This window comes from Rhodanobacter ginsengiterrae (assembly GCF_050026815.1).
GTDB classification, from domain to species: domain Bacteria; phylum Pseudomonadota; class Gammaproteobacteria; order Xanthomonadales; family Rhodanobacteraceae; genus Rhodanobacter; species Rhodanobacter ginsengiterrae.
Genome location: NZ_JALBWO010000043.1, coordinates 1 through 56,246 on the forward strand (window position 1 = coordinate 1; position 56,246 = coordinate 56,246).

At 65.4% G+C, this 56,246-nt stretch carries 50 protein-coding genes (1 of these 50 running past the window's edge); 31 read left to right on the forward strand and 19 right to left on the reverse strand.

Going from position 1 to position 56,246, the window contains the following annotated elements:
- Positions 1-146: 146 nt before the first annotated feature.
- From ACQGNJ_RS02820 to ACQGNJ_RS02835, 4 genes are all read left to right on the forward strand, one after another.
- A complete protein-coding gene (locus tag ACQGNJ_RS02820) occupies positions 147-779 on the forward strand; it encodes a hypothetical protein (protein ID WP_426687716.1) in 633 nt (210 codons plus the stop codon).
- Positions 780-938: 159 nt separating this feature from the next.
- Positions 939-1,835 carry a ribokinase gene (gene rbsK, locus ACQGNJ_RS02825; protein ID WP_426687717.1) on the forward strand — a complete coding sequence of 299 codons (897 nt, stop codon included), beginning with the start codon at positions 939-941 and terminating at the stop codon, positions 1,833-1,835.
- A 44-nt stretch (positions 1,836-1,879) separates the two neighbouring features.
- The gene (locus tag ACQGNJ_RS02830; RefSeq protein WP_426687718.1) at positions 1,880-2,209 is read left to right on the forward strand and encodes a fatty acid desaturase family protein; all 330 of its coding nucleotides are present in this window, start codon (positions 1,880-1,882) and stop codon (positions 2,207-2,209) included.
- 15 nt (positions 2,210-2,224) lie between these two features.
- Positions 2,225-2,944: an alkane 1-monooxygenase gene (locus tag ACQGNJ_RS02835; RefSeq protein WP_426687719.1), complete on the forward strand. Its 720-nt coding sequence runs from the start codon at positions 2,225-2,227 to the stop codon at positions 2,942-2,944.
- A gap of 1 nt (position 2,945) precedes the next feature.
- On the opposite strand, the gene mnmE is transcribed toward ACQGNJ_RS02835, so the two are convergent.
- The 4 genes from mnmE to rpmH all read right to left on the reverse strand — a co-directional run bounded on the left by mnmE (position 2,946) and on the right by rpmH (position 6,709).
- Positions 2,946-4,289: a tRNA uridine-5-carboxymethylaminomethyl(34) synthesis GTPase MnmE gene (gene mnmE / locus ACQGNJ_RS02840; protein ID WP_426687720.1), complete on the reverse strand. Its 1,344-nt coding sequence runs from the start codon at positions 4,287-4,289 to the stop codon at positions 2,946-2,948.
- Positions 4,290-4,362: 73 nt separating this feature from the next.
- Complete coding sequence (yidC, locus tag ACQGNJ_RS02845; RefSeq protein ID WP_426687721.1) at positions 4,363-6,093, reverse strand: membrane protein insertase YidC; 1,731 nt, start codon at positions 6,091-6,093, stop codon at positions 4,363-4,365.
- A gap of 63 nt (positions 6,094-6,156) precedes the next feature.
- Entirely contained in the window at positions 6,157-6,615 is a 459-nt protein-coding gene (rnpA, locus tag ACQGNJ_RS02850) for a ribonuclease P protein component (RefSeq protein ID WP_426687722.1), read from the reverse strand.
- Entirely contained in the window at positions 6,575-6,709 is a 135-nt protein-coding gene (gene rpmH / locus ACQGNJ_RS02855) for a 50S ribosomal protein L34 (protein ID WP_007082494.1), read from the reverse strand. The genes rnpA and rpmH overlap by 41 nt, the downstream gene beginning before the upstream one ends.
- A 192-nt stretch (positions 6,710-6,901) precedes the next feature.
- Here rpmH and dnaA point away from each other — a divergent pair, with 192 nt between their 5' ends.
- From dnaA to ACQGNJ_RS02900, 9 genes are all read left to right on the forward strand, one after another.
- Positions 6,902-8,236, forward strand: coding sequence for a chromosomal replication initiator protein DnaA (gene dnaA, locus ACQGNJ_RS02860; protein ID WP_426687723.1), 1,335 nt, complete (start codon positions 6,902-6,904; stop codon positions 8,234-8,236).
- Positions 8,237-8,481: 245 nt separating this feature from the next.
- The gene (gene dnaN / locus ACQGNJ_RS02865; RefSeq protein ID WP_426687724.1) at positions 8,482-9,582 is read left to right on the forward strand and encodes a DNA polymerase III subunit beta; all 1,101 of its coding nucleotides are present in this window, start codon (positions 8,482-8,484) and stop codon (positions 9,580-9,582) included.
- A gap of 95 nt (positions 9,583-9,677) precedes the next feature.
- Positions 9,678-10,757, forward strand: coding sequence for a DNA replication/repair protein RecF (recF, locus tag ACQGNJ_RS02870; RefSeq protein WP_426687725.1), 1,080 nt, complete (start codon positions 9,678-9,680; stop codon positions 10,755-10,757).
- 95 nt (positions 10,758-10,852) lie between these two features.
- The gene (gene gyrB, locus ACQGNJ_RS02875; RefSeq protein WP_426687726.1) at positions 10,853-13,285 is read left to right on the forward strand and encodes a DNA topoisomerase (ATP-hydrolyzing) subunit B; all 2,433 of its coding nucleotides are present in this window, start codon (positions 10,853-10,855) and stop codon (positions 13,283-13,285) included.
- A gap of 156 nt (positions 13,286-13,441) precedes the next feature.
- The gene (locus ACQGNJ_RS02880) at positions 13,442-14,728 is read left to right on the forward strand and encodes a tetratricopeptide repeat protein (RefSeq protein ID WP_426687727.1); all 1,287 of its coding nucleotides are present in this window, start codon (positions 13,442-13,444) and stop codon (positions 14,726-14,728) included.
- Between the two features lie 213 nt (positions 14,729-14,941).
- The gene (locus ACQGNJ_RS02885) at positions 14,942-15,601 is read left to right on the forward strand and encodes an energy transducer TonB (protein ID WP_426687728.1); all 660 of its coding nucleotides are present in this window, start codon (positions 14,942-14,944) and stop codon (positions 15,599-15,601) included.
- Between the two features lie 98 nt (positions 15,602-15,699).
- Positions 15,700-16,431 (forward strand): MotA/TolQ/ExbB proton channel family protein, encoded by a 732-nt coding sequence (locus ACQGNJ_RS02890; protein WP_007809815.1) that lies wholly within the window; start codon positions 15,700-15,702, stop codon positions 16,429-16,431.
- A gap of 11 nt (positions 16,432-16,442) precedes the next feature.
- Positions 16,443-16,865, forward strand: coding sequence for an ExbD/TolR family protein (locus ACQGNJ_RS02895; RefSeq protein ID WP_426687729.1), 423 nt, complete (start codon positions 16,443-16,445; stop codon positions 16,863-16,865).
- 6 nt (positions 16,866-16,871) lie between these two features.
- On the forward strand, positions 16,872-17,276 hold the full coding sequence (locus ACQGNJ_RS02900) for an ExbD/TolR family protein (protein WP_426687730.1): 405 nt from the start codon (positions 16,872-16,874) through the stop codon (positions 17,274-17,276).
- 88 nt (positions 17,277-17,364) lie between these two features.
- On the opposite strand, the gene ACQGNJ_RS02905 is transcribed toward ACQGNJ_RS02900, so the two are convergent.
- Both ACQGNJ_RS02905 and ACQGNJ_RS02910 read right to left on the reverse strand, forming a co-directional pair.
- Positions 17,365-18,108: a pyridoxine 5'-phosphate synthase gene (locus ACQGNJ_RS02905; protein ID WP_426687731.1), complete on the reverse strand. Its 744-nt coding sequence runs from the start codon at positions 18,106-18,108 to the stop codon at positions 17,365-17,367.
- A 103-nt stretch (positions 18,109-18,211) separates the two neighbouring features.
- Positions 18,212-18,856, reverse strand: coding sequence for a 4'-phosphopantetheinyl transferase family protein (locus ACQGNJ_RS02910; RefSeq protein ID WP_426687732.1), 645 nt, complete (start codon positions 18,854-18,856; stop codon positions 18,212-18,214).
- Between the two features lie 92 nt (positions 18,857-18,948).
- On the opposite strand from ACQGNJ_RS02910, the gene ACQGNJ_RS02915 reads away from it, so the two are divergent.
- Positions 18,949-22,425 carry a hybrid sensor histidine kinase/response regulator gene (locus tag ACQGNJ_RS02915; RefSeq protein ID WP_426687733.1) on the forward strand — a complete coding sequence of 1,159 codons (3,477 nt, stop codon included), beginning with the start codon at positions 18,949-18,951 and terminating at the stop codon, positions 22,423-22,425.
- A 5-nt stretch (positions 22,426-22,430) separates the two neighbouring features.
- Here the strand turns inward: ACQGNJ_RS02915 and ACQGNJ_RS02920 are convergent, their stop codons facing one another.
- From ACQGNJ_RS02920 to acs, 4 genes are all read right to left on the reverse strand, one after another.
- Positions 22,431-23,894 (reverse strand): glutamate synthase subunit beta, encoded by a 1,464-nt coding sequence (locus tag ACQGNJ_RS02920; RefSeq protein ID WP_426687734.1) that lies wholly within the window; start codon positions 23,892-23,894, stop codon positions 22,431-22,433.
- Between the two features lie 19 nt (positions 23,895-23,913).
- Entirely contained in the window at positions 23,914-28,617 is a 4,704-nt protein-coding gene (locus ACQGNJ_RS02925; RefSeq protein WP_426687735.1) for a glutamate synthase-related protein, read from the reverse strand.
- A gap of 183 nt (positions 28,618-28,800) precedes the next feature.
- Entirely contained in the window at positions 28,801-29,472 is a 672-nt protein-coding gene (locus tag ACQGNJ_RS02930) for a response regulator (RefSeq protein WP_426687736.1), read from the reverse strand.
- 98 nt (positions 29,473-29,570) lie between these two features.
- On the reverse strand, positions 29,571-31,511 hold the full coding sequence (gene acs, locus ACQGNJ_RS02935) for an acetate--CoA ligase (protein ID WP_426687737.1): 1,941 nt from the start codon (positions 31,509-31,511) through the stop codon (positions 29,571-29,573).
- A 216-nt stretch (positions 31,512-31,727) separates the two neighbouring features.
- Between acs and ACQGNJ_RS02940 the strand changes: the two genes are divergently transcribed.
- Both ACQGNJ_RS02940 and ACQGNJ_RS02945 read left to right on the forward strand, forming a co-directional pair.
- Positions 31,728-33,098, forward strand: coding sequence for a porin family protein (locus tag ACQGNJ_RS02940; RefSeq protein ID WP_426687738.1), 1,371 nt, complete (start codon positions 31,728-31,730; stop codon positions 33,096-33,098).
- Between the two features lie 152 nt (positions 33,099-33,250).
- Complete coding sequence (locus ACQGNJ_RS02945; RefSeq protein WP_426687739.1) at positions 33,251-34,906, forward strand: MFS transporter; 1,656 nt, start codon at positions 33,251-33,253, stop codon at positions 34,904-34,906.
- 64 nt (positions 34,907-34,970) lie between these two features.
- On the opposite strand, the gene ACQGNJ_RS02950 is transcribed toward ACQGNJ_RS02945, so the two are convergent.
- On the reverse strand, positions 34,971-35,231 hold the full coding sequence (locus ACQGNJ_RS02950) for a GlsB/YeaQ/YmgE family stress response membrane protein (protein ID WP_426687740.1): 261 nt from the start codon (positions 35,229-35,231) through the stop codon (positions 34,971-34,973).
- Positions 35,232-35,390: 159 nt separating this feature from the next.
- Between ACQGNJ_RS02950 and ACQGNJ_RS02955 the strand changes: the two genes are divergently transcribed.
- Complete coding sequence (locus tag ACQGNJ_RS02955) at positions 35,391-37,067, forward strand: AMP-binding protein (protein ID WP_426687741.1); 1,677 nt, start codon at positions 35,391-35,393, stop codon at positions 37,065-37,067.
- A 34-nt stretch (positions 37,068-37,101) separates the two neighbouring features.
- Here ACQGNJ_RS02955 and ACQGNJ_RS02960 read toward each other — a convergent pair whose 3' ends face one another.
- Complete coding sequence (locus ACQGNJ_RS02960; RefSeq protein ID WP_426687742.1) at positions 37,102-37,335, reverse strand: hypothetical protein; 234 nt, start codon at positions 37,333-37,335, stop codon at positions 37,102-37,104.
- A gap of 148 nt (positions 37,336-37,483) precedes the next feature.
- Between ACQGNJ_RS02960 and ACQGNJ_RS02965 the strand changes: the two genes are divergently transcribed.
- The 3 genes from ACQGNJ_RS02965 (at position 37,484) to ACQGNJ_RS02975 (ending at position 39,403) form a co-directional block, all read left to right on the forward strand.
- Positions 37,484-38,599, forward strand: a complete 1,116-nt coding sequence (locus tag ACQGNJ_RS02965) for a PA0069 family radical SAM protein (RefSeq protein WP_426687743.1) — start codon at positions 37,484-37,486, stop codon at positions 38,597-38,599.
- Positions 38,600-38,766: 167 nt separating this feature from the next.
- The gene (locus tag ACQGNJ_RS02970) at positions 38,767-39,105 is read left to right on the forward strand and encodes a PRC-barrel domain-containing protein (protein ID WP_426687744.1); all 339 of its coding nucleotides are present in this window, start codon (positions 38,767-38,769) and stop codon (positions 39,103-39,105) included.
- A 118-nt stretch (positions 39,106-39,223) separates the two neighbouring features.
- Positions 39,224-39,403, forward strand: coding sequence for a hypothetical protein (locus ACQGNJ_RS02975; protein WP_426687745.1), 180 nt, complete (start codon positions 39,224-39,226; stop codon positions 39,401-39,403).
- A gap of 73 nt (positions 39,404-39,476) precedes the next feature.
- On the opposite strand, the gene ACQGNJ_RS02980 is transcribed toward ACQGNJ_RS02975, so the two are convergent.
- The 3 genes from ACQGNJ_RS02980 to ACQGNJ_RS02990 all read right to left on the reverse strand — a co-directional run bounded on the left by ACQGNJ_RS02980 (position 39,477) and on the right by ACQGNJ_RS02990 (position 43,685).
- Positions 39,477-41,534: a S9 family peptidase gene (locus ACQGNJ_RS02980; RefSeq protein ID WP_426687746.1), complete on the reverse strand. Its 2,058-nt coding sequence runs from the start codon at positions 41,532-41,534 to the stop codon at positions 39,477-39,479.
- Between the two features lie 83 nt (positions 41,535-41,617).
- Complete coding sequence (locus ACQGNJ_RS02985; protein WP_426687747.1) at positions 41,618-42,520, reverse strand: patatin-like phospholipase family protein; 903 nt, start codon at positions 42,518-42,520, stop codon at positions 41,618-41,620.
- Positions 42,521-42,668: 148 nt separating this feature from the next.
- The gene (locus ACQGNJ_RS02990) at positions 42,669-43,685 is read right to left on the reverse strand and encodes a class 1 fructose-bisphosphatase (protein ID WP_426687748.1); all 1,017 of its coding nucleotides are present in this window, start codon (positions 43,683-43,685) and stop codon (positions 42,669-42,671) included.
- Between the two features lie 154 nt (positions 43,686-43,839).
- Here ACQGNJ_RS02990 and ACQGNJ_RS02995 point away from each other — a divergent pair, with 154 nt between their 5' ends.
- The 7 genes from ACQGNJ_RS02995 (at position 43,840) to ACQGNJ_RS03025 (ending at position 49,337) form a co-directional block, all read left to right on the forward strand.
- Positions 43,840-44,448: a DJ-1/PfpI family protein gene (locus tag ACQGNJ_RS02995; protein ID WP_426687749.1), complete on the forward strand. Its 609-nt coding sequence runs from the start codon at positions 43,840-43,842 to the stop codon at positions 44,446-44,448.
- Between the two features lie 10 nt (positions 44,449-44,458).
- Entirely contained in the window at positions 44,459-44,644 is a 186-nt protein-coding gene (locus ACQGNJ_RS03000; RefSeq protein WP_426687750.1) for a hypothetical protein, read from the forward strand.
- On the forward strand, positions 44,644-45,273 hold the full coding sequence (locus ACQGNJ_RS03005; RefSeq protein WP_426687751.1) for a glutathione S-transferase family protein: 630 nt from the start codon (positions 44,644-44,646) through the stop codon (positions 45,271-45,273). The genes ACQGNJ_RS03000 and ACQGNJ_RS03005 overlap by 1 nt, the downstream gene beginning before the upstream one ends.
- Positions 45,274-45,333: 60 nt before the next feature.
- Entirely contained in the window at positions 45,334-46,038 is a 705-nt protein-coding gene (locus ACQGNJ_RS03010) for a helix-turn-helix transcriptional regulator (RefSeq protein ID WP_426687752.1), read from the forward strand.
- Positions 46,039-46,150: 112 nt separating this feature from the next.
- Positions 46,151-47,980, forward strand: a complete 1,830-nt coding sequence (locus ACQGNJ_RS03015) for a DUF885 domain-containing protein (RefSeq protein ID WP_426687805.1) — start codon at positions 46,151-46,153, stop codon at positions 47,978-47,980.
- 76 nt (positions 47,981-48,056) lie between these two features.
- Positions 48,057-48,449, forward strand: coding sequence for an MbcA/ParS/Xre antitoxin family protein (locus ACQGNJ_RS03020; protein ID WP_426687753.1), 393 nt, complete (start codon positions 48,057-48,059; stop codon positions 48,447-48,449).
- 204 nt (positions 48,450-48,653) lie between these two features.
- Positions 48,654-49,337: an RES family NAD+ phosphorylase gene (locus tag ACQGNJ_RS03025; RefSeq protein WP_426687754.1), complete on the forward strand. Its 684-nt coding sequence runs from the start codon at positions 48,654-48,656 to the stop codon at positions 49,335-49,337.
- A gap of 55 nt (positions 49,338-49,392) precedes the next feature.
- Here ACQGNJ_RS03025 and ACQGNJ_RS03030 read toward each other — a convergent pair whose 3' ends face one another.
- The gene (locus ACQGNJ_RS03030) at positions 49,393-49,818 is read right to left on the reverse strand and encodes a hypothetical protein (RefSeq protein ID WP_426687755.1); all 426 of its coding nucleotides are present in this window, start codon (positions 49,816-49,818) and stop codon (positions 49,393-49,395) included.
- Positions 49,819-49,841: 23 nt separating this feature from the next.
- A complete protein-coding gene (phhA, locus tag ACQGNJ_RS03035) occupies positions 49,842-50,735 on the reverse strand; it encodes a phenylalanine 4-monooxygenase (RefSeq protein WP_426687756.1) in 894 nt (297 codons plus the stop codon).
- A 137-nt stretch (positions 50,736-50,872) separates the two neighbouring features.
- On the opposite strand from phhA, the gene ACQGNJ_RS03040 reads away from it, so the two are divergent.
- From ACQGNJ_RS03040 to ACQGNJ_RS03050, 3 genes are read left to right on the forward strand one after another with little or no spacing between them, the layout of a single operon-like run.
- Positions 50,873-51,349 (forward strand): Lrp/AsnC family transcriptional regulator, encoded by a 477-nt coding sequence (locus tag ACQGNJ_RS03040; RefSeq protein WP_426687757.1) that lies wholly within the window; start codon positions 50,873-50,875, stop codon positions 51,347-51,349.
- 42 nt (positions 51,350-51,391) lie between these two features.
- A complete protein-coding gene (locus ACQGNJ_RS03045; RefSeq protein ID WP_426687758.1) occupies positions 51,392-52,192 on the forward strand; it encodes a lysophospholipid acyltransferase family protein in 801 nt (266 codons plus the stop codon).
- The gene (locus tag ACQGNJ_RS03050) at positions 52,189-53,253 is read left to right on the forward strand and encodes a YheT family hydrolase (protein WP_426687759.1); all 1,065 of its coding nucleotides are present in this window, start codon (positions 52,189-52,191) and stop codon (positions 53,251-53,253) included. Before ACQGNJ_RS03045 ends, ACQGNJ_RS03050 begins: the two co-directional genes overlap by 4 nt.
- Here ACQGNJ_RS03050 and ACQGNJ_RS03055 read toward each other — a convergent pair.
- Both ACQGNJ_RS03055 and ACQGNJ_RS03060 read right to left on the reverse strand, forming a co-directional pair.
- The gene (locus ACQGNJ_RS03055) at positions 53,226-53,837 is read right to left on the reverse strand and encodes a 2OG-Fe(II) oxygenase (RefSeq protein ID WP_426687760.1); all 612 of its coding nucleotides are present in this window, start codon (positions 53,835-53,837) and stop codon (positions 53,226-53,228) included. The genes ACQGNJ_RS03050 and ACQGNJ_RS03055 overlap by 28 nt on opposite strands.
- 115 nt (positions 53,838-53,952) lie before the next feature.
- Complete coding sequence (locus ACQGNJ_RS03060; protein ID WP_426687761.1) at positions 53,953-54,165, reverse strand: DUF3820 family protein; 213 nt, start codon at positions 54,163-54,165, stop codon at positions 53,953-53,955.
- A gap of 215 nt (positions 54,166-54,380) precedes the next feature.
- Between ACQGNJ_RS03060 and ACQGNJ_RS03065 the strand changes: the two genes are divergently transcribed.
- On the forward strand, positions 54,381-56,246 hold the 5' portion of the coding sequence (locus ACQGNJ_RS03065; protein ID WP_426687762.1) for a hybrid sensor histidine kinase/response regulator. It continues 570 nt past the right edge of the window; 1,866 of the gene's 2,436 nt are visible here — the first part of the coding sequence; it begins with the start codon at positions 54,381-54,383; its stop codon lies beyond the right edge, outside the window.

Genomic DNA, 56,246 nt, shown 5'->3' on the forward strand with positions numbered 1-56,246 from the left:
ACACGCTCTTCGCCAAGTCCACACCCAGGGTTATAGTGCTCATGGAGACTTCCTCTTCTGTTGACGGTTGTGTTGCAACACCATCATGGCCCTCGAGGCCAAAGGGGAGGAAGTCTCTTTTTACTCGCTCAGGTCGCTCTGCTAAAATGGACCCCGTGAACAACGTCATCGAATTGAAAAATACCGGCCTCCGCGCCCAGTTGCGCGAAGCGCAACAGAAACAGACGCTGATCCGGTTGTGGCGCGACGAGCTGGAACACGGCAGCTTCTGCGGCTATGTGGGCGGCGTCGGGCGCGAATTCTTCCTGCTCTGGGTGGTCGGCGACGGCATCAGCTACGACGGCATGTACATCATGCGCCACCGCGACATCTCCGAACTGGAAGCGCCGGACAAGCATCACGTTTTCTTCGAGAAGGCGCTGGCGATCAAGCACATCCTGCCGCGACCGCCGCGAGGCTTCCCGCTGGACAACATCCGCGAAGTCATCCAGGCCGCTGGTGCCCAGGCCCCGGTGATCGGCGTGCATGTGGACAGCGAAGACGAGTCCGAAGTCTGCTACATCGGCCGGTTGGTCGACGTCGAGGAGGACGGCTTCAACATGCAGGAGCTCAGCCCCGACGCTGAATGGATGCGCGAGCCTTCGTTCTTCAGTTGGGACGAAGTCTCCACCGTGAGCATCGAGGACGCCTACGCGCAATCGCTGTTGGCCGTGGCCGGCCCCGCACCGGATCTGGTCCCCGGTGGCGACACCGGCTTCGGTCGCGTCCCCTCGCCCTGAGTTCGGTCCACTCGCTGTGCCGCGACCCGGCGGCCCTCGGCCAACACCGTGGGACCTGAGCTGTCGATGGCATCGCCTTCCCGACTTTGGTCTGCCTGCGCCAGCAGTTAAGCTCAGCTGTCTGAAATGACGCCAGCGCAGCTTGGCCGGGAAACACCCATGACACGCATCGTCGTCGTCGGCAGCATCAACATGGATCTGGTCACCCAGGCGGCGCGCTTCGTCGGCCCGGGCGAGACCATCATGGGCGAACGCTTTCTCACTGTGCCCGGCGGCAAGGGCGCCAACCAGGCCGTGGCCGCGGCCCGGCTTGGTGCCGAAGTGACTCTGGTCGGCGCCACCGGCGATGACGCCTTCGGTCAGCAACTGCGCGCGGGTCTGGCCGCCGAAGGCATCGATCTGGGCCACGTCGCGCAGCTCGACGATGTTGCCAGCGGCACCGCCTCGATCACGGTCGCCGGCGGTGAAAACCAGATCATCGTGGTGCCCGCCGCCAATGCCCACGTCACCCCGGCGCACGTGGAGAACGCACGCGCGCTGGTCGAGCGCGCCGACGTCGTGCTGGTGCAGATGGAAATCCCGCTGGAGACGGTGGAGGCAACCCTGCGCCTGGGCCACCGCCTGGGCGTGCCGGTAATCCTCAACCCCGCCCCCGCGCAAAAGCTGCCAACCGAATGGTTGCGGCTGGCCCGCTATGTCACCCCGAACCAGCATGAACTGGCGATCCTGCTCGGTGCTGATGCCGACGAAGACTTCCGCAGCTTGATGCGGCGCGCGCCATGCCCGGTGGTACTGACCCGCGGCGGCGACGGTGCGTGGTATCGCGAAGACGGTGATCCCGTCCACCAGAGCGGCTTCGCCGTCGAGGTGGTCGACAGCACCGGCGCCGGCGACACTTTCAACGCCGCACTGGCGGTATTCCTGCGCGAAGGCCTGGCCGTCGCGGTACGCAAGGCCTGCGCCGCCGCCGCACTGTCGGTGACGAAGCTCGGCGCGCAGGGTGGCATGCCGAGCCTGGCTGAAGTCGAGGCATGGCTGGGCGACCGGTCCGCCTGAGCGCCGCCGCGCCAACCAGGTGAGGTTGGCGCTATGCTGAAACCATGCGCCTGCGTGATCTCGGCTTTCTGCTTGCCTTCTCCACGGCCCTGTTGCCATCGGGCACGCTGGCGCTGGCCGCTGCCGGTATCCCGCTCGATCTCGCTGCATGGTTTCCGCTGGGTTTCATCTTCGGGATCGTGCCGCTGATCGATGCCCTGGTCGGACAGGACCGCAGCAACCCGAAGGATCCCGGAGAAGCCGCGCGACTCGACCGGCATGTGTATTTCCGCGTTCTCACCGCACTCGTGCTGCCGCTGTGGCTGGCCACGCTGGCATGGTGCACCTGGCATTTCATCCACTGGTCGATGGGGCCTGTCGGCATCATCGGATGAATCCTCTCGACCGGGGTGATTGGTGGCACGCTGGCCATCAATCCGGCACACGAGCTGATCCACAAGTCGACCCGGGTGGAGCCGCTGATCGGCGGCATCCTGCTGAGCAGTGTGGGCTATCACGGCTTCAAGGTTGAACACGTGCGCGGCCACCATCTGCACGTGGCCACGCCCGAGGATTCATCTTCGGCAAGGTTGGGAGAATCGGTCTACGCCTTTGTACCCCGCGCCCTGTGGCGCAACGTGCGCAACGCGTGGCGACTGGAGGCGGTGCGGCAGCTTCAGCGCGGCAGGTCGCCCTGGTCATGGCGCAACGAGATGGTGCACTGGACCGCTTTGTGGATGGTCTTCATGACGCTGTCCGGCTTGCTGGGCGGCGCGCCCGCGCTGCTGTTCTTCCTCGCCCAGGGTATCGTCGCCGCCGCCACCCTGGAGGTGATCAACTACGTCGAGCATTACGGCCTGTCGCGCCGGGAAATTTCGCCGGGACGCTACGAGCGCGTCAATCACCTGCACTCGTGGAACTCGTCGCAGCGCTACACCAACTGGTTGTTGTTCAATCTGCAGCGCCATTCCGATCACCACGAGACGGCACGACGGCGCTATCAGGCACTGCTGCATCATGCCGACAGCCCGCAACTTCCCGCCGGCTACGCGACCATGTTCGTGCTGGCGCTGCTACCGCCGCTCTGGCGACGGGTGATGGATCACCGCGCACTCGCCGCGACGCGTTGATTCATTTGCCGATGCAGAACGAACCGAAAATTGCGCCGAGCAAATCGTCGCTGCTGTAGCTGCCGGTGATTTCGCCCAGTGCGTGCTGGGCCTGACGCAGTTCTTCGGCAGCCAGTTCGCCGGCATGGGTGGCCAAGGTGTGGGCGGCCCGATCGAGATGGATGGCGACTTGCTGCAGCGCCAGCACGTGGCGGCGGCGGGCGCTGAAGGCGCCTTCGCCGCTGCCGGCACCGGCGAGGTGCTTGAGGTGGTCGCGCAGGGGCTCGAGGCCTTCGCCGGTTTTGGCGGAGGCCCATAGCCAGTGCGCGTGGTCGCGTTGTTCGGCGTGCGGGGCGAGGCCGTCGCGGTCGATCTTGTTGATCAGGACCACGCGTTCGACGTTTGCGGGCAGCGATGCGAAGAAGGCGAGGTCGGCGCCGGCGTGTTCGGCATCGCTGACCAGCAGGGCGACATCGGCACGCTGCAACTCGCCATGGGCGCGACGCACGCCTTCGCGTTCGACTTCGTCATCGGTCTCGCGCAGGCCCGCTGTGTCGGCCAGTTCCAGCGCGATGCCGTCCAGGCTCAGGGATTCGCGCAGCACGTCGCGGGTGGTGCCGGCAGTGGCATTGACGATGGCGCGATCGCTGCCAGCCAGTGCGTTGAGCAGGCTCGACTTGCCGGCATTGGGGCGGCCGATGATCGCCACCCGCAGGCCGTCGTTGAGACGCAGGCCGCGCCTGGCTTCGCGCAGCAGTTCGGCCAGTTCGGCGCGTGCGCCTTCAAGCTGGTGCCTGATCGCCGGGTCGGCGAGGAAGTCGATTTCCTCTTCGGGAAAATCGATCGCCGCCTCGATGTGCACGCGCAAGGCGATCATCGCCTGCAGCAGCGCCTCGACCCGGCGCGAGAACACCCCTTCCATCGATTGCAGCGCGGCACGGGCGCCAGCTTGCGAGCGCGCCGCGATCAGGTCGGCGACGGCTTCGGCCTGCGCCAGGTCGAGCTTGCCGTTGAGGAAGGCGCGCTCGGTGAATTCACCCGGCCGCGCCAGCCGCGCACCGAGTTCGCAACAGCGACGCAGCAAGGCATCCAGCAATACCGCGCTGCCGTGGCCTTGCAGTTCCAGCACGTCCTCGCCGGTGTACGAAGCAGGAGCAGGGAAGTGCAGCAACAATCCGCGATCGATCAGCACGCCAGCGGCATCGCGAAACGCCGCGAAGTGCGCGTGGCGGGGTTGCGGCGCACGGCCGAGCAGGCTCCGCGCGATCGTCGGCACCGCCGCACCGGAGACCCGCAGCACGCCCACGCCGGCCGCACCCGGTGCGCTGGCGATCGCGGCGATGGTGTCGGGGCTGTGCTCATTCATGCTCGGCGACTCCAAACGAAGTCAGCCGCGACGGTTGCCCGCTCGCGGCTGACGAGGCGGCGACGACCCGGGATCAGGCGGCCTTGGGCCTGGCCACGTCCTCGCGATCGATGTGATGGGTGATCCACCACTGCTGGCCCAGACCGACGATGCCGTTGACCGCGTAATACAGGCACAGACCGGCAGGGAAGAAGGCGAACATCACCGTGAACAGCAACGGCATCACCTTCATCATCTTCGCCTGGGTCGGGTCCATGCCCGCGGCGACCGGATTCAGAATTTGCGTACCCAGCATCACCGCTGCGTAGATGATCGGCAGGATGTAGAACGGATCGGGTGCGCTGAGGTCGGGGATCCACAGGAACGGCGCATGGCGCAGTTCCAGACTGTACTCGAGCACGAAGAACAGGCCGTAGAACACCGGAAGGGTGATCAGCACCGGCAGACAACCGCCCATCGGGTTGACCTTTTCCTTCTTGTACAGCTCCATCATCGCCGTCTGCATCTTCTGCTTGTCGTCCCCGTAACGCTCCTTGAGCGCCTGGACACGCGGCTGCAGTTTGCGCATGCGTGCGCTGGAACGGTACTGGATGGCGGTGAGCTTCCAGCTCAGACCCTTGATCAGCAGCACCAGCAGGATGATCGCCACGCCCCAGTTCTTGGTGATCGCGTGGAACTGCGACAGCACCCAGTGCATCGGCACGGCGATGATCTTGAACATGCCGTAGTCGATGGTCAGGTCCAGACCCGGCGCGATCGCGTCCATCGAACCCTGCTTGTTCGGACCCACATACAGGCGCGAATCACTGGTCGCGCTCTGACCCGGCGGGACGCTGATGGACGGACCGACAGTGCGGATCATGAAGCGCGGGTGGACGCTGTCCGGGTTGATCGTGTCGGTGAGGTACTGCTCGGTCTGCCCGGCCGGCGGAATCCACGCGGTGACGAAGTACAGTCGCAGCATCGCCGCCCAACCGCCCTTGATCGACGCGTTGAGCTGGTCCTTGGGTTTGGCAAAGTCCTTGAACGCCAGCTTCTCGAACTTCTCGCCGGTGTACCAGGCGGCACCCTGGAAGCTGCGCGACTCCGGTTTGCTGTAGCTCTGGATCCAGTTGCCGGGTTTCGGCGGTTCAACCCGCAACAGCTGCTGATAGGCATTGCCCTGCCAAGCCGTGGCGCCGCCGTTTTCGATGCGCTGGCTGACGCCGATGACGTAGCTGCCACGCTTGAGCGTATAGGTCTTGGTGACCTTGAGGCCGGCGGCATCCTGCCAGGTGAGGTCGACTTTCAGTTCGTCCTGGCCGGCTGTCAGCGCGTAGGTGGTCTTGTCGGCATGGAACAGCGCCAGGTGGTTGGGCTGATCCGCAGGCGCGGTGTCGCTGCTGCTGACCAGGCCGTTCTGGGCGACCGAGTAGTACGCAGGCTCGGTGGTCAGCAGCACGGTCGGCGGTGGGTTCGGGGCCTTGTGCGTGCGCGGCGCGTCCGGGTAGGCCAGCAGGTCGGCATGCACCAGACTGCCACCGCGGGTATCCACGCTCAGCTTCAGCACATCGGTCTGCACCGTGATCAGCTGCGCGACTGCAGGCGCCGTGGCATTGGCGATGGTGCCGACAGCAGGAGCGGCGGCACCCGGCGCAGCGGCGGTCGGAATCGCCCCCGGGACGCTGGCGTCGCTCGACGACGCAACCGCTGTCGTGGCGGCGGTCTGCGGTGCCAGCGGTGGGTAGTCTTTCTGCCAGGCCATGAACAGGAAGTAGGCCACGGCAACCAGGGCGAACATGAGGAAGGTGCGCGTTTGATTCATCGCGTAGCAAATCCGGGTAACGCCACGACACTTGTCAACGCCGCGGAGACTGTAAGGAGAGGGTCAACGCTCGATTGTGGTGGTCTGACCGGCGCGCTTCAATGCTTCGGACGATCCGGCCTGGCTGGCCAGCAGTTTTTTCCACAAGGCGTCCAGTTCGGCGAGCAACTCTGGCCCCGGCATGCCGGCAGCCAGTTCGCGCGCCATCACCATCAAGTCGACGGAGGGAAGCTGATGGCGCACGCGACGGAACGACTCGCGCAGCAATCGCTTGATCCGGTTCCGTTCGACCGCCCGCTTGGAGACACGCTTGGAAATCGCGAGGCCGAGCCGGGCGTGACCCAGCTCGTTGTCGCGAAAACGCATATGAAAACAGCGGCCGCCTGCGCGTCCGCTGCTTGTCCGCAAGGCGGCGAAGTCGCTCGGCCGACGTAGCCGCGCATCGCGCGGCAGACCGGCGGTGGACATGCGCCGGATCTGCTTACGGGATGAGGCGCTTGCGGCCCTTGGCGCGACGGGCATTGATGATCTTGCGGCCGTCGGCGGTGGCCATACGGGCACGGAAACCGTGCGTGCGTGCGCGCTTGAGCTTGCTGGGCTGGAAGGTCCGCTTCATGGCTTACTCCGAAGGGAATGTGGATAAAAAGGTTGGAAAGTATGGCGGTGATTTGCCACTACTGTCAAATGCTTGCAAACGCGACCTGTGGACAAGGATGTGGATATCTGGGCGGTCTGCCTGTGGAGGCAGCTGTTAGACTAGCCCATCACCCCCGCGCAGCAGCGCTTCAAGCAGTGGTTGATTTCATTCATGAGTGATCTGTGGCGGCGCTGCCTTGAGCGCCTGGAGGGCGATCTGAGCGCCGAAGACCTGCACACCTGGTTGATGCCGCTGCAGGCGCGCGAAGATGCCAATGGCCTGCAGCTGTTTGCGCCGAATTCGTACACGCTGGAAACCGTTCGCGGGCGCTATCTGGAACAGATTGAAGCGGTGCTGTCGCAACTTGCCGGCAAACCACTGGTTGTGCGGCTGGAAGTCGGCTCCAGTTCGATCCGTCCGGCGCCTGCGGCGAAACCGGCACCTGCTCCAGCCGCCCGTCATGCCACCGCCCCGGCGGTCGTGCATCACCACAATCTTGATCCGCATTACACCTTCGAAACCTTTGTCGAAGGCAAGTCCAATCAACTCGGCAAGGCCGCGGCGATGCAGGTGGCGACCAACCCCGGACGCGCCTACAACCCGTTGTTGCTGTACGGCGGCACCGGGCTGGGCAAGACCCACCTGATGCATGCGGCAGGCAACCTGATGCGCGAGCACAACCCGGACTTCAAGGTTCTGTACCTGCGTTCGGAACAGTTCGTCGGCTCGATGATCGAGGCCTTGCGCGCCAAGAGCATGGATGAATTCAAGCGACGCTTCCGCTCGGTCGACGCGCTGCTGATCGATGACATCCAGTTTTTCGCCGGCAAGGACACTACCCAGGAAGAATTCTTCCACACATTCAACGCGTTGTTCGAGTCCAAGCAGCAGATCATCCTCACCTGCGACCGCTATCCGAAGGAAGTGGACAAGCTGGAGCCGCGCCTCAAGTCGCGACTGGGGTGGGGCTTGTCGGTGGCGATCGAACCGCCGGATTTCGAGACGCGGGCGGCGATCCTGCTGGCCAAGGCGCACGAAAAAGGTGTGGCGGTGGACGAGAATGTCGCGATGCTGCTGGCCAAGCGCATCCGTTCCAACGTGCGTGACCTCGAGGGCGCCCTGAACACGCTGGCGGCACGCGCGAATTTCTACGGCAAGCCGATCACCACCGATTTTGCCGAGGAAACCCTGCGCGACCTGTTGGCCACCCACGCTCAGGCCGTCACCATCCCGAATATCCAGAAGATCACCGCCGAGTACTTCAATGTCCGGCTGCAGGATCTGCTGTCCAAGCGCCGCGTGCGGTCGCTGGCCAGGCCGCGCCAGATTGCGATGACGCTGTCCAAGGAGCTGACCGATCACAGCCTTCCGGAAATCGGGGAGGCCTTTGGCGGTCGCGACCACACGACCGTGATGCATGCCTGCAAGACGATCCGCAAATTCATCGAAACCGACCCGCGGATACGGCAGGATTGGGAACAGTTGATCCGCACACTTACCGGTTGAGACGCGCGACAGGGAAAGCTATGGATAAGCGGGGGTGCAGGCTGTGGATAATGGGTGGATGAATAGGCCTTGAAACTTATCCACAATTCACGCACCGACAAACCGCCTTCCGGAACACAATGTGTTTTCCTCGCAAGCAATTGATTAAAATACGTTTTCAGCGAAAAAAAAGTTATACACCGCGCCAACAACAACAACTACACTTCTTTTAAAGATAAAACAGCAGGTATAGGGGAAGCATAGCCATGCAATTCAGCATCCAACGAGAAGCCCTGCTCAAGCCGCTGCAACAGGTCGTCGGCGTGGTTGAACGCCGCCAGACATTGCCGGTGCTGGCCAACCTGCTGGTGAAAGTCGGTGGCAACAAGCTGTCATTGACCGGCACCGACCTCGAAGTGGAGATGGTCGCTACCGCCGATGCGGAAAAGCTGGTCGACGGCGAGATCACCATTCCGGCGCGAAAGCTGTTCGACATCGTGCGAGCGCTGCCTGACGGCGCACGGATCGAACTGAAGTTGAATGGTGATCGCGTGGCGTTGAACGCCGGTCGCAGCCGTTTCACTTTGACCACCCTGCCGGCAAGCGAATTTCCGACGGTCGACGAGATCGAGCTGGTCGAGAAAGTGAGCCTTCCCGAGGAGGTGCTGCGGGACTTGATGGAGCGCACGGCCTTCGCGATGGCCAACCAGGACGTGCGCTATTACCTCAATGGCATGCTGCTGGATCTGCAGGAACATACCCTGCGCTGCGTGGCCACGGACGGTCATCGACTTGCCATGAAGGAAACCGAGCTGCAGAGCTCGGTGAGTACCCGGCGGCAGATCATCATCCCGCGCAAGGGTGTCAATGAGCTGATCGGTCTGCTGGAGACGGGTGACGGGCAGGTCGAACTCGAGTTTGGTCGCAATCATCTGCGCGTGCGTCGCGGCGATGTGGTTTTCACCTCGAAATTGATCGACGGTCGTTTCCCGGACTACGAGGCGGTGATTCCATTGGGCGCCGACAAGACCGCCACGCTGGATCGGGAAGTTTTGCGCGGCGCCTTGCAGCGTGCAGCCATTCTCTCGAACGAGAAGTACCGCGGCGTGCGTCTTGAGCTGTCGCCGGGCAAGCTGCGGATCGTCGCGCATAACCCGGAACAGGAGGAGGCCGTCGAGGAAGTCGAGGCTGATACCCATGTGTCGGATCTTGCGGTGGGTTTCAACGTGGGGTATCTGCTCGATGCCCTGGCTGCACTGCGTGGCGACCATGCACGCTTGAGCCTGCGCGATGCCCAGTCCAGCTGTCTGGTGCAGGAGCACGACAACGAGCATGCCCGCCACGTGATCATGCCGCTGCGGCTCTGACCGCCGCGCATGGTTTTCGCCACGGGCGGCAAGACGTCGAAACGCCGGAGTCCCCACCAGGGACTCCGGCGTTCCTGTTTGAGGCGTGAGTGCGGATGAATATCGAGCAGTTGCGCATCACCGGTCTCCGCTGTTTCGGCGAAACCACGATAGCGCTGGATTCCGGAATCAACGTCTTTGTGGGCGCCAACGGTGCCGGCAAGACCAGCGTGCTGGAGGCGGTCTTCCTGTTGTCCCATGGGCGTTCTTTTCGTAGTGGTGCAAAGGATGCCTTGTTGCGGCGAGGGGCCCCCGGTCTGTCCGTCTTTGCGGAGTGGCGGCGTGCCGATGGGCGACTCATTCGGCTGGGTTTGGGTAAAACCGGTGCTCGTTGGGAAGGGCGGGTGGATGGGGTCAACGCCGCCTTGGGTCAATTGGTGCAGGAATGCGCTGTAGTCTGTTTCGACCCCGGCTCCCATGCACTCATTTCCGGAGGTGCCGAGGAGCGACGCCGCTACCTCGATTGGGGCGTGTTCCACGTGGAACACGAGTTCTTCTCGGCTTGGCGCCGCTATCAACGGGCGCTGAAGCAACGCAACAGCTTGTTGCGAAGCAATCCATTGGCAGGCGATGCGCTCTTCCTGCCATGGGAGGCCGAGCTGTCCCAGTCGGCACACCTGATCGATCTCCAGCGACAGGCCTACCTCGACCTCCTGCGGCCGAGGCTGGCAGCGAGCGCGGCTGGTCTGCTGGGCGAACTGGGAGCGCTGGAGCTTCGTTACCGTCGTGGTTGGGCGGAAGATCATGAGCTGGCAGGACAGCTGCGGGAACAGCGTGGCAGAGATATCGCGCGCGGGCACACCGCGCTTGGCGCTCATCGTGCTGATTGGACGATGCTCTTCGAGCATGCCCCGTTGCGCGAGCATCTGTCCCGCGGGCAGGGCAAATTGGCGGCTCTGGCGTGCATGCTGGCCCAGGCGGGGCTCTATGCGGAACAGCATGGCGATTGGCCGGTGGTTTGCTTGGACGACCTCGCCTCCGAGCTGGATCGGCCGCACCAGCGTGCCGTCATGGCCCAGCTGGCCGCGGCGAACGCACAGATCCTGCTGACCGGCACTGATCTCCCGGCTGCCTTGGAGGGGCTTCCGTCGCGAGTGTTCCACGTGGAACAAGGCCACGTGTCCTGCCTGCTATAATCGAAGGGTTGCATCTCTCACAGATGGCATAACCCTGTCCGGCCTTTCACGGCGCCGCGTCGGGCGGGTAGCTGGCGCCAGGAAACGGTCACCGCATGAACGAATCCATCAACGAATCGCATTACGACTCCAGCAACATCAAGGTCCTCAAGGGCCTGGAAGCGGTGCGCAAGCGCCCGGGCATGTACATCGGCGACACCGATGACGGTACCGGCCTGCATCACATGGTGTTCGAGGTGGTCGACAACGCGATCGACGAAGCCTTGGCTGGGTACTGCGACAAAGTGGTGGTCACCATCCTCGATGACGGGTCCGTCAGCGTCAGCGACAACGGTCGCGGCATCCCGGTTGACACCCACCCGGAAGAGGGGCGCTCCACCGCCGAGGTGGTGATGACCGTGCTTCATGCCGGTGGCAAGTTCGACGCAAATTCCTACAAGGTCTCCGGCGGCCTGCACGGCGTGGGCGTGTCGGTGGTGAATGCGCTGAGCGATCATCTGTGGCTGACGATCTACCGCGATGGCCACGAATACCTGCAGGAGTACGCCCTCGGTGACCCGCTCTATCCGTTGAAGGAAGTCGGTCCGTCGACCAAGCGCGGCACCCTGGTTCGTTTTCTGCCCAGTCCTGCCACGTTTACCAGCAATATCGATTTCCACTACGACATTCTGGCCAAGCGCCTGCGCGAACTGGCCTTCCTCAACTCGGGCGTCACCATCGAACTGAAGGACGAGCGTGACGAGGGTCGGCAGGACACCTTCGCCTACGAGGGCGGCATCCGCTCGTTCGTGCAGTACCTGGCGCAGCTGAAGACGGCGCTGCACCCGAACGTGATCAGCTTGGTGGCCGAGCAGGACGGCATCACGGTGGAAGTGGCGATGCAGTGGACCGATTCCTACCAGGAGACGATGTTCTGCTTCACCAACAACATCCCCCAGCGCGATGGCGGAACCCATCTCACCGGCTTCCGCGCCGCGCTGACCCGCTCGCTGCAGAACTACATCGAGAAGGAAGGTCTGGCCAAGCATGCCAAGGTCGCCCCGACCGGCGATGACATGCGCGAAGGCATGATCGCCGTGCTGTCGGTCAAGGTGCCCGATCCGAAGTTTTCCTCGCAGACCAAGGACAAGCTGGTTTCTTCCGAGGTGAAGACCGCGGTGGAACAGGCGGTCAATGAGAAGCTCGGTGAATTCCTGCTGGAGCATCCCAACGAAGCCAAGGCGATCGCCTCCAAGGTGGTCGACGCCGCCCGCGCCCGAGAAGCCGCGCGCAAGGCACGCGAGATGACCCGCCGCAAGGGTGCCCTGGATATTGCCGGCCTGCCGGGCAAACTGGCCGACTGCCAGGAAAAAGATCCGGCACTGTGCGAATTGTTCCTGGTCGAGGGTGACTCCGCCGGCGGCTCGGCCAAGCAGGGCCGTAATCGCAAGACCCAGGCCGTGCTGCCGCTGAAGGGCAAGATCCTCAACGTCGAAAAGGCGCGCTTCGACAAGATGCTGTCCTCGGCCGAGGTTGGCACCCTGATCACCGCGCTGGGCACGGGCATTGGCAAGGACGAATACAATCCGGACAAGCTTCGTTACCACCGCATCATCCTGATGACCGACGCGGACGTCGACGGATCGCATATCCGCACCTTGCTGCTGACCTTTTTCTATCGCCAGATGCCGGAACTGATCGAGCGCGGGCACATCTATATCGGTCTGCCGCCGCTGTACAAGGTGAAGCAGGGCAAGCAGGAGCTATACATCAAGGACGACACCGCACTGAACGACTACCTGATCGCCAGCGCGGTCGACAATGCTGCCCTGACTTATAGCCCGGATGCGCCGCCGATCACCGGTGAGGCACTGGAGAAACTGCTGCGCGGCTACCAGCATGCGCTGGATCAAATCGCCAAACTGGCGCATCGCTTCGATGCGCCAGTGTTCAACGCGCTGCTTGAACACCCCCCGATGCATGCCGACCTGTGGACTGATGAACCGGCCATGCAGGCCTGGCTGGATGGAGCTGCCGGGCGACTGGCGGCCAGTGGCCTGGGCAAGCCGCATTACCGCATGGCGCTGCGACCCGCGCAGGGTGAGCAAGGCGCCGCCATTGAAGTTGTCAAGGAACAACATGGTTTGAGCCATACCTGGCTCTTGCCTCAGCCGTTCTTCGGCAGCAACGAATACCGCCCGATCCTGGCGATGAGCCAGCAGATCGCAGGCATGATCCAGCCTGATGCCGTGGTACGTCGCGGCAACGCATCGCGCGGCGTGCTCAGCTTCCTGGAAGCACGCAACTGGTTGCTCGATGAAGCGAAAAAGGGCCGCAGCATTCAGCGCTTCAAGGGCCTTGGTGAAATGAACCCGGAACAGCTGTGGGACACGACGGTCAACCCGGAGACCCGGCGCATGCTCCAGGTAGGCATCGAGGATGCGGTTGCCGCCGACCAGATGTTCTCGATGCTGATGGGCGAAGCAGTAGAGCCGCGTCGCGACTTTATCGAGGCCAATGCCCTGAAGGTCGCCAACCTAGACATCTGACCATCCGCGCGGGTATGCAAGATAATCGCTCAAGCAATTGATTTTTAACAAACTTCCATGCGGCACTGCAGCTTGTTATCGCATGCCGCATCGAGTTAACCTCCGTGATTCCCCCGCGTCACTCGATCGATACGCGCAGACAAAACGAGGACCACCATGAAGCATGTCCGTGGATTGACCATGCTGGCGAGTGCGGCGCTGCTGTTCAGCATGGCCAGCAGCCCGGTACTGGCGCGCAAGCACGAGGACACCGCCAAGAAGGAAGTGCTCTATCCCAACGCCACCCGCGTTGCGCCCAAGCTCGACCTGACCAGCGAAAAAGACCAGAAGAACCTCAACGAAGGGCTGGATGCAGTCAACGCCGGCGACAAGGCCAAGGCACAGCAGTTCCTGCAGGCGATCATCGACAGCAGCAAGAGCAAATATGCCCAGGCGCTGGCGCTCCAGGGTCTGGCCAATCTCGCTTACAACGACAGTGACACGAAGGGCGCGATCAGCTTGCTGCAGCGCTCGCTGGCCATCGGCGTGATGCCGAACGACACCTATTTCCAGCTTGAATACATGCTGGCCCAGTTCCAGTTGGCCGACGAGCAGTACCAGGCCGCACTCGATACGATTGCGAAATGGCGTGCCGAGGGCAAGAAGGAAACGGCCGAATCCTATGCGCTCGAGGGCAACGCCTACTATCGCTTGGCCAAATACCCCGAAGCGATCGCCGCGATCAACAAGGCCAAGTCGCTGAGCACCAAGCCCGAGCCCAGCTGGGACCAGATCCTGATGGCCAGCTACGCCGAATCCGGCCAGGACGAGAAGGCCGCCGCCCTGGCGACCAACCAGCTCAATTCGAATCCGAACGATCCGAACGCACTGAACAACGCCGTCGCCGTGCTGATGCAGGCGCACAAGTATCCCGAGGCCATCCAGCTGTTGGAGAAGGGCCGCGCGGCAGGCACGCTGACCAAGGAATCGCATTATGTGAACCTGGCCAAGCTCTACCTGATCACGGGCCAGGACAGTGACAACCCGGCACCGAACGCCACCAAGGCCGCGCAGGTCCTGGAAGAAGGCATGAGCAAGGGCGTGGTCAAGCCGTCAGCCGAGACCTATGTCCTGCTGGGCCAGTCGGCCGAGATCGCCAACAATACCGACAAGGCCATCGGCTACTACGCCAAGGCCCAACCGCTGGCCACGGACGGTGAGCCTGCCCTGCACGCCAGTCGCCTGATGCTCAGCGAGAACAAGTACCAGCAGGCGAAGACGCTGGTACAGACCGCCCTCGACAAGGGCGTCAAGCAAAAAGGCAAGGCATACATGATTCTGGCCGAGTGCGAACGCGGCATGAAGAACAAGCCGGCCGCGATCAGCGCCATGAAGAAAGCGGCGCAGGATCCCGACACCGCCGCAAAAGCCAAGGCTTGGTTGCAGAAGGCCGGTGCTGGCTGAGTAAATGAAAGAGTACGGCCGGTTGCGGGTTGGATGGCCGCCCATCCACCCCGTAACGCTATACAAAAGCCATGTGCTGTTGTAACGTTGAAACCTTCCCCTGCGTCTCCCCAGTGGCATGATTTTCACCGGATCCGTCCAGGCATCAGACGGTACCGGGTCAAGCCCTGCGGCAACGTTCTCTTCCGATTGATCAGCTTCAGACAGTGACAGATGGCCTCAAGTAACGAAGAAAATGGGCGCGAGCCGTTTAGTTGGAAGCGCACCTGGGCATTGGCAGTGGCCATCGGGCTGCATGCGTTTGCGTTTCTGTTGATCGTGGCGCCGATGGCGCCGCCGCATCAGAACCACAAGGAGAAGGAACGCATCGTCCAGGTGAACTTCATCGAGCCGCCGCCGCCGCCGCCGCCGCCACCACCGCCGCCGCCGGAGCCACCGAAGCAGCCGCCGCCGAAAATCATCAAGCAGGTTACGCCGCCGCCGACCCCGCCGCCGCCGACGCCGCCACCCGTGGTGGACGAAGTCTCGGCAAATTCGACCCCGGCACCACCGCCGTCACCGCCGTCACCGCCGGCGCCGCCAGCGGATATCTCGGCCAGTCAGGATTTGAGCTACAACAGTAGTTTGACGGCGAAGTATCCACCGCAGGCAATCCGTCAGCGGCATGAAGGTACGGTGATACTGATGATCCTGGTGGGCGTGGATGGTTCACCAAAGGACATCAAGGTCGAGAAGTCCAGCGGCTACCATGAACTTGACCGTGCAGCCATGGATGCAGCACGCCGTTGGCGCTTCAATCCGTCGATTCGAAATGGACAAAAAGTTGAGGGGTACGCCCGCGTTCCCGTCAACTTCAATCTCAACCAGCTGTAACCGGGTCACCCCGGTTTACAGTTACAGTTCACGCTTGACTTCCCTAGGGTAGCGTTATGTTCCTACAGACTCCTGCAACGACCGATGCCGCACAGGCCATGGGTGGCAATACCAACGCCGAAGCCATGAAACAGATGGGCTTCGACAACCTGATCCAGAACTTCGACTGGCTCGGCTGGGTCGTCTTCGTGACCCTGGTCGTGATGTCGTTCCTTTCCTGGTACTTCATCATCGCCAACGGCATTCGCAATGCGACTGTCCGGGCCCGCGCCGACAAGGTGATCGACGGTTTCTGGGGCAACGGCTCCACCCAGGACGCGATTCGCGAACTCGAAGCGCAGCCGCGCAGCGAGCCGTTCTCGAAGATTGCGCTGGATGCCGCCTCGGCGGTTGCCCATCACCAGCAGGCCACCGCGGCTGCCGGTACCACCGGTCGTCTGGCCGAATCGCTGAGCCGTTCGGAATTCATCGATCGCGCCCTGCGTCAGGCCGTGGCTCGCGAGAGCCTGCGTCTGGAAGGCGGCATGACCCTGCTTGCCACCGTCGGCTCCGCAGCTCCGTTCGTGGGTCTGCTCGGTACCGTCTGGGGTATCTACCATGCACTGATCCGCATCGCCGCCTCGGGCAACGCCTCGATGAATGCGGTGGCCGGCCCGGTCGGTGAGGCGCTGATCATGACCGCGTTCGGTCTGTTCGCCGCTATCCCGGCGCTGTTCGCGTACAACTTCTTCAGCCGCTCGAACCGTCTGACCTACGCCCGCTTCGACGAATTCGCACACGACCTGCACGACTTCTTCGCTACCGGTTCGCGCGTCGACAGCTCGAAGTGAGGGATTGACCCATGGCGATGAGCACTGGAGGCAATTCCGGCGGTCCGATGTCGGAAATCAACGTCACGCCGCTGGTCGACGTGATGCTGGTTCTGCTGATCATCTTCATGATCACGGCGCCACTGATGTCGCACTCCATCACGATCGACCTGCCGACGGCCAACCCGAAGACCAAGGAACCGGAGATGGTGGTTCCGCCACTGGATCTGGCGGTGAAGCAGGACGGCAGCATGTACTTCAATGACCACCAGGTCACCGAAGCCGAGTTGCGGTCCCTGCTGGCGGTCAATGCGCAGAAGTCGCCGCAGCCGGAGCTGCAGATTCGCGCGGACAAGGGCACCGAGTTCAAGATCGTGAAGAAGATCATCGGTGACACGAAGGATTCGGGCATGGTGCATGTCGCCTTCATGACCACTGACGCGCCGAAGGGGTGACCTGAGATGGCTTTCTCTACCAAGACAAGCGGTCCGATGTCGGAGATCAACGTCACGCCGCTGGTCGACGTGATGCTGGTTCTGCTGATCATTTTCATGATCACGGCGCCGGTGCTGGCGCACAAGATCCAGGTCGATCTGCCGCAGCCCAACGCAAGGAACACGCCGCCGCCCAATCCGCTCGATCCGATTCATCTGAAGATCGACCAGAGTGGTTCGCTGTATTGGAACGACACCCCCGTTGACGAACTGGGGCTGAAAGCGCAGCTGGCGGTGATCGCCCAGCAGAGCAACCAGCCGGAAATCCAGATCGCGGCGGCGGATGGCGTGGCCTACGAGCACGTGGCCCGCGTGCTGGCGGATGCGAAGAGCTACAACCTGGTCAAGATCGGTTTTACCGAGGATTTCTGACCCGGTGCTGCCCTCGGCAGCAGGCAACAAGCAAAACCCCCGCCTGGTGCGGGGGTTTTTGTTTGCGCAGCGCAGAGTCGCGAAGAGATCAGCGCAGGATCTGCACGTAGTTGCGCACGGTGTTGGCCAAGCCGTCGTACAAGGCCTCACCGATCAGCGCGTGACCGATCGATACTTCGGCCAGCCCGGGAATGGCAGCGCGGAAGGTGCCCAGGTTGGCCTGGCTGAGGTCGTGCCCCGCATTCACGGCCAACCCGGCCTGCTGCGCGCGCCGTGCGGTATCCGCACATGCCGCCAGCGCGAGCGCCGGCCTGCCGTCGGCAAATGCTTCGGCGTACGGGCCGGTATAGATCTCGATGCGCTGCACGCCGATCACGGCGGCGAGGTCGAAGTCCTGGCTGCCGGCATCGACAAACAGGCTGACCCGGCAACCGAGGTCGCCAAGTTCGCCGACCAACGGCCGCAGACGGGCAATGTCGTTGCGCAGGTCAAAGCCGTGATCGGAGGTGATCTGGCCATCGCTGTCGGGTACCAGGGTGACCTGGGTCGGGCGCACCTGGCGTGCCAGTTCGAGCAGTCCGGGGTAGTCACCGCGGGCACCGGCGAACGGATTGCCCTCGATGTTGTACTCGACCCGTCCGCGCAGCATCGCGGCCAGCGCGCGCACGTCGTCTGGGCGCACATGGCGCTGGTCGGGACGCGGATGCACGGTGATCCCGCCGCAACCGGCCTCGATGCAGGTTTGCGCCGCGCGGCAGATGTCCGGTTCGTCGCCGCCACGCGAGTTGCGCAACACGGCGATCTTGTTGAGATTGACGCTGAGCAAAGTCATGACTTTCTGGCAACCCGCAAGGAATGAAACATCGGGACGGCGACGTCGGCACTTGGCTGGCGACGAATGACAGCGTTTCGATGGACCGGAAACAGTGCGCCGATCACGCGCTGCTGGCAAGCCTGCCGACGCGGATCTGGCGCTGGGCACCACGCCAAGCCAGTGCCCCGACGACGTCCGCATCCAGCTCCAGCTGTCGCAACTGCCAGGCTCCGGCATCGTCGCCGTGCAGTCGCAGCAAGCGCAAATGCCCGGCATCGCGCGCCACACTGAAGCGATCAAGCCCGAAAGCAATGCCGCGACCGAGTGCTTTCACCACGGCCTCCTTGGCCGTCCATACTTCAAGAAAGGCCACAGCCTGCTCCGCCAGCGGCAGCGCTGCCAGCGCCGCCGCCTCATCGGCACTGAAGAAGCGAGCGGCGATTTCCAGCGCGCGATGGCGCGGCCGCACCCGTTCCAGGTCGATTCCCGGCGTGATGTTCCGCCCCACCGCGATCAGGGCCTGGTCGCCGCTGTGCGACCAGTTGAAGCCGAGCGACTGGTCATGCACTGCAGCCAGTGCGGGACGGCCATGTTCGCCGTCGATCAGCACCACCTGTCCGGCGGCGATGCCGAGATAGCCGGCAAGCAGAACACGCAGCGGCCTGCGCCCCTGCGACGCCCGGTAGTCCACGCGCCACACGTGAATCTCGTCATCGCCCAGGGCCTCTGCTACGTTGGCGAGAACGGGGTCGGGTCTGGCGATCATGCGTGCATGGTGGCGCCGGGGTCGCCGGCGCACAAGCGCGCGAGCGGCCCGGATGCGCGGACCGACGATTTGCCGACGTGGGAGAACATCGCTTGATCCAGGGTTGGCTGCTGTTGCTGGTCTCGTTGCTGTATGTCGGGCTGCTGTTCGTGGTGGCCTATGCGGGCGACCGTCGGCCGCTGTATCCGCGCCAGCCGCGCCTGCGTCCGATCGTCTACAGCCTGGCGCTGGCGGTGTATTGCTCGTCGTGGACGTTCTACGGCGCGGTGGGTACTGCCGCCCGCGATGGCCTGGCCTACCTGCCGATCTACCTCGGCCCGATCCTGCTGTACATCTTCGGTTTCGGGCTGTTGCGCCGGCTGGTGCAGGTGGTCAGGCAGCGCAACATCACCTCGATCGCCGACTTCATAGGCGCACGGTTCGGCAAGTCGCACGGGCTTGCGGCGCTGGTCGCGGTGATTGCGGTGATTGCGGTGGTGCCGTATATCGCCCTGCAGTTCAAGGCGGTGGCGATGTCCTACGGGGTGCTCGGCGGCGCAGCGCTCGGCGGGGTGAAGGCCGGCGGCATCGACAGCGCGATGTGGTGCGCCGCCTTGCTGGCGCTGTTCGCCATCCTGTTCGGCACGCGCAGCATCGACGCGACCGAGCACCATCACGGACTGATGCTGGCGATAGCGTTGGAGTCGCTGATCAAGCTGCTTGCCTTCGTGGCTCTGGCGGGCTACGCGCTGTGGCGCGGGCCTGGCCTGGCCAGCACGGTGCAGGCGCCGCTGACGCAGATGAGTCAGGGCCTTTCTCCGGGGTTTCTGGCGCAGACCATGCTGGCCTTCTTCGCGATGTTCTGTCTGCCGCGGCAGTTCCAGATCGGCATGGTGGAGTGCGAGGAAGCCGGCGACCTCAGCCGCGCGCGCTGGATGGTGCCGCTGTACCTGGTCATCATCAGCGTGGCGGTGCTGCCCATCGTGGCGGCCGGCGCGCACATGCCGCTGGTGCGTGATGGCGCCGCCGATGCCTGGGTGCTGACCCTGCCGATGGCTCACGGCGATCGGGGCATGGCGCTGCTGGCCTTCGTCGGCGGCTTCTCAGCGGCGACCGGCATGGTGATCGTGGCGGCGGTGGCCTTGTCCACGATGATCAGCAACGACCTGGTGATGCCGGCGCTGTTGCGCATCCGCCGGCTGCGGCTGGAACATCGCAGCGACCTGTCGCAGCTGGTGCTGGCCGTACGCCGGGTGGCCATTCTCCTGCTGGCGGCGATGGCCTATGCCTACTATCGCGTGGCCGCCAACGCGGAGAATCTCGCCGCTACCGGCTTGCTGGCATTCGCCGCGGTGGCGCAGTTCGCCCCCGCGCTGATCGCCGCGATGTACTGGCGCGGAGCCAGCCGCCGCGGCGTGGTGGTGGGGCTGGCTGGCGGCTTCGCGGTATGGGTCTACACCTTGCTGCTGCCGGCGCTGATCCGCTCCGATCAGTGGCTGCAACACGGTCCGTTTGGCTGGGACTGGCTGCGGCCGCAGGCGCTGTTCCATCTCAGCGGCTGGGAACCGGTGATGCATGGCACGTTCTGGTCGCTGCTGGTCAACGTGGGTTGCCTGGTGTTCGTCTCGCTGCGCTTCCGCCCCAGCCTGGAGGAACGTCTGCATGCGGCGATGTTCATGGAAGGCGATCCGGCCAGCCGCGGCGGCGCCGGCGACTGGCGTGGTCGCGTGGTGGTGGCCGACCTGCGCACGATTGCCGAGCGCATCGTCGGCGAACGCAGCAGCGCGCGCGCCTTCGACGACTACGGTCGGCGCCACAGCAAGCCGCTGCAGCCTCATGCGGCGGCGGATCGGGCCCTGATCCAGTACACCGAACGCCTGCTCGCCTCGGCGGTCGGGGCGGCCAATGCACGACGGATCCTGATCAGCGCGCTGTCGGGCAGCGGCCTGGACGTGGCCGAATCGATGGCCTTGCTGGACGAGGCCTCGCAGGAGCTGCGCTTCAATCGCGAGCTGTTGTCGACCACCCTGGAAAACGTCTCGCAAGGCATCAGCGTGGTCGACGCGAGCATGCGTCTGGTGGCGTGGAACCGGCGCTATCTGGAATTGTTCGACTATCCCGATGGCATGGTCCACGTCGGTGTGCCGGTGGCCGAGCTCATCCGCTGGAATGCCGAACTGGGCGAGTGTGGTCCGGGCGAGGTGGACGGCCATGTGGCCAAGCGCATCGACTACATGCGCGCCGGCTCTTCGCATCTGTTCCAGCGCATCCGGCCGGATGGCACGGTGATCGAGATGCGCGGCCGCGCGCTGCCCGGCGGTGGCTATGTCACCACCTATACCGACGTCACCGCCTACAAGAACGCCGAACAGGCACTGATCGATGCCAACGAGACATTGGAGCTGCGCGTGGAACAGCGCACCGCCGAGCTGTCCGAGGCGCTGGTGGCCACCGCCCAGGCGCGCCGCGCCGCCGAGGCCGCCAACATCTCCAAGACGCGCTTCCTCGCCGCCGCCAGTCATGACCTGCTGCAGCCGCTGAATGCCGCGCGCCTGTTCACCTCGGCGCTGCGCCAGTACCCCGGGCTGGATGCGGAAGCCGCACAACTGGCCGAACGCATCGATGCCTCGTTCCGCGCGGCGGAGGATCTGCTGGATACGTTGCTGGATACCTCGCGCCTGGATACCGGCGGCTATCACCCCGAGGTGTCGGGGTTTGCGCTGGCCGACCTGTTCGACTCGCTGAAGGCGCAATTCGCGGTGGTCGCCGAACAGCGCGGACTGCGCCTGCGCGTGGTACCGACCCGGCTTGCCGTGCGCAGCGACCCGCAACTGTTGCGGCGGATCCTGCAGAACTTCCTCTCCAATGCATTGCGCTACACGCGCCATGGCAGCGTGCTGCTCGGTGCAAGGCGGCTCGGCGACGAGGTGCGCATCGAAGTGTGGGATTCGGGTCCGGGCATCGCAGCCGAGCAGCGTGAGCGGATCTTCGACGAATTCCAGCGACTGGATCAGCCGTCACCGTGGGGCGAGAAGGGTCTGGGCCTGGGCCTGTCGATCTGCGACCGGCTGGCCGGCATCCTCGGTCATCGGCTCGATCTGAGTTCGCGGGTGCCGCACGGCAGTTGCTTCGCGGTGACCGTGCCGCGCAACGCGCCGGTGCCGGCGCGCCGCCAGCGGGTGCCGCGCAGCGGACCGGATACGCAACTGCCGCTGACCGTGCTGTGTCTGGACAACGACGCAACCATCCTCGAAGGCATGCGAGCGCTGCTGGGACGCTGGGGCATCGACTGCCGTTCCGCCATCGACGTGGCGCAGGCGCGCACCGAGCTGGCCGGCGGTTCCATCGATCTGATCCTGGCCGACTACCATCTGGCCGATAACGTCGACGGCCTGCAGGCGCTGCAACAACTGCGCGACTCGGTGGGCAGGATGCCGCCGGCGGCGATCATCACCGCCGACGGCAGCAGCGACCTGAAGCAGCGCGCACGCGCGCTGGGCTATCCGCTGCTGCACAAACCGGTGAAGCCGGCCGCGCTGCGCGCCTTGCTGGCCGCGCCGCTGCGCAACCAGGATGGCCACCGCAACTAGCCGGCTCAGCGCGGCAGAGTCGAACTCCCCTGCAGGTATTCGTCCACGGCGCGGGCGCACTGGCGTCCTTCGCGGATCGCCCAGACCACCAGCGATTGGCCGCGCCGCATGTCGCCGGCGGCGAACACCTTGTCGACGCTGGTGCGGTAGCAACCCTCGCCGTCGGTGCTGGCGAGGGCATTGCCACGCGCGTCCTTGGCCACGCCGAAGGCGTCCAGCACATGTCGCAGCGGCGACACGAAGCCCATCGCCAGCAGCACCAGTCCGGCGGGAATCTCGAATTCGCTGCCCGCCACCTCGGCCATGCGGCCGTCCTGCCAAGCGACGCGTACGGCGGTCAGGCTGCGCACATTGCCGGCGCCGTCGTCGTTGAAGCATTTGGTGGCCACTGCCCAGTCGCGCTGGCAGCCTTCCTCGTGCGAGCTCGAAGTGCGCAGGCGCAGTGGCCAGTACGGCCATACCAGCGGCTTGTTTTCCTGTGCCGGCGGTTGCGGCAGCAGCTCGAACTGGGTCACCGCGGCGGCGCCATGGCGGTTGGAGGTACCCACGCAATCCGAACCGGTGTCGCCGCCACCGATCACCACCACGTTCTTCGCCGTGGCCAGGATCTGCTGCTCCAGCCGGTCGCCGGCGACCACCTTGTTCTGCAGCGGCAGGAAGTCCATCGCGAAATGGACACCCTTCAGCTCGCGGCCGGGCACCGGCAGGTCGCGTGGCGTTTCCGCACCGCCGGCGATCACCACCGCGTCGTAAGCCTGCTTCAGCTGCTCCGGCGCGATGGTGTCGAGCTTGCCGTACGCGGCTCCCGCACTGGCATCGCCGACGAAAACACCGGTGCGGAACTGCACGCCCTCGCCCCGCAGTTGTTCGATGCGCCGGTCGATCAAGGCCTTGTCCAGCTTGAAGTCCGGAATGCCATAACGCAGCAGGCCGCCGATGCGATCGTTCTTCTCGAACACCGTCACCGCGTGGCCGGCCCGTGCCAGCTGCTGCGCAGCGGCCAGCCCGGCCGGGCCGGAACCAACGATGGCGACGCTCTTGCCGGTTTGCCGCGCGGCTGGCTGCGCGGTCACCCAGCCTTCCTCCCAGCCCTTGTCGATGATCTTGTGCTCGATCGACTTGATGCCTACCGCGTCACTGTTGATGTTGAGCGTGCAGGCCGCTTCGCAAGGCGCCGGACAGATCCGTCCGGTGAACTCGGGGAAGTTGTTGGTCGAGTGCAACACATCCAGCGCCCGCTTCCAGTCCTGTCGATACACCAGCTCGTTGAAGTCCGGGATGATGTTGTTGACCGGACAGCCGTTGTGGCAGAACGGGATGCCGCAATCCATGCAGCGCGCCGCCTGGGTCGACGCATCGGCGTCGCCGAGATGGCGGGTGAATTCGCGCCAATGCTTCTTGCGCTGCGTCGGTGCCTCGCTGGTTTCGCTGAGCCGCGGATATTCGAGAAAGCCGGTGATCTTGCCCATGTGTGGAGTCTCCCTGGCGTCAGGCCGTGGCCGTCGCGGTGGATGCGGTGGCGGCCTCGCGCTGCGACTCGTCCAGCGCGCGGCGATATTCGTGCGGCATCACCTTGACGAAGCGCGCGCGGGCGCCTTGCCAGTCGTGCAGGATGTCCTTGGCGCGGAAGCTGCCGGTGTAGCGGAAGTGCGCCTCGAGCAATTGCCGCAGAATCGTCTCGTCGGTGGCGCGCGGACCACCGCGCACGCTGGCATGCCTCTGATGCGGCGGCACGCGCACTTGCTGCTCCGCCGCCGACAGCACCGGTTCCAATGCCACCATCGCCAGGTTGCACCTGCGTTCAAACAGGCCGTGCGGGTCGTACACGTAGGCGACGCCACCGGACATGCCGGCGGCGAAGTTGCGGCCGGTTTCGCCCAGCACCACCACGGTGCCACCGGTCATGTACTCGCAGCCGTGGTCACCGACGCCCTCGACCACCGCACTGGCGCCGGAGTTGCGCACCGCGAAGCGTTCGCCGGCCACGCCGTTGAAATGCGCCTCGCCTTCGGTGGCGCCATACAGCACGGTGTTGCCGGCGATGATGTGTTCCGGGCCGAAGCCATGGAAGTCGTTCGGCGAGCGCACGATGATGCGGCCGCCGGACAATCCCTTGCCGACGTAGTCGTTGCCTTCGCCAACCAGGTCCAGAGTGATGCCGCGGGCCAGGAAGGCACCGAAGCTCTGTCCGGCGACGCCGGCCAGCTGCACGTGGATGGTGTCGTCAGGCAGGCCGGCGTGGCCGTAGCGGCGCGCGACTTCGCCCGACAGCATGGTGCCCACCGTGCGGTTCACGTTGCGCACGGTCAGCATGAAGCTGGTCTTCTCGCCCCGTTCCAGCGCCGCGCGGGACTTCTCGATCAGCACGTGGTCGAGTGCCTTGCCACCCTTCTCCAGGCCGTGGTCCTGCGAGGTCTCGTGGCGCCGGGCGACCTCGGCGGGTACCTCGGGGCGATGGAACACGCGCGAGAAATCCAGTCCGCGCGCCTTCCAGTGCGCCACGCCCTGGCGCATGTCGAGCAGGTCGGCGCGGCCGACCAGTTCATCGAACCTGCGGATGCCCAGCTGCGCCATGATCTGGCGTGCCTCCTCGGCGACGAAGAAGAAGAAGTTGATGACGTGCTCGGGCTTGCCGGCGAACTTCCCGCGCAGCACCGGATCCTGCGTCGCCACCCCGACCGGACAGGTGTTGAGGTGGCATTTGCGCATCATGATGCAGCCCTCCACCACCAGCGGCGCGGTGGCGAAGCCGAACTCGTCGGCGCCAAGCAGGGCGCCGATCACCACGTCGCGGCCGGTCTTCATCTGGCCGTCGGCCTGCACCCGGATGCGGCCGCGCAGGCGGTTCAACACCAGCGTCTGCTGGGTCTCGGCCAGGCCCAGTTCCCACGGCGTGCCGGCGTGCTTGATCGATGACCACGGCGAGGCGCCGGTGCCGCCATCGTGGCCGGCGATCACCACGTGATCGGCCTTGGACTTCGCCACACCCGCAGCGACCGTGCCCACGCCCACTTCAGAGACCAGCTTCACCGAGATCGACGCCTGCGGGTTGCAGTTCTTCAGGTCGTGGATGAGCTGGGCCAGATCCTCGATGGAGTAGATGTCGTGGTGCGGCGGCGGCGAGATCAGCCCCACGCCCGGCACCGAGAAGCGCAGCCGCGCGATGTAGTCGGACACCTTGTGGCCGGGCAGCTGGCCGCCCTCGCCCGGCTTGGCGCCCTGCGAAATCTTGATCTGGATCTGGTCGGCCGAGACCAGGTAGGCCGCGGTGACGCCGAAGCGGCCGGAGGCGACCTGCTTGATGCGCGAGCGCAGCGAGTCGCCGGCTTGCAGCGGCATATCGCTTTCGATGTTCTCCGCGCCGATCACGCTGCCCAGCGTGTCGCCCTGCCGGACCGGAATGCCGCGTAATTCGTTGCGGTAGCGCGCCTCGTCCTCGCCACCTTCGCCGGTGTTGGACTTGCCGCCGATCCGGTTCATCGCCACCGCCAGCGTGGCGTGTGCCTCGGTGGAAATCGAGCCCAGCGACATCGCGCCGGTGGCGAAGCGCTTGACGATCTCGCTGGCCGGCTCCACCTCGTCCAGCGCAATCGCGGCGGCCGGATCGAGCCGGAATTCGAACAGCCCGCGCAAGGTCATGTGGCGCCGGGTCTGGTCGTTGATGAGCTGCGCGTATTCCTTGTAGGTTGCTGCGCTGTTGGCACGGGTGGCGTGCTGCAGCTTGGCGATCGAGTCGGGTGTCCACATGTGCTCGTCGCCGCGCGTGCGCCAGGCGTACTCGCCGCCCACATCGAGCGCGTCGGCCAGCACCGGGTCGTCGCCATAGGCCGCCGCGTGCTGACGCAGCGCCTCCTCGGCCACCTCGAACAGGCCGATGCCTTCGATGTTCGAGGTGGTGCCGGTGAAGTAGCTGTCGACCAGCTCCCGGCTCAGCCCCACGGCCTCGAAGATCTGCGCACCGGTGTAGGACATGTAGGTGGAGATGCCCATCTTGGACATCACCTTCTGCAGGCCCTTGTCGATCGCCTTGATGTAATGGTGGATCGCCTTGTCGGGGCCGATCCCATCCGGGCTGGCGGCGAATTGCTGCGCCAGCACCTCCATTGCCAGGTACGGATGGATCGCCTCGGCGCCGTAACCGGCGAGCAGGGCGAAGTGGTGCACCTCGCGCGCCGAGCCGGTTTCCACCACCAGCCCGGTGCTGGTGCGCAGGCCGCGGTTGACCAGGTGCAGATGCACGGCCGAGGTGGCCAGCAGGGCAGGGATCGCCACGCGCTCGCGGTCGGCATGGCGATCGGACACCACCAGGATGTTGTGACCCTGGCGGATCGCATCGACCGCCTGGGCGCACAGCGAAGCCAGCCGCGCCTCGATGCCCTGCTTGCCCCAGGTCGCCGGATAGGTGATGTCCAGTTCGAAGCTGCGGAACTTGCCCTTGGAGTAGCGACCGATCTTGCGGATCTTCGCCATCTCGGCGAAATCCAGGATCGGCTGCTGCACTTCCAGTCGCAGCGGCGGGTTGATGTTGTTGATGTCCAGCAGGTTCGGCTTCGGCCCGATGAAGGACACCAGCGACATCACCAGCTGTTCGCGGATCGGATCGATCGAGGGATTGGTGACCTGGGCGAACAGCTGGCGAAAATAGTTGTACAGCGACTTGCTGCGATCGGACAGCACCGCCAGCGGCGAGTCGTTGCCCATCGCGCCGATCGCTTCCTGGCCTTCCAGCGCCATCGGCAGCAGCTGGAATTTCAGGTCTTCCTGGGTATAGCCGAACGCCTGCTGGCGATCGAGCAGGTCATCGCCCAGGCGCGCTTCGGCGCGCGGTTCGGGCAGCGCGTCGAGCTTGATCCGGATGTGCTCGATCCATTGCTTGTACGGCTTGGCATTGGCCAGTTGGTCCTTCAGCTCCTGGTCGCCGATGATGCGGCCGGCTTCCATGTCGATCAGCAGCATCTTGCCCGGCTGCAGCCGCCACTTCTTCACGATCCGCGATTCGGCCACCGGCAGCACGCCGGCCTCGGAGGCCAGGATCACCAGATCATCGTCGGTGATGATGTAGCGCGCCGGGCGCAGGCCGTTGCGGTCGAGCGTGGCGCCGACCTGGCGACCGTCGGTGAAGGTGATCGCGGCCGGGCCGTCCCACGGTTCCATCATCGCGGCGTGGTACTCGTAGAACGCGCGATGGTTGGCGTCCATCAAGGTATGCCGTTCCCACGCCTCGGGGATCATCATCATCATCGCGTGCGACAGCGAATAGCCGGCCATCGTCAGCAGTTCGAGACAGTTGTCGAACGAGGCGGTATCGGACTGCCCGGGATAGATCAGCGGCCACAGCTTGGCCAGGTCGTCGCCGAGCACCGGCGAGGAGATCGCGCCGGTGCGCGCGTTGATCCAGTTGACGTTGCCCTTCACCGTGTTGATCTCGCCGTTGTGCGCGATCATGCGGTAGGGGTGGGCCAGTTCCCACGCCGGGAACGTGTTGGTGGAGAAGCGCTGGTGCACCATCGCCAGCGCCGACACGGTGCGCGGATCGGCCAGGTCCAGGTAATACTTGCCGACCTGGTCGGCCAGCAGCAGGCCCTTGTAGACCACGGTGCGGGTGGACATCGACGGCACGAAATATTCCTTGCCGTACTTCAGGCCGAGCGCGCGGATCGCATGACTGGAGGTCTTGCGGATCACGTACAACTTGCGCTCCAGCGCGTCCGGCACCATCACGTCCGGTCCGCGTCCGATGAAGATCTGCCGGATCACCGGTTCGCGCCCGCGCACGGTGGGCGACATCGGCATCGTCGCGTCGACCCGCACATCACGCCAGCCAAGCACCAGCTGGCCTTCGGCGTGCACCGCGCGCTCGAGTTCCTGCTGGCAGGCCAGCCGCGCGGCCTGTTCGCGCGGCAGGAACACCATGCCCACGCCATACTCGCCCGGCGGCGGCAGCACGACGTCCTGCTCGGCCATCTCCTCGCGATAGAACTGGTCCGGCAGCTGGATCAGGATGCCGGCACCATCGCCCATCAGCGCATCGGCGCCCACCGCCCCGCGATGATCGAGATTGCGCAGGATCAGCAGGCCCTGCTCGATGATCGCGTGGCTCTTGCGCCCCTTGATGTGGGCAACAAAACCCACGCCACAGGCGTCATGTTCATTGCGCGGATCGTAAAGACCCTGGGCCTGCGGCTGATCCATTGACACCCCTCCACGGGCATGGCTTTCCATCGACTATAGTGCGACGCAACAAAAGCGCAAGGGATTTTCGCGCGATTGGACGTCTATAGGGATGGACGGCCAATTGCGCAGTCCGTTCAGGCGCCGGGAGATGGACGCGAATGCCGGTGCAAGCTGCCGCGACAGGCAATCGCGGCGGGCGGCTCAGTCGTCCGTGGCCGGCAGCGACGGCATGGTGTCCTGGTCCACCGCCAGCTGGCTGGCGACCAGCGCCACCTGGGTGCGGTTGCTGACGCCGAGCTTGCGCATGATCGCGGTCACGTGCGCCTTGACGGTGGCTTCGGATACGCCGAGTTCCCAGGCGATCTGCTTGTTCAGCAGGCCCTCGGCGATCATCGTCATGACGCGGAACTGTTGCGGCGTCAACGTGGCGATCTGCGCGGCGGCGGCCGCCTCGTCCGGCTTCAGTTCGTCTGATCCGCCAAGCAGCGCATGTGGCAGCCAGACATCGCCGTCGAGCACGGCGCGGATCGCCGCCACGATGTCCTCGCCCGCGGTGGACTTGGGCACATAGGCCGAGGCGCCATGGGCCAGCGCGCGGCGGGCCACCGGGGCTTCCTCGTGTCCGGACACCACCATGGTGGGCAGCCCCGGGTATTGCCCGCGAATATGCGCCAGCGCCGAATAGCCGCGCGCGCCGGGCATGTGCAGGTCAAGCAGCAGAAGTTCCGCGTCGGGGAATTGCTCGATCAGGCCAAGCAATGCATGCACGCTGTCGGCGCTGTGCACGCGCGCCTGCGGCACCGCCGTCAGCACGGCGCGTTGCAGCGCGTCGCGGAACAGCGGATGGTCGTCGGCGATCAGGATGTCAGTCATAAGGCGAGGAGTGAGTGGCGAGGAGTGAGAAACGAGAGAGAGCGTAGAGCGTGTTCTTGGCATTTACTCACTTCTCACTCCTCTTCACTCACTCCTGCTCATTGAATCAGCCGCTCGTCGACCAGGTTCTTCACCACGCCGGGATCGGCCAGGGTGGTGATGTCGCCGAGCTGGTCGGGCAGGTTTTCGCCGATCTTGCGCAGGATCCGGCGCATGATCTTGCCGGAACGGGTCTTCGGCAGGCCGGGCGCCCATTGCAGGTAATCCGGCGTGGCGATCGGTCCGATCTCCTTGCGCACCCAGGCGATCAGTTCCTTGCGCAGCTCGTCGCTGCCGGTCTCGCCGGCGACCAGGGTGACGTAGGCGTAGATGCCCTGGCCCTTGATCTCGTGCGGGCAACCGACCACGGCGGCCTCGGCGACTTTCGGATGCGCCACCAGCGCGCTCTCCACTTCGGCGGTGCCCAGGCGATGGCCGGACACGTTGATCACGTCGTCGACGCGGCCGGTGATCCAGTAGTAGCCGTCTTCGTCGCGCCGCGCACCGTCACCGGTGAAGTAATTGCCGGGATAGGCGCTGAAATAGGTTTCGATGAAACGCTGGTGGTCGCCGTAGATGGTGCGCACCTGGCCCGGCCAGGAGTCGGTGATCAACAGGTTGCCCTCGGCCACGCCCTCCTTCACGGCGCCATCGGCGTCGACGATCGCCGGCTTGATGCCGAAGAACGGCAGCGTGGCGGAGCCGGGCTTGGTGGCGATGGCGCCGGGCAGCGGCGATATCAGGATGCCGCCGGTCTCGGTCTGCCACCAGGTATCGACGATCGGGCAGCGCCCGTCACCGACCACGCGGTGGTACCACTCCCAGGCTTCCGGATTGATCGGTTCGCCGACCGAACCGAGCAGGCGCAGCGAGGCGCGCGAGGTGCTCTTCACCGGCGCCTCGCCATCGCGCATCAGCGCGCGGATCGCGGTGGGTGCGGTGTAGAACAGCGTCACCCGATGCTTGTCGATCACCTGCCAGAAGCGGCTTACGTCCGGATGATTCGGCACACCCTCGAACATCACCGTGGTGGCGCCGTTGCACAGCGGGCCATACACCACGTAGCTGTGGCCGGTGACCCAGCCGACATCGGCGGTGCACCAATAGACGTCGTCCTCGCGCAGATCGAACACCAGCTCATGCGTGTAGCTGGTGAAGACCAGATAGCCGCCAGTGCTGTGTTGCACGCCTTTGGGTTTGCCGGTGGAGCCCGAGGTGTACAGGATGAACAGCGGATGCTCCGCCTCGACCGGGGTGGGCGGGCAGTCGCTCGACTGGCCTTCCATCAGGGTGTGATAGTAGCGGTCGCGCGGCGACTGCATGTGCACCGCGCTGCCGGTGCGACGCACCACGATCACGGTTTCCACACTGTTGGTGCCGGGGCGTTCCAGTGCGGCGTCCACGTTGACCTTGAGTGGAATGTGCTTGCCTGCGCGCAGGCCTTCGTCGGCAGTGACCACCACCTTGGCCTGCGAATCGGCGATGCGACCGGCCAGCGAATCGGGCGAGAAGCCGCCGAACACCACCGAGTGGATCGCACCGAGACGGGCGCAGGCCAGCATCGCCACCGCGGCCTCGGGAATCATCGGCAGGTAGATCGCGATGCGGTCGCCCTTGACCACGCCGAGGTTCTTCAGCGTGTTGGCGAACTTGCACACTTCGGCGTGCAGCTCGCGATAGGTGATCCTGCGCGAGTCCTTCGGATCATCGCCTTCGAAGATGATCGCCACCTTGTCGCCGCGCTTTTCCAGCTGGCGGTCGAGGCAGTTGGCCGACACGTTTAGCTCGCCATCGGCGTACCAGCGAATGTGCAGATCCTTCGGATCGAACGAGACGTCCTTGATCTCCGTCGGCGGCTTGATCCAGTCCAGGCGCTGGCCGATCCGTCCCCAGAAACCTTGCGGGTCGCTGACCGACTCGGCATAGAGGCGGGTGTAGTCGTCGTGGCGCAGGCGGGCCGCGGCGGCGAACTCGGGATCAACCGGATAGAGCTTGGACATGACGGGGTCCTGTTGGCGGCGTCGGGCGAACGACGGGAAGTTCGCTGCAGGCCTCAACGCCTGGCGAAGCGCGAATTTCGAGTGTAGCCCGATCAACGTGAGGTTGGCGGCGCCAGGTCTGCTCGACTTTGGTCGAACTTCGACCAATGGCGAATAGTCGCCCGCGCTGCAGCATGGCCATGCTCGGCCCGTCATCGACCCTGGGGAGACGCACGCATGACCACGCGACACACCAATCGCCGTACCGCGCTTGCCCTGAGCATGGCATGCGCGCTGATGCTTCCGCTCGCCGGCCACGCGCAGAGCGACACGCGTGAACAGCAGCTCGAACAGCGCGTAGCCCAACTCGAGCAGCAACTGAACGAACTCAAGGCGATGGTGCAGGCGCAAAAAGCCGCGCCGCCCGCACCCGCGCCGGTGCAACAGGTGGCCGTTGCTCCGGCGGCCCCGGTATTCAGCAGTGCGCCCGGCGTGTCGGTCGCGCTGCACGGGTTCATCAGCGCCAGCGCCTTCAGCCAGAACAAGAGCTTCACTTACGGCAACGGCCAGAACTCGCTGTATCCGACGCCCGGATCGAAAGGCTCGCTCAGCGGCGTCGACGTGCGCAACACGCGCTTCTGGCTCGACTTCAAGGGCGCCAAGTTCGCCGGCAACTGGAGCGGCGGCGGTCGTATCGAGATGGACTTCTTCGGCGGCTTCAACGGCACCGGCGCTTACAGCCAGCAGCAACCGACGCCGCGCCTGCGCCAGGCCTACATGGACCTGACCAATTCCGAAAGCGGCACCACCATTCGCATCGGCCAGCAGTGGGACCTGATGTTCCCGATCGACAACTCCGCCACCTCGCTGGCGCACATCGCCTTTCCGCTGGGCTACGGTTCGGGCGTGATCGGCTGGCGCTTCCCCGGCCTGGTGGTGATGCAGGATCTCAACCACGGCAGCACCGGCGCGCAGTGGCGGCTCGACGTGGGCGTGTTCGAAGGGAACTGGAGCGGCCCGGGCAACAACCTCAATTACCTGACGGCCGGCAGCGCGGGCTTCCGGCCGCAGCTCGAGGCGCGCCTGCACGTGCAGGACAAGAACTGGCTGGCGTACTTCGCGGCGCATTACAGCCAGGTCGACCTGCGCGGCGTGGGGGGCACCGCAGCGACGCCGGTGAAACCCAAGATCACCAGTACCGGCTACGAGATCGGCGCCCAGTGGAAGCCCGGTCCATGGCTCTTCAAGGGCGCGGCGTACACCGGCAAGGGGCTGGGCCAGATCTTCGGCGCGATGTCGCAATTCGGCGACATCCAGGAAACCGGCGGCTACGCGCAAGCCGGCTACAGCTTCACGCCGAACTGGAGCCTGTACGCGTTCTATGCCTACAACAAGCCGGACCGCAACGACGTGGTCGACTGGCTGGGCAATGGCGCCACCGGCCTGCTGCGCAATCGCCAGACCGCGTTGAGCCTGCAGTACGCGGCCGGCTCCTACGAGCTGGGCATGGAGTGGCTGCACGACAAGCTCGACTCCACCAGCAACGGCGTCGACCACAAGACCACCACTGGCAACCAGGTCAGCCTGAACGCGCTTTACCGCTTCTAGTTTCACTGGCGACGCCCACGCGTCGCCAGACACCCTCCCGCACCGCGGGGAAGACGGGGTGCGGTCCGGGGCTTGCCGGGGGAGCGCATCGGTCGACTTCTCCTGCCATCAGGCGGGGAGCGGCATCTCACCATTTCGAGAGGGGAAACATCATGGCCACCACTGCGATTGACGGAAGCCAGGCGCTCGACGTCAGCCACAAACGGATCATCCTGGCGTCCAGCCTGGGCACGGTATTCGAGTGGTACGACTTCTACCTGTACGGCTCGCTCGCCGTGATCATCGGCAAGCAGTTCTTTTCGGGACTGAACGAGGCGAGCCAGCTGGTGTTCGCGCTGCTCGCGTTTGCCGCGGGCTTCGCGGTGCGTCCGTTCGGTGCGCTGGTGTTCGGGCGCATCGGCGACATGGTCGGGCGCAAGTACACCTTCCTGATCACCATCGTGATCATGGGCCTGTCGACCTTCCTGGTCGGCGTGTTGCCCAGTTACGGCGCGATCGGCGTCACCGCACCGGTGATCCTGATCGCGTTGCGCATGCTGCAGGGCCTGGCGCTCGGTGGCGAGTACGGCGGCGCGGCCACCTATGTGGCCGAGCATGCGCCGAAGGGCAAGCGTGGCCTGTACACCAGCTTCATCCAGATCACCGCCACCTTCGGTCTGTTCCTGTCGCTGCTGGTGATCCTGGGTTGCAAGTGGCTGCTCGGCGACAAGTTCGACGACTGGGGCTGGCGCATTCCGTTCCTGCTGTCCTCGCTGCTGCTGGCGGTGTCGGTCTACATCCGCCTGCAGCTGGCCGAGTCGCCGGTGTTCCAGCAGATGAAGGACGAGGGCAAGCATTCGAAGGCGCCGCTCACCGAATCGTTCCTGCGCTGGGGCAATGCGCGGCTGGTGCTGCTGGCGCTGTTCGGCGCCACCGCCGGTCAGGCGGTGGTGTGGTACTGCGGCCAGTTCTACGCGATGTATTTCCTGGGCAGCACGCTGAAGATCGATGCCACCACCACCCAGTTGCTGATTGCCGCGGCATTGCTGATCGGCACGCCGTTCTTCGTGGTGTTCGGCTGGCTGTCGGACAAGATCGGGCGCAAGCCGGTGGTGCTGGCCGGTTGCCTGCTGGCCGCGCTGACCTACTTTCCGATCTTCAAGGCGCTGACCCACTACGGCAACCCGGCCATCGAGGCGGCCAGCGTGGCGGCACCGATCCAGGTACAGGCCGACCCGGCCGGCTGCAGCGTGCAGATCGACCTGATCGGCAAGAAGGTGTTCACCAGCTCCTGCGACGTGGCCAAGAGCTACCTGGCCAAGCGCGGCGTGCCGTACGAAAACGTCGCGGCCCCCGCAGGTGCGGTCGCGGTGGTGAGGGTGGGTGGCAAGCCGTTCCCCTCGTTCGAGGGCGGCAGCCTGGCCAAGCCGGAGTTCGCCGCGCAGAACAAGGCCTTCGGCGAAAGCGTGGGCAAGGCGCTCGCCGAAGCCGGCTACCCGCTGAAGGCCGACCCCGCACAGTCCAACAAGGGCATGCTGGTGCTGCTGCTGACGCTGCTGGTGCTGTACGTGACGATGGTCTACGGGCCGATCGCGGCCTGGCTGGTGGAAATGTTCCCCACCAGGATCCGCTACACCTCGATGAGCCTGCCGTATCACATCGGCAACGGATGGTTCGGCGGCTTCCTGCCTTCGGTCTCGTTCGGCATCGTGGCGGCCACCGGCAACTTCTATGCAGGCCTGTGGTATCCGGTGGTGATCGCGCTGATGACGTTCGTGATCGGCCTGCTGTTCGTGCGCGAGACCAAGGACGTCGACCTCGCCGATTGACGTAGGTGGCGAAAAAAAGGAACGCAGCGGCGTGAGCCGCTGCGTTCCTTGCTGTCGGGCCGGGTCAGGCGCGTCGGATCAAGCCGATCAGCACCAGCAGGACGATCGCACCGATCATCGCGTAGACGATGCTGGTGACGATCGGGCTGCCCAGCGCGAACCCCACGCCGAGCCTCGGCAGCAGCCAGCCGGCGAGGAACGCGCCGATGACGCCGACCACGATGTTGCCGAGCAGGCCGAAGCCGAAGCCGCGCACGATCACGCCGGCCAGCCAGCCGGCGATGGCGCCTATCAACAGGAAGATGAGCAGGCCGGTAGCAGTCATGATGAACTCCTGGTTCGAACGAAAGGATGGAAGCACGCGTGTTGCTGCATGCCACGCGGGGGCAAGCGTCCACGCTCGGATGTGCAGCGATCGTGACGGCGGCGGGCCGCGGTTATGCTGGAGCCGCCGCCGGGCAACGGCGATGACGGAAGCCTCTTGATGACCACAGCCGCACCAAGCTATGTGCATGGCGCCAGCACCAAGCCGCTGCTGGGCGATACCGTGGGTGGCTTGCTCGACCGCATCGCGGCGGCATACGGCGAGCGCCCGGCGCTCGTGGTCCGTGCCCAGGGCGTGCGGCAGAACTACCGGCAATTTCACGCCGAGGTCGAGCGGGTCGCCGCCGGCTTGCTGACACTGGGATTGCAGCGCGGCGAGCGCATCGGCATCTGGGCACCCAATCGCGCCGAATGGGTCGTGCTGCAGTTTGCCGCGCCGAAGGCCGGGCTGATCCTGGTCAACATCAATCCGGCCTACCGCACGCACGAACTGGAATATTCATTGAACAAGGTCGGTTGTCGCGCGCTGGTATTGCCGCGTCGCTTCAAGACCTCGCAGTACCTGGCGATGCTCGCCGAGCTGGCGCCCGAACTGGCCACCTGTGCGCCTGGGCAGTTGCAGGCGGCAAGACTGCCGGCGCTGCGCGAGGTGATCCTGCTCGACCAGCCGGCCGAGCCCGGTACGCGCAGCTGGCAGCAGCTGGCCACGTTGGGCGACCCGGCGGCCGTGGAACGCCTGCATGCGCTGGAGCCCATGCTGAACTTCGACGATGCGGTGAATATCCAGTTCACCTCCGGTACCACCGGCGCGCCCAAGGGCGCCACGCTGACCCACCACAACATCGTCAACAACGGCTGGTTCATCGGCGAGGCGATGCGCCTCACCGAGCATGATCGGCTGTGCATCCCGGTGCCGTTCTACCATTGCTTCGGCATGGTGCTGGGCAACCTGGCCTGCGTCACCCACGGCGCCTGCATGGTGATCCCCGGCGAAGGCTTCGATGCGCTGACCACGCTGCAATGCGTGGCCGAGGAAAGATGCACCGGCCTGCACGGCGTGCCGACCATGTTCATCGCCGAACTGGAGCACCCGCGTTTCGCCGAGTTCGACCTGAGCTCCCTGCGCACCGGCATCATGGCCGGCTCGCCGTGCCCCAGCGAAGTGATGCGCCGGGTGGTCGGCGAAATGCACATGAGCGAGGTCACCATCGCCTATGGCATGACCGAGACCAGCCCGGTGAGCTTCCAGACCGTCCCGGACGATCCGCTCGAGCGCCGCGTCGACAGCGTCGGCCGGATCCACCCGCAACTCGAAGTGAAGCTGGTCGATGAAGCCGGCCGCGTGGTTCCCCGCGGCAATCCGGGCGAGCTGTGCACCCGTGGCTACTCGGTGATGCTGGGCTACTGGGAAGATCCGGCGCGCACCGCCGAGGTGATCGACGCGGCGCGCTGGATGCATACCGGCGATCTGGCGGTGATCGACGCGGACGGCTATTGCAGCATCGTCGGCCGGCTCAAGGACATGATCATCCGCGGCGGCGAGAACGTGTACCCGCGCGAGATCGAGGAGTTCCTCTACAGCCACCCGAAGGTCCAGGACGTGCAGGTGTTCGGTGTTCCGGACGCGAAGTTCGGCGAGCAGGTGTGCGCGTGGATCCGTCTGCGCGAAGGCAGTGTGGCCAGCGTGGCCGAGATCCAGGACTACTGCCGGCACCATCTGGCCTATTACAAGGTGCCGCACTACGTGCGCTTCGTCGACGCGTTCCCGATGACGGTGACCGGCAAGGTGCAGAAATTCCTGATGCGCGAGGCGATGGCGGTCGAGCTGGCCCCGTGATCGCAGGCGTGATGGCACCGCGAGGGAGACGGCGCTAGCTGCGTTCGTGCCGAAGTGGCGGCTTGCCTTCGCGCAGGCGCTTGACGTCGTACTCGGACAAGGCATCTTCCCGCGCGCTGCCGGCGATGCGCGCCTGGACGAAGGCCAGCGTGCTGGCGAACACCCCGATCAGCCCGACCAGCATCCAGAAACCCCAGGCGCCGGCACTGTGCCGGGTGAAGCAAAGCGCGAAGGCGAATACGGTGGAAACCAGCAGCAACCAGCGCATGGGCACGACCCCGCAAGTGGAATGAGCGTCGCCCCGAAGCGACGGACGGGCAGATCATAGCGCCGCCGGTGCACCTCGGGAGCGCGCGGCGTCACACCCTGGCTGCGGTGTCGCCACGACTGAGATTCCATGGCGCGACACTGTGCGGATGAACTTCCCGCCCGCACCCGACGCACCCGAATCATCACTCGTCCTTCGTCCGCACAAGGGACGCGGCGCGGCCTCCAATCCCGAGGGCCGCTTCGAAAGCATCCGTCATCAGGCCGAGGACGACGGCTGGCAAAGCGCCCTGCTCGACGAGCACGCGCCACGCCCGCGCACCGAAGTCACCGAGGAACGCGCGCGCAGCGTGATCAGCCGCAACGACTCGCCGGACATCGCGTTCGACCAGGCGATCAATCCCTACCGGGGCTGCGAGCATGGCTGCATCTATTGCTTCGCGCGTCCGTCGCACAGCTACCTCAACCTGTCACCGGGGCTGGACTTCGAGACGAAGCTGCGCGCCAAGGGCAATTTCGCCGAGGTGCTGCGCGCCGAGCTGGCCAAGCCCGGCTACAAAGTCAGTCCGATCAACATCGGCAGCAACACTGATCCCTATCAGCCGGTCGAGAAGCGCTGGCGACTGACCCGCGCCGCGCTGGAGCTGCTGGCCGAATGCCATCACCCATGCACCATCGTCACCAAGAACGCGATGGTCGAACGCGACCTCGACATCCTGCTGCCGATGGCGCGCGAGCAGTTGGTGCAGGTGTTCGTTTCGGTGAATTCGCTGGACAACCAGCTCGCCGCTAAACTCGAACCGCGCGCCAGCGCGCCGCACCGGCGGATCGAGACGATCCGTACGCTGGCCGACGCGGGCGTGCCGGTGGGCGTGCTGGTGGCGCCGATCATCCCCGCATTGAACGACCGCGACATGGAAGCGGTGATGGCGCAGGCCGCCGACGCCGGCGCCAGCTGCGCGGGCTACACCACATTGCGCCTGCCGCACGAACTGAAGCAGCTGTTCCGCGAGTGGCTTGTCCTGCACGCGCCGCAGCGCGCCGACCACGTGATGAGCCTGGTCCAGCAGATGAATGGTGGACGCGATTACGACAGCAACTTCGCCACCCGCATGCGCGGTTCCGGTGTGTTCGCCGACCTGCTGCGCCGCCGCTTTGAAATCGCCTGTCGCAAACACGGCTTCGCCCGCGCGCGCGAACTCGTCCTGGATACCGCGCGTTTCGTGCCGCCACGCAGACCATCACCGCAGGGCGAGTTGTTCTGAGTTCAGCAAGCGACCTCCGCATGCGGCGTGCACGCCCACCCGTTAACTCGGCGTGGAGCCGCCAGCTGGATGCACGGACCGCAGGTTCACGGCGGAGCCCGCACGCTGTCGGCACCCCCAACCCCGCGGCCATCGACAAGGACCGTGGGCTTCCCCCAGGAGATTGCATGACTACTGCACCGCGCTTCCTTTCCGCTTCCACGCTTTCCGGCGACGCCATCAACAACCCCCAGGGCGATTCGCTGGGCAACCTCAAGGACCTCATGATCGACACCTCGACCGGCAAGGTGGCCTACGCCGTGCTCTCGTTCGGCGGCATCCTGGGCATGGGCGACAAGCTGTTCGCCGTGCCGTGGGAGTCACTGGCCGTGGACGGCGACAACAAGTGCCTGATCCTGAATGTCAGCAAGGACCGGCTGAAGGACGCTCCGGGTTTCGACAAGGACCACTGGCCGAATTTCGCCGAGCCGGCGTTTGCCGACCAACTGCGCGGCTACTACCGCTGAGCTGATGCTGGCGCCGCTCGGCGCCAGCTCTTCACGCGCCGATGAGGGCCGATCAGCTGCAATGCGTACCTTCGCCGAGGCGTCTTCCCGCCGCGACGACTTGCCAGGAGTCTCACCGATGTCCTCATTCGCGCTCTACCTGATCGGCCTGATCGTCGTCATCGGCGGCCTGGTCTATATCGCCGTGCTGATGCACGTGCCCAACCAGTGGATCATCGGTGGTGCGGTGGTGCTGGTCGGCGCCGGCATCCTCGGCGCGGTCACCAAGACCCGCAGCAAGGATCCGCCCGAAAGCTGAAGTACGCTGGACGGTGATGCGCAAAGAGCGGACCGGAAGGCCCGCTCTTCTTGTATCCCTTGCATCGATCCGCTCAGGGCGTGGCGGGCAGGTATTTGCCGAACCAGGCCAGCGCGCGTTGCAAGACATCGCGCTGATGCACCGGATCGACGAAGTGGTGTCCCTCGTTCGGATACACCACCAGCGAGGTCGGCACGTTCTGCGCGCGCAGCGCGTGCCACATCTCGAACGATTGCGGCGCCGGGCATTCGGCGTCGCGATCGCCGACCACGATCAGCATTGGCGTCTTCACCTGCTTGATGAAGTTGATCGCCGAGCTCTTCGCATATACCGCCGGATCGTCGTACACGGTGGCGCCGAAGAACGGCGGCATCCACTGGTCGATCAGGTTCTGGCCGTAATAGCTCTGCCAGTTCGAGATGCCGGCGCCGGCCACCACGGCGCGGAAGCGCTGGGTCTGGGTCGGCGCGAACATGCTCATGAAGCCGCCGTAGCTCCAGCCGGTGAGGCCCAGCCGCTGGTCGTCCACCGGTACCTTCTTCTCCACCGCGTCGACGCCGGCGAGGATGTCGCGCAGGTCGCCGTAGCCAAAGTCCTTGCGGTTGGCCTGCACGTATTTCTCACCCTGGCCGAAGCTGCCACGCGGGTTCGGCTGGAACACGAAGTAGTCCAGCGCGGACAGCGGCGCCGCGCCGTAACCCACCCCCGGCCAGCGCGGAATCACCGCGCTCGACGGACCGCCGTGCACCACCACGACCATCGGGTAGGTCTTCTTCGGATCGTAGTGGGCCGGGTACAGCAACCAGCCCTGCACGTGGAAACCCTCGTTGCTCCATTCCACCGACTCGGCCTTGCCCCACGCCGGCTTGAGCCCGGCGTTGAACGAGGTCACCGCCGGTGGCGGGGTGTGGTCGAGCGAACCGGCACGCACTTCGGTGGCGGCCGCGTAGGAGCTCTGCAGGAAGGCGACGCGTGCCAGATCGCCGGACAGCGAGACTGCCATCGAGGCACTGCCGTCACCGATGCTGGCGGGCAGGGTGAAGTACACCGATGTCTGCCGGGCATTCGCGGCGGACACCGCATAATCCGCGAGCTGGCTCTGGCCGTTGCTGACCTGGCTGACCAGCATCGACTGCGTTCCGCTCCAGCGCAGCCAGGATGGCGTGACATGGATACCCGCGGTGAGGTTGGTCGGCATGCCGCCCGCGGCGGGTACCGCGTAGATGTCGCCACCGGTGGCGCCCTGGTCGCTCATCAGGCCGCCGATGAAGGCAATTCGCGAAGCATCCGGCGACCAGCGCGGCAGCGCGATCTGCAGTCCGCGCAAGGAGCCGCTGGCCGCGCTGGAGGCATCGACCAGCACGCTGGCCGCCGCACCCGGCAGCGCGTTCTGCACATAGAGTTTGGCGATCCACCAGTTGTTGTCGCCCGGTGGCAGGGCAGCGGTGTAGGCGATCCGCGAACCATCCGGCGACCAGTCGAATTCATAGGCGTACAGGTTGGCGGGGGTCAGTTCGTGCAGCGCGCCGCTGGCCACGTCGAGGCTGGCCACGCGCTGGACTTCCACGCCGGTCACGCCGATCTCGCCGGACGCCGGCTTGGCGGCGGCGGTGGCACTGGCGCGCCGGGTGGCGCCGGCGACGTAGAGGAAGCCGAGCGACTTGCCGTCATCGGTCCACTGCAGGGCGCGCACGTAGCCCGGCAGTTCCGCCAGGCGCCTGGGGGCGGACTTGCCGCCGCCGTCGGCCAGGTACACCGCGTTCTGCATCGCCTTGGTGCTGGTGAGGTCGACGCTGCAGTTGGCGATGAAGGCGAGCCGGCGTGAGTCAGGCGCCCAGGCAATACCCGATTCGGCGCAACTGCCCGGCTTGCTCGCCGCGCTGACCGGGTGCGCATGGCGGCCATCGGCATCGGCCACCTCGATCGCCGGCTTGCCGTCACGCTCGATCACCCAGGCCAGCTGCCTGCCGTCCGGCGACAGCGCCACAGCCTGGATCGATCGGGCCTTGCCCAGCGCGGTCAGCACCTGCTCGATGCGGGGGTCGATCTGCGGCGCGTCGGCGTGCGCGTTGGTCGCCAGTGCCATGGCGAACAACAGGAAGGGTGCGGTCAGCAGCGGACGGGTCAGCATGGGGGGCTTCCGGGCAAGGGGAAGCTGCACGCTACAAGCCGGGCGTCACCCGTGCCAAGTGCTTGATGGCATGACGGCGTGAATCAGGGCGTGGCGGCGGCCTGGCGTGCAGCCGCCAGCGCGGCGAGCTTGCGGCGGATCGCCGGGATCGCGGCCAGCGCGGCCTTCTCACCGGCCAGGATCGCCAGGTCCTTCTGCTCGAACGCCGTTGCGCCGATGCCGCGCAGGTCGGGCCGGATCACCACGTCGGCGCGCGCGCTCTCCTGCGCCGCCAGCTGTCGGCTCATGATGTCGATCGACTGGCCGACGATGCCCATCATGTCCTGCGGGTTGCTGCCGTCGGGCGCCGCGGAGATGTCCACCGCGATCACGAAATCGGCGCCGAGCTGGCGCGCCGCGTCAACCGGGATCGGACTGACCACGCCGCCATCGACATAGTGCTTGCCGTGGATCTCGACCGGCTCGAACACGCCGGGAATGCTCGACGACGCGCGCACCGCGCGGCCGGTATTGCCACGCATGAACACCGTGCGGTTGCCCGTTTCCAGTTCGGTGGCGACGGCGGCAAACGGCATCTTCAATTGCTCGATCGGCTGCTTGTGCACCAGCTGGTTGACGTAATCCTGCAAGGCCTGGCCCTGCACCAGCCCGCCGGAGAACATGCGCACGTCGCGGATCTTCGCCTCGTCCAGACCGAACGCGGTCTGCTGCAGCGCGAATGCATCCATGCCGCTGGCATACAGCGCGCCGACCACGCTGCCGGCACTGGTGCCGGCCACCACGTCCGGGTGGATGCCACTGGCCTCCAGCATCTTGATCACGCCGATATGCGCGAAACCCTTGGCCGCGCCGCCACCGAGCGCGAGGCCGATTTTCAGCCGCGCAGGTGTTGGCTGCGCAAGCGGCGGCGGCACGGGCTTGCTGACATGCGTGCAGGCACCCAGCAGGAGCGTGGCGAGCAGTGGCAGCAGGTAGCGGAAGGACATGGAGGTTGGTATCAAGGAGAAGGTTCTGATGTGGCTCCTCCCCCTGCAAAGCAGGGGGAGGCAGGGAGGGAGTGAAGCTTTTGATCTTGGCTGGGGCGAACAGCGAACCCCACCCCAACCCTCCCCTGCAAGCAGGGGAGGGAGCCCGTCAGCCCTGCGCGGCGTCCGCTTCCTGGTGATAACGCGCGGCCAGTTCGACCTCCTCCTTCGAGCCAAGGAACACCGGCACGCGCTGGTGCAAGCCGGTCGGCTGGACGTCCATGATGCGCTCGCGGCCGGTGCTGGCCGCGCCGCCGGCCTGCTCGACGATGAAGGCCATCGGATTGGCCTCGTACATCAGTCGCAGCTTGCCTCCCTGCGGCGCGATCTTCGCGTCCAGCGGGTAATAGAACACGCCGCCGCGGGTCACGATGCGATGCACGTCGGCCACCATCGAGGCGACCCAGCGCATGTTGAAGTCCTTGCCGCGCGGGCCTTCCTTGCCGGCCAGCAGCTCGCCGATGTAACGCTGCATCGGTGCCTGCCAGTGACGCTGGTTGGACATGTTGATGGCGAACTCGGCGGCCTGCGCGGGAATGCGGATACCGCGCCGGCTGAGCACGAAACTGCCGACCTCGCGATCGAGCGTGAACTCGTGGGTGCCGTGGCCGAAGGTCAGCACCAGCACGGTGGCCGGGCCGTAAACCACGTAGCCGGCGGCCAGCTGGGTGGTGCCGGGCTGCATGAAATGTTCGGCGGTCGCCTCGGTCACGCCGTCCGGGCAGCGCAGCACCGAGAAGATCGTGCCGACCGAGATGTTCACGTCGATGTTGGAGGAGCCGTCCAGCGGATCGAACAGCAGCAGGTGGTGACCTTTCGGGTAGCCGTCCGGAATCTGCTGCGGGTGTTCCATCTCCTCCGACGCGCAGGCGGCCAGGTGGCCACCCCAGGCGTTCGCTTCCAGCAGGATCTCGTTGGAGATCACGTCCAGCTTCTTCTGCGCCTCGCCCTGGATGTTGCCAGTGCCGGCTTCGCCCAGCACGCCACCGAGCGCGCCCTTGCCGGTGGCCACCGCGATGCGCTTGCAGGCGCGTGCGACTACCTCGATCAGCAGCGAAAGTTCGGCGTTGATGTGGCCGGCGCGGCGTTCCTCGATCAGGAACTGGATCAGCGAGATGGGCTTCATGTCGGGTCCGTGGCAGAAGGAACGCGTATTGTCCCGGCTCCACCTGAACAGTGCCAGCCCGACGCGGCCGGTTGTCATCGCGCTGCCCTGCTACTGACAGCACGTTGGCAGCAGCAGGCGGGCAAGCTGGTCCTCCAAGGCGGAGGGACAAGACATGCGCGATACGGTTTATTTCCTGGTGTTTGAAGGCTTTGCCGATTGGCAGGCGGCGCTGGCCCTGTGCGAGATCCGTCGCCCGGGCGACTGGCAGGTGCAGACGGTGGGCTTCTCGACGGCACCGGTCGTCTCGATGGGCGGCCTCACCGTGCAGCCCGAGTTGTCGCTGGCCGACCTTGACGACCAGCGCGCAGCCATGCTGATCGTGCCCGGCGGCCACCTGTGGCAGCGCGGCGAGGGCGAACCGGCGGTGACGGCGATGCGCCGGTTGCATGGCGCAGGGGCGGTGGTCGCCGGGATCGACAGTGGCGTGCTGGCGCTGGCCCGCGCCGGCCTGCTCGACGGTTGCCGCCATACCGGCAACTGGCCGGGACAGCTCGGCGCGCAGGTGCCGGCGTATTCGGGTGCGGAGCAATACGACGCCGGGGTGCTGGCGGTCAGCGACGGCGGCATCATCAGCGCCAGCCACCTGGGCAGCGTGGAGTTCGCCCGCGAGGTGATCCACACGCTCGACCTGTACAGCCCCAGTGATCGCGAGCACTGGTATCGCCTGTTCAAGCATGCGCAGCTGCCGCCCTGGTGCGTCGGCGAAGCCATGGCCGCATGAGGAAGCAAGCATGAACAAGCTCCTGCAGCGCACCCTGATGGGCTACCGTCCGCTGTATCTGCATGGGTTGCTGCTGGACGGGCAATTCCATCTGCCGAAGACGGACCCGGCGCAGCCGAGTGGCAGCCACGGGGTGCGCCAACGTACCCTGTTTGCCGCATTGATCCAGATCGTCTTCCACCAGCGGAGCAAGTGATGACCCCAGCCCACGTCAGCTTTTTCCATTCGCCGCAAAGCCGCTCCGCCGGCACCCGCGCCCTGCTCGAAGAGCTGGGCGCGGACTACGAACTGCACCTGCTCAACCTGAAGGACCGCCAGCAGCGCCAGCCGGACTATCTGGCGATCAATCCGATGGGCAAGGTGCCGGCGATCCGCCATGGCGAGGCGCTGATCACCGAGCAGCCGGCGATCTTCATCTACCTCGCTGATCTGTATCCGGAGGCCGGCCTGGCCCCGCCGATCGGCGATCCGCAGCGCGGGCCGTACCTGCGCTGGCTGGTGTTCTACGGCTCCTGCTTCGAGCCGGCGGTGACCGACAAGTCGATGCAGCGCGAGCCGGCGCCGCCGTCTACCTGCGGTTACGGCGACTACGACACCATGCTGAAGACCCTGGTCGACCAGCTGGAAAAAGGCCCGTATCTGCTCGGTGACCGCTTCAGCGCCGCCGACGTGTTGTGGGGCACCGCACTGAACTGGACCACCATGTTCAAGCTGGTGCCCGAGCTGCCGGTGATCCGCGCCTATATCGATCGCGTGCTGGCGCGCCCGGCGCTGCAGCGCGCCGCGGCGATGGATGCCGCGTTGCTGGCCGCGCAAACCGTGTGATGCGATGAGCCGTGACGTTCGACGCTGTTCGCCCTCGCCACTCTCGGCGATGATGCGCGGATGCGTCGAGCCGATCGCCTGTTTCTCATCATCCACGCGCTGCGCGGCCGGCGGACCGCGCTGCAGGCGCGCTCGCTGGCGCAGACCCTGGGCGTGTCCTTGCGCACGGTCTACCGGGATGTGGCCGACCTGCAATTGTCCGGCGTGCCGATCGAGGGCGAGGCGGGTGTCGGCTACGTGTTGCGCAAGGGCGCGGACATCCCGCCGCTGATGTTCAACGCGAATGAACTGGAGGCGCTGGTGGTCGGTTCGCGTTTCGTGCGCGCGTTTGCCGGCACCCGCCTGGCCGAGAGCGCGCAGACGGCGCTGATGAAGATCGAAGCGGTGCTGCCGCCGGAACTGCGCGAGCGCGCCAGCCGCACACGCATCTTCGCGCCGGTCTGGCGCGACCAGTATCGCGACGATTTCGCCGTCCTGCTCGACCAGCTGCACGCGGCGATCGTCGGCAGCCAGGTGCTGCGGATGGACTATCGCGACGAGGGCGGCAACGCCAGCACGCGCGAGATCGAGCCACTGTGCCTGTCGTTCTGGGGCGGCAAGTGGACGCTCGGTGCGTGGTGCCGGATGCGCGGTGACTTCCGCAATTTTCGCCCGGACCGGATCGCCGTATCGGCGCCGAGCGGCGAGGTCTTTCCGGAAACGGCCCAGCGCAATCTGGCCGCCTACCTGCGTGCGGTTGGCGTCGGCGAACTGGATATCGGCTGACCGGCGCCGTTGCCATGACGCGGCATGGCGGCGAGGATAGGCATCAGCATCACTTCGGGTGATGAATGATGACGTCATCCCGCCACAAGGAATCCGCGTGAAAAAATCCCTGATGCCGGCCAGTCTGGTCGCCTTGACGCTGGCCTGTGCCGGCGCGCCGCTGTCGGTGCGGGCGCAGGCCGCACCATCGAGTGTCGGCGGGACGATCAGCGCGGACGCTACTGCCGACACGCGCTTCAGCGACATCTATCGCAGCGAGTGGGCCTGGCGTACCGGCCAGGCCGGGATCAGTGCGTCGGGCGAGTCCATGCCCGACAGCGGTCGCCTCGATCAGGTCGACGCGGCCAGCCAGCAAGCTCGACTTGCCTATTGGCAGGGCGTGATGAAGCGGCTCGACGGCATCGAGGTGGCGCAGTTGTCGCCGGCCAACCAGGTCAACTACGCGATCTACCGCGCACAGATCGGCAATTTCATCGCCGACCAGAAGTTCGGGAACTGGCAGATGCCGTTCAACAGCGACTCCGCGTTCTGGTCCGACCTCGGCTATGAGCTGGGTGGCGATCAGCTGCGCACGAAGCGCGACTACGAGCAGTATCTCGATCGGCTCGACCAGGTTCCCGCCTACTTCGAGCAGCAGATCGCCAACATGCGGCTCGGGCTCAAGCGTGGCTTCAGCGTGCCGCGCGCGGTGCTGGATGGGCGCGACGTGTCGATTGCCGCGGTGGCCGAACTGAAGGATCCGACCACGAGCAGCTTCTACCTGCCGTTTACCCGATTGCCGGCGTCGATCCCCGCGGATCAGGCACAGGCGCTGCAGGGCCGGGCCTTGCAGGGCATTCGCGACGAGGTGATTCCGGCCTACGCGAAGCTGCTTGCATTCTTCCGCACCGAATACCTGCCGCAGGCGCGCAAGACGCTGGCGGCCGAGGCGCTGCCGGATGGCAAGGCGTTCTATCGCCAGCAGATCCGCGAGTACACCACACTCGACCTCGGCCCCGACCAGATCCACCAGATCGGTCTGGATCAGGTGGCGCAGATCCACGCGCAGATGCTCGAGGTGATCAAGGACACCGCGTTCAAGGGCAGCTTCGCCGAGTTCCTGCAGTTCCTGCGCAGCGACCCGCAGTTCTACGCGAAAACCCCCGAGGAGCTGCTGATGCGCAGCGCCTGGGTGGCCAAGGAAGTGGATGGCCAGATGGCGCGCTACTTCGGCCATCTGCCGCGGCAGCGCTTCACCATCCAGCCGGTGCCGGCCGATATTGCGCCTTACTACACCTCCGGTCGCGGCGGGCCGGACGTCTATCTGGTCAACACCTACGACCTGGCATCGCGACCGCTGTACAACATGCCGGCGCTGACCCTGCATGAATCCTATCCGGGTCATGCGCTGCAGCTGGAACTGGCGACCGAGCAACACGACCTGCCGGCATTCCGCCGCAACAGCTACATCTCCGCTTACGGCGAGGGCTGGGGTCTGTACTCCGAGTATCTCGGCAACGAGATGGGCATCTACCGCACGCCCTACCAGCGCTTCGGCTATCTCACCTACCAGATGTGGCGGGCTTGCCGGCTGGTGGTCGACACCGGCATCCACCACCTGGGCTGGAGCCGGCAGCAGGCGATCGACTACCTCACCGTCAACACCGCGTTGTCCGACCGCGAGATCGCCAATGAGGTCGACCGCTACATCAGCTGGCCGGGCCAGGCGCTGTCCTACGAACTGGGCTACCTGAAGATTCGCGCGCTGCGGGCGAAGGCGGAAAAAGCACTGGGAGCGAAGTTCGACATCCGCCACTTCCACGACACCGTGCTGTCCACCGGCTCGGTGCCGCTGCCGGTACTGCGACAGCGCATCGACCGCTTCATCGCCGACGGCGGTCCGGAGCCGGACTACGGTTGCGATTGCGCGAAACGCGACAAGGCCACCTCGACAAGCCCCTGAAAGCAGCGTGATCCATCATTGACCATACTTCTCCTGCAGAGTAAATTGAATTTCAACTTCATCAGGAGAGTTTCGCATGCTGGCCCATACGCTGCCTGAAACCGCTCCGGCCGGCGAGCTCGGTGGCCCGGCGCTGCGCGCCTTCTTCCGTCTCGCCGAGCAGTGGAAGCTGCGCATCGCCGACCAGCGCAAACTGCTCGGTGACCCGCCGGAATCGACGTTCTACAAGTGGAAGCGCCAGCAGGAAGGCGCACCAGGCCGCGACACGATCGAGCGGATCAGTTACCTGCTCGGCATCTGGAAGTCGCTGCAGATCCTGTTCCCCGACCCGGCGCAGGCCGACGCGTGGCTGCACAAGCCGAATGCCGCGGCGTCGTTCGGCGGCCACTCCGCGCTGCAACGCATGTTGTCGGGCAACGTCGCCGATCTCTATGTGGTACGCCAGTATCTGGATGCGCAGCGCGGGTGAAGCGGTCGCAACGGGTGATACGTCGTTTGGGCAACATCCTCGATCCGGCACGCTGTGCTCCTCCCCCTGCTTGCCCCTCAAGGGACTTCCTTCGGTCGCAGGGGGAGGTTGGGAGGGGGTAAAGCTCCTGCTCTCAAATCGAGAGCAACCCCACTACCCTGCGAGCAAGGGAGGGAGCTCGCCTTGCAGAATCACGGAATTCCGATGCTGCCTGAACTGCCACCTCTCAAACGCGTCCGCTGGGCCCACGCCTACCGTATCGTGCCGAGCCGCTTTCCACCGGTCGGCGTGTACGATCGCATCGCCGACCCGGCCGACCTCGACGCGGTATTCGCGATCGAGGCGCTGACCAACCCGCGCCTGCGCGAGGAGGCCGGCGCCCTGAAGCTGGTGCCGAAGGAACATCGCATCAGCGGCCCGGGTTCGACCCCGGTGATGGCTGCGTTCACCCATCTGAATCCGGAAGGCAGCCGTTTCTCCGACGGCAGCTGGGGCGTGTTCTATGCCGCGCACAGCATCGCCACCGCGGTGGAGGAAACCGTGTATCACCGCGAGCAATTCCTGGCCGCAACCCGTGAACCGCCGTGCGAGGTGCAGATGCGCTGCTATGGCACCAGCCTGGACAGCAGGCTGCACGACCTGCGCAGCGGCTGGCTGGCGGAACAGGCGCCAGACAGTTACGTGGCCAGCCTTGCATTGGCGCGCAGGCTGCGCGCCATCGACTCACCCGGCGTCGTCTTCGACAGTGCCCGGCATGCCGGCGGCGAATGCATCGCCGCGTTCTTCCCGGATGTGGTTGCGCCCTGCGTGCAGGCCGGACACCTGGTCTATCGCTGGGACGGCAAGCGCATTGCCCAGGTGCTTGAAGTGAATGAATGGAAGCGATAACGCCGCTACGAAGGCGTGCTGTCGACGGATAGGGCCAGCAGAGAGCCAGTGGTGGTTACGATGGCGTGCCGGGCTGCCGGCACTTCCAGATCGCCACCGACAAGCCGAGCAGGCCCAGCAACCCCAGCCAGGTTGCCAGCCGGCGTCGGCGTCTCGGTTCTGCGGTCTCCTCGCTCCAGCCTTCGCCGTTGTCGCGTTCAATTGCCAGAATGCGTTGCCGATGGACGTGCAGCGTCATTTTCTCGCCCTTGGCCACGTTCCGGAAATGGAAGCTGCAAAAAGTGCAGCGGAACGTCTGCGCCATTCCATCGATATCGAAGGCGTAGATCGAATCGTCGCTGACCCGTCGCTGGAACGTGCCGCGCAGGCTTTGCGCTTTCGAAACAGCCGAAAGCTGCCGATCGGTGGAGACCCCCGAAAACGCGAGGCACGTCAGCGCCACCACCACGATCGCAAGAACCAGACGCCAGCCACGCGCCACGACGCCAGACGGGAGCAAACCGCTCAGGTATCCGCGTTGGTGGCCCAACCTTCGCGATCACCGCGAGTGAACACGCGGTCACCGTCCAGCACGTCGCCGGCCGCGTGCGCGGGCAGCTCGCGCAGCTTCGCGTAGATCGGGGTGAAGTCGGGACCCGTCGCCTCGAACAGCTGATCGAAGCTGTCGATCACGAAGTAGGTCTGCTGGTAGGTATCGATGCGGTAGCGCGTGCTCATCACGCGCGGCAGGTCGAAGCCGATCCGGTTCGGTGACGGCGAATCCAGGCAGTAGATCGACTCGCCCTTGGAGCTGACGATGCCGGCGCCATAGATGCGCATGCCTTCGGCGGTGTTGATCAGGCCGAACTCCACCGTGTACCAGTACAACCGGGTCAGGTTCATCAGCGCGTCGGGGCCGATCGCGAACGCCTTCATGCCGCCGCGGCCGTAGGCCTGCATGTAGTCGGCAAACACCGGATTGAGCAGCAGCGGCACGTGGCCGAACATGTCGTGGAACAGGTCCGGTTCGCTGAGGTAATCCAATTGGTCGGGCTTGCGGATCCACCAGCTGACCGGAAAGCGGCGGTTGGCCAGGTGGTCGAAGAACACCTCGTCGGGCAGCAGGCCTTCCACCGCGACCAGCTCCCAGCCAGTGGCGGCGCCGAGCACCTTGTTCAGCTCGGCGAACTTGGGAATGCCGCCGTCGCCCAGCCCGAAACGCTCGACGCCGTCGAGGAACTCCTGGCAGGCGCGGCCTTGCAGCAACTCGCGCTGGCGCTGGAACAAGGTGTCCCACACCTCATGGTCGGTCTGGCTGTAGCTGGCCCACGGCTGCGCGACCACGCCGGTGGCGTACACCGGCACGTAGCCGCGGTCGGTCTGCTGGTGTTCGACTTTGCGGGGCGTGGTGTTTTCCATGGGCAACTCCGGTGGTGCGCAGGCAGAGCCACAGCTTAAGGCGAATCCCTCGCATGAAGATTGCTTTGTTGCCTGAATCCGCTGCAGTGATGCACTATCGTTGCGTATACCGGCATGAATTCGGATGTGAATTGCACATGACGACACTGGATCGCACCGATCTGCGCATGCTGGCCGTGCTGCAAAGCGAGGGGCGCATCACCAACGCCGAGCTGGCCGAGCGGGTCAGCCTGTCGCCGTCGGCGTGCCTGCGCCGCCTGCAGCGGCTGGAAGGCGACAAGGTGATCACCGGCTATGCGGCGCAGGTGGACCCGCAGGCGGTGGGCCTAGGCTTGCAGGCGTTCGTGCGGGTGCAGCTGACCCGGCACGAAAGCAGCGCGATCGAAAGTTTTGTCGAACGCGTGAATGCATGGGAGGAAGTCGTCGCCTGCCATGCGCTGACCGGCGACATGGATTATCTGTTGCACGTCCATGTGGCCGACCTGCAGGACTTCTCCCGCTTCCTGCTCGACCATCTGTTGAACGCCAGCGGGGTGGGCGATGTCAATTCGAGCTTCGTCCTGCGTACCGTCAAACGCTCACCCTCGCTGCCGCTGGCCCAGCTGGAACGATGACAGTCTGCGGCGCCGCAAAACTAACGCTAAACTAACCCGCTGATGAGCATCGACACCACTTCCGAGCCCGAACGCGACTTGCTGCGCCCGCTGCGCTACCTGTGGCGCGTGCCGCTGGTGCTGCTGCACATCGTGCTCGGCATCCTGTTGTGCGGGTTGCTGCTCAGCTGGAACCAGCATGCCGTGATGAGGAACGGACGCGAACCGTTTGCGCATCGCATGATCCGGCTCTGGTCGGTGACTCTGCTGCGCATCTTCGGCATGCGCGCGCGCCGCTTCGGCGAGCCGCAACGCGACCCGGTGCTGTTTGTCGCCAACCACACCTCGTGGATCGACATCACCATGCTGCATAGCCAGCGCGCCGCGTGCTTCGTGGCCAAGGCAGAGATCGCCGGCTGGCCGCTGGTCGGCTGGCTGGCCGCCAGCGGCGGCACCATCTTCCATCGGCGTGGCAGCAATCATTCGTTGTCCACGGTGATGCAGGCGATGGTCGAATGCCTGCGCGCCGGCCGCTCGGTGGCGGTGTTCCCGGAAGGCGGCACCGGCTACAACGGCGTGCTGAAGGTGTTCCACGCGCGGATCTTCCAGGCCGCCCTCGACGCCGAGGTCAGCGTGCAACCGGTGGCCTTGCGCTTTGCACGCGACGGCCGGCGGCTGCTCGATGCCGGCTTCCGCGAGGAGGAAAGCTTCTTCGGCAATATCGTGCGCCTGCTCGGCGAGGCGCCGATGGATGCCGAGATCCATTTCCTCGCGCCGGTGCCTGCCACGCCCGATGCGCGGCGACGGATGGCCGAGCTGTCGCGCGAACGCATCGCTGCCGCACTGGAAGACCGGCCGGGATGACCTTGCTGTACGGAAAGGATTTCCGCCCACCCTGGCCGCTGCGCAGCGGCCACATCCAGACCATGCTGTCCTCCAGCGGCGTGCGCCGGGTACTGCTGCCGAAGGCGGCCAAGACCGTGCTGCAGGGTGCCCGGCACGTGGTGGTGGATGGCGGCGGCGGGGTGCGGCTGTCCGGCGCCTATACCGCGCAGGTCAGTCGCGCGCAGTCCCGCGGCCTGGCGGTGTTGTTCCATGGCTGGGAGGGCAGCGTCGATTCCACCTACGTGCTGCAGACCGGCAGCCGTCTGCTGCGTGATGGCTGGGACATCTTCCGGCTGAATTTCCGCGACCACGGCGACAGCCACGGACTCAACGAGGCGCTGTTCCATTCCTGCCGGCTCGATGAGGTGGTGCATGCGCTGGGCGATATTGCGCAGCGCTGGCCGGCACGGCCGATGGCGCTGGCCGGCTTCTCGCTGGGCGGCAACTTTGCATTGCGCGCCGCGCTGCAGACCTCGCGTCTGGGCATACCGCTGAGCTACGTGCTGGCGGTCTGTCCGATCATCGACCCGGGCGTCGGCCTGTTCGCGCTGGAGGAAACCGCGCCCTGGTTCTACCAGGCCTATTTCATGCGCAAGTGGCGGCACTCCCTGCTGGCCAAGCAGCAGGCGTTTCCCGAGCAGCAGTTCTTCGAGATGTCCGAGCTGAAGCAGCACCTGCGCGGACTGACCGAGTCGCTGGTGCTGCGGCATACCGACTTCAAGTCGCTGCAGCAGTATCTGGACGGCTATTCGGTGGCCGGGGACGTGATGCAGGCGATGCAGCTTCCCGCCACCATCCTGACTTCGCGCGATGACCCGGTGATTCCGGTCAGCAGTTTCGAGCAGCTCGAACTGCCGCCCAATGTCGAACTGGACATCGCCGATCACGGCGGCCACTGTGGCTTCATCCGCGACTGGGGCATGACCAGTTTTTCCGACGACTACATCGCCGGCCGCTTCAATGCGATCGCCGATGCCGCCACGCGTGCGGATGAATCCACGGCAGCAGCGACTCAGCCGTTCGCGCCGACGGCGCGCTGACGCATCCAGCTGGCGATGCTCATGCGGTCCCGCGTGGCCGGCAGCACTTCGTGCTCGAACTGTCCGGACAGGAACAGCAGCAAGCTGCCCATGTGCGGATAGATGTCACGCTGGCTGCCGTCGCCCAGATACAGCCGCAGCGCGCCGCCCTGCGCATCCAGCCAGTTCCGGTTGAGATAGAACACCGCCGAGATCACCCGCGCGTCGTTGCCGCGCAAGCGGTCCAGATGCCGGGCGTAGCCCGCGCCGGGGCCATACACCGCATAGTGCGATTCGCAATCGACCAGACCGAGCATCAGTTCGCGCCCCAGAGTCTGGCGCAGCTCGTCCATACGGTCGGCAAAAGCCTGCTGCGGCATGGTCATCGCACCCGTGGCGAACCAGTGGGTGCTGTCGCCGCGCAACGTCGATGTCGTGCGGTCAGCACCGGTGCGGGCGGGCAGCAGCCGACCGGCATCGTGCATCGCTGCGCATTCGCGGCCCAGCGCATCGGTCTGCCTGTCGTCCAGCAGCCCTGGCAGCATGCACCAGCCATCGGCCGCCAGCGCACTGGCCGCAGCGGCGAAATCGGAAGGGGAGGACATCGAACGCCCGGAGTGCACGACGCAGCGGAGTGGCCGTTCCGGTGCATGCCTGGATGGCCGGCGCTGGGGGACAGGCTGCCATGACCGGCAGCAACCCAGCATACGATGCATTTGGTCAGCGCGTGCGTAATGGCTCGAGCAGGCTGCCCAGGCCGTTGTGATCCAGCTCCAGCATCAGGGCCAGCAGCTGGCCCAGCTGGCCGGGCGGAAAACCCCTGCGCGCGAACCAGGCCAGGTAGGCGCCGGGCAGGTCCGCGATCAGCCGGCCCTGGTACTTGCCATACGGCATGCGGACGGTCACCAGCTGTTGCAGGTCGGCGGCGTTCATGTCATGGCCTCTGCGGCATGGGAAAAGGCATCGCCGTGCCGGCCGGCAGGGTAGCGATGAGAGAAATCGCCATGCACTTTGCCACGGCGCGGTCAGCCAGGATGGCAGGGATCGACGCAGCATTCCCGGCACGCCTGTTCTGGTCAAACCGAAGGCATGCAGGGTACCGTCGCGCACAGGCATTACGAGGGATGGACAGCGATGGACGGCATGCGATGAAAACGGGTTTCCTCAATGGCGGTGGCGAGATGGGCGCGCTGATGCGCGAGCATCCGTGGGCGCAGTCGCTGCCTGGCGTGGTCGAGCAGTGGCCCGATGCCCTGCGTACCGTGGTCAGCCTGATGCTCAACTCGCCGTTTCCGATGTTCCTGTTGTGGGGCGAGCAACGCATCTGTCTGTACAACGACGGTTACATACCGATCCTCGGCAAGCGTCATCCCGCGGCACTGGCGATGCCTTATCAGCAGATATGGCCGGAAATCTGGGATGAAATCAGTCCGCTGATCGATGAGGCCTATGCCGGCACGTCGACGTTCTTCGAGAACTTTCCGTTGCGGATCGAGCGCAACGGCTCGCCGGAACAGTCCTATTTCACTTTCTCCTATTCGCCGCTGCGTGGCTCGCACGGCGCCATCGAGGGGATGTTCTGTACCTGCAGCGAAACCACCGCCCAGCTGCAGGCCGAGATCGCCCTGCGCAACAACGAGGCGCATTGGCGCGGTCTGTTCGAGAACATGCAGGAGGGCTTCTTCGTCGCCCAGGTGGTGCGTGACCGGAACGCCGAGATCGTCGATTTCCGTTTCGTCGAAGTCAATCCTGCATTCGAGATCCAGACCGGGCTGGCTTCGAGCGTGGCGCCGGGGCGGACCCTGCGCGAGATGTTGCCGGCGGTGCCCGAGGCCTTGATCCGCGCCTACGCGAAGGTGATCGAAAGCGGTCAGCCGAGTCAGTTCGAAATCGACCTGGGTCGCGCCAACGGGCGCTGGTATGAGGTGCGTGCACGGCTGGCCGAAAGCGCCGAGCGCATCGCCGTGCTGTTCGTGGATATCACCGCGCGCAAGCATGCCGAGGTAGCCTTGCGTCGCAGCGAGGCGAGCTTCCGCGGGCTGGCCCAGACCATGCCCAATCAGGCCTGGACGGCGCGCGTGGATGGCAGCCTGGAATGGTTCAACGACCGCGTCTACGAGTATGCCGGGGTGAGCTCCGACGATCTCAAGGACGACCGCTGGGGCAGCATCGTGCACCCGGACGATCTGCCGCTGGCGGCGGCCGGCTGGATGCAGGCGGTTGCCGCCGGCACGCCCTACCAGGCGGAATTTCGCCTGCGCCGCGCCGATGGCGTGTACTGCTGGCACATCGCACGAGCGATGCCGTTGTTTGGCGCCGACGGCAGCATCGAGCGCTGGATCGGCACCAATACCGACATCGAGGCCCAGAAGCGCGCCGCCGAATTGCTCGAACTGCGCATCGCCGAGCGCAGCCGTGAACTGGAGAAGGCGCACGAGGAGCTGCGTCAGTCGCAGAAAATGGAGGCTGTGGGCCAGCTGACCGGCGGCATCGCGCACGATTTCAACAACCTGCTGACCGGGGTGATCGGCGGCCTGGAAATGATGCAGACGCGCCTCGCCCAGGGTCGCCACGAAGACGCCGAGCGTTGCGCCGGCCTGGCCATGCAGTCGGCGCAACGGGCGGCGGCGCTGACCCATCGCCTGCTGGCGTTCTCGCGCCGGCAGCCGCTGGAGCCCAAGGTGGTGTGCGCGAACGCACTGGTGGCATCGATGCGCGAGCTGATTGATCGCACCGTGGGCCCCGGCATCCAGCTTCACGTGGAAGCCGCAGGCGACCTCTGGACGACCCGCTGCGATGTGAACCAGCTGGAAAACACCTTGCTCAACCTGGTCATCAATGCCCGCGACGCGATGCCCGCAGGCGGCGTGCTGACGCTCGCCACGCGCAACTGCGAGATCCTTGCCGACACGCTGGCGACGGGCGAGCCAGGCGCCGGTGATCATGTCTGCCTCGTCGTCAGCGACAACGGGACCGGCATGACGCCGGACATCCTCGCCCGCGTGTTCGAGCCG

Excerpts from the sequence above, each read along its gene's own strand:
- rpmH (WP_007082494.1), bottom strand. The coding sequence starts at position 6,709 with ATGAAGCGGACCTTCCAGCCCAGCAAGCTCAAGCGCGCACGCACGCAC.
- ACQGNJ_RS02985 (WP_426687747.1), bottom strand. The coding sequence starts at position 42,520 with ATGTCCTTCCGCTACCTGCTGCCACTGCTCGCCACGCTCCTGCTGGGT.
- ACQGNJ_RS02885 (WP_426687728.1), top strand. The coding sequence starts at position 14,942 with ATGGCCTCAAGTAACGAAGAAAATGGGCGCGAGCCGTTTAGTTGGAAG.
- ACQGNJ_RS03000 (WP_426687750.1), top strand. The coding sequence starts at position 44,459 with ATGAACAAGCTCCTGCAGCGCACCCTGATGGGCTACCGTCCGCTGTAT.
- ACQGNJ_RS02910 (WP_426687732.1), bottom strand. The coding sequence starts at position 18,856 with ATGATCGCCAGACCCGACCCCGTTCTCGCCAACGTAGCAGAGGCCCTG.
- ACQGNJ_RS03055 (WP_426687760.1), bottom strand. The coding sequence starts at position 53,837 with ATGTCCTCCCCTTCCGATTTCGCCGCTGCGGCCAGTGCGCTGGCGGCC.
- dnaN (WP_426687724.1), top strand. The coding sequence starts at position 8,482 with ATGCAATTCAGCATCCAACGAGAAGCCCTGCTCAAGCCGCTGCAACAG.
- ACQGNJ_RS03040 (WP_426687757.1), top strand. The coding sequence starts at position 50,873 with ATGACGACACTGGATCGCACCGATCTGCGCATGCTGGCCGTGCTGCAA.
- ACQGNJ_RS02995 (WP_426687749.1), top strand. The coding sequence starts at position 43,840 with ATGCGCGATACGGTTTATTTCCTGGTGTTTGAAGGCTTTGCCGATTGG.
- ACQGNJ_RS03025 (WP_426687754.1), top strand. The coding sequence starts at position 48,654 with ATGCTGCCTGAACTGCCACCTCTCAAACGCGTCCGCTGGGCCCACGCC.
- ACQGNJ_RS02965 (WP_426687743.1), top strand. The coding sequence starts at position 37,484 with ATGAACTTCCCGCCCGCACCCGACGCACCCGAATCATCACTCGTCCTT.
- ACQGNJ_RS02900 (WP_426687730.1), top strand. The coding sequence starts at position 16,872 with ATGGCTTTCTCTACCAAGACAAGCGGTCCGATGTCGGAGATCAACGTC.
- ACQGNJ_RS03015 (WP_426687805.1), top strand. The coding sequence starts at position 46,151 with ATGCCGGCCAGTCTGGTCGCCTTGACGCTGGCCTGTGCCGGCGCGCCG.
- ACQGNJ_RS02890 (WP_007809815.1), top strand. The coding sequence starts at position 15,700 with ATGGGTGGCAATACCAACGCCGAAGCCATGAAACAGATGGGCTTCGAC.
- ACQGNJ_RS02920 (WP_426687734.1), bottom strand. The coding sequence starts at position 23,894 with ATGGGCAAGATCACCGGCTTTCTCGAATATCCGCGGCTCAGCGAAACC.
- rnpA (WP_426687722.1), bottom strand. The coding sequence starts at position 6,615 with ATGCCCGTCGCGCCAAGGGCCGCAAGCGCCTCATCCCGTAAGCAGATC.
- ACQGNJ_RS03060 (WP_426687761.1), bottom strand. The coding sequence starts at position 54,165 with ATGAACGCCGCCGACCTGCAACAGCTGGTGACCGTCCGCATGCCGTAT.
- yidC (WP_426687721.1), bottom strand. The coding sequence starts at position 6,093 with ATGAATCAAACGCGCACCTTCCTCATGTTCGCCCTGGTTGCCGTGGCC.
- rbsK (WP_426687717.1), top strand. The coding sequence starts at position 939 with ATGACACGCATCGTCGTCGTCGGCAGCATCAACATGGATCTGGTCACC.
- ACQGNJ_RS03010 (WP_426687752.1), top strand. The coding sequence starts at position 45,334 with ATGCGTCGAGCCGATCGCCTGTTTCTCATCATCCACGCGCTGCGCGGC.
- ACQGNJ_RS02880 (WP_426687727.1), top strand. The coding sequence starts at position 13,442 with ATGAAGCATGTCCGTGGATTGACCATGCTGGCGAGTGCGGCGCTGCTG.
- ACQGNJ_RS02950 (WP_426687740.1), bottom strand. The coding sequence starts at position 35,231 with ATGACTGCTACCGGCCTGCTCATCTTCCTGTTGATAGGCGCCATCGCC.
- ACQGNJ_RS03005 (WP_426687751.1), top strand. The coding sequence starts at position 44,644 with ATGACCCCAGCCCACGTCAGCTTTTTCCATTCGCCGCAAAGCCGCTCC.
- ACQGNJ_RS02955 (WP_426687741.1), top strand. The coding sequence starts at position 35,391 with ATGACCACAGCCGCACCAAGCTATGTGCATGGCGCCAGCACCAAGCCG.
- ACQGNJ_RS03050 (WP_426687759.1), top strand. The coding sequence starts at position 52,189 with ATGACCTTGCTGTACGGAAAGGATTTCCGCCCACCCTGGCCGCTGCGC.
- ACQGNJ_RS02830 (WP_426687718.1), top strand. The coding sequence starts at position 1,880 with ATGCGCCTGCGTGATCTCGGCTTTCTGCTTGCCTTCTCCACGGCCCTG.
- ACQGNJ_RS02945 (WP_426687739.1), top strand. The coding sequence starts at position 33,251 with ATGGCCACCACTGCGATTGACGGAAGCCAGGCGCTCGACGTCAGCCAC.
- dnaA (WP_426687723.1), top strand. The coding sequence starts at position 6,902 with ATGAGTGATCTGTGGCGGCGCTGCCTTGAGCGCCTGGAGGGCGATCTG.
- ACQGNJ_RS02940 (WP_426687738.1), top strand. The coding sequence starts at position 31,728 with ATGACCACGCGACACACCAATCGCCGTACCGCGCTTGCCCTGAGCATG.
- ACQGNJ_RS03020 (WP_426687753.1), top strand. The coding sequence starts at position 48,057 with ATGCTGGCCCATACGCTGCCTGAAACCGCTCCGGCCGGCGAGCTCGGT.
- mnmE (WP_426687720.1), bottom strand. The coding sequence starts at position 4,289 with ATGAATGAGCACAGCCCCGACACCATCGCCGCGATCGCCAGCGCACCG.
- ACQGNJ_RS02980 (WP_426687746.1), bottom strand. The coding sequence starts at position 41,534 with ATGCTGACCCGTCCGCTGCTGACCGCACCCTTCCTGTTGTTCGCCATG.
- acs (WP_426687737.1), bottom strand. The coding sequence starts at position 31,511 with ATGTCCAAGCTCTATCCGGTTGATCCCGAGTTCGCCGCCGCGGCCCGC.
- ACQGNJ_RS02975 (WP_426687745.1), top strand. The coding sequence starts at position 39,224 with ATGTCCTCATTCGCGCTCTACCTGATCGGCCTGATCGTCGTCATCGGC.
- phhA (WP_426687756.1), bottom strand. The coding sequence starts at position 50,735 with ATGGAAAACACCACGCCCCGCAAAGTCGAACACCAGCAGACCGACCGC.
- ACQGNJ_RS02925 (WP_426687735.1), bottom strand. The coding sequence starts at position 28,617 with ATGGATCAGCCGCAGGCCCAGGGTCTTTACGATCCGCGCAATGAACAT.
- ACQGNJ_RS02895 (WP_426687729.1), top strand. The coding sequence starts at position 16,443 with ATGGCGATGAGCACTGGAGGCAATTCCGGCGGTCCGATGTCGGAAATC.
- ACQGNJ_RS03045 (WP_426687758.1), top strand. The coding sequence starts at position 51,392 with ATGAGCATCGACACCACTTCCGAGCCCGAACGCGACTTGCTGCGCCCG.
- ACQGNJ_RS02970 (WP_426687744.1), top strand. The coding sequence starts at position 38,767 with ATGACTACTGCACCGCGCTTCCTTTCCGCTTCCACGCTTTCCGGCGAC.
- ACQGNJ_RS02820 (WP_426687716.1), top strand. The coding sequence starts at position 147 with ATGGACCCCGTGAACAACGTCATCGAATTGAAAAATACCGGCCTCCGC.
- recF (WP_426687725.1), top strand. The coding sequence starts at position 9,678 with ATGAATATCGAGCAGTTGCGCATCACCGGTCTCCGCTGTTTCGGCGAA.
- ACQGNJ_RS02905 (WP_426687731.1), bottom strand. The coding sequence starts at position 18,108 with ATGACTTTGCTCAGCGTCAATCTCAACAAGATCGCCGTGTTGCGCAAC.
- ACQGNJ_RS02960 (WP_426687742.1), bottom strand. The coding sequence starts at position 37,335 with ATGCGCTGGTTGCTGCTGGTTTCCACCGTATTCGCCTTCGCGCTTTGC.
- ACQGNJ_RS02990 (WP_426687748.1), bottom strand. The coding sequence starts at position 43,685 with ATGAAGCCCATCTCGCTGATCCAGTTCCTGATCGAGGAACGCCGCGCC.
- ACQGNJ_RS02930 (WP_426687736.1), bottom strand. The coding sequence starts at position 29,472 with ATGACTGACATCCTGATCGCCGACGACCATCCGCTGTTCCGCGACGCG.
- gyrB (WP_426687726.1), top strand. The coding sequence starts at position 10,853 with ATGAACGAATCCATCAACGAATCGCATTACGACTCCAGCAACATCAAG.